We start from the raw sequence: 57,671 nt of genomic DNA on the forward strand, positions 1-57,671 counted from the left end.
TTACCGGATGAAGGATCTTTTGGCTGGACACATCACCGACGGCCCGGCAATCATCATCCAGGACACCGCCACCATCGTGGTCGAACCGGACTGCCGGGCGACGGTCAGCGCTTTCGGTGATGTTGAAATTCAGGTTGGTGAAGCTGTGACCAGCCGTCTGGGCACCCGGGTGGATCCGGTGCAGTTGTCCATTTTCAGCAACCTGTTCATGTCCATTGCCGAGCAGATGGGCCGTATGCTTCAGAAAACCGCCATTTCCACCAATATCAAGGAGCGGTTGGATTTTTCATGTGCCCTGTTTGGTCCCGACGGCGATCTGGTGGCCAATGCGCCTCATCTGCCCGTTCACCTGGGCTCCATGGGCGCTGCGGTCAAGGCGCAGATCCGCCGTCAGGCCGGCCGGCTTCAGCCGGGCGACGTGCTGGTCTCCAACCATCCGGCGGCCGGCGGCAGCCATTTGCCGGACATTACCGTGATCACGCCGGTGTTCAAGGACGGCCGGATTATTTTCTGGGTGGCCAGCCGCGGTCACCATGCCGACATCGGCGGCATCTCGCCCGGCTCCATGCCGCCGAACTCCCGGCGCATCGAGGAAGAGGGGGCCTGCATCACCAGTTTCAAGCTGGTGGAAAACGGCATTTTCCAGGAAGCCGGGATCGCCAAGCTATTGCTGGCCCCGGGTAAGCGGGCTGCTCAACCGGGACGCCCGGCCATTTCGGGCACCCGTCTTTTGGCCGACAACATCTCCGATCTAAAGGCCCAGGTGGCGGCTAACCAGAAGGGCATCGAGCTGGTGTTGGAGATGGTCGATCATTACGGCCTGGATGGGGTGGTCGCCTATATGGGCCATGTTCAGGATGCTGCCGAGGCGGCGGTGCGCAGCCGGCTCAAGGACCTGTCCCTGGCCAAGGGCATGCAGGAAAAAGGTACGGTTCGGGCCGTGGATCATCTGGATGATGGCAGCCCCATCGTATTGTCCTTGACCATCGATCGACGAAACGGCAGCGCCGTTTTTGATTTTACCGGCACCGGTCCGGAAATCTGGGGCAATTGCAATGCCCCGGCCGCGGTTACCCGTTCGGCGATTTTATACAGCCTGCGTTGCCTGATCGAAAAAGACCTGCCTCTCAACGACGGCTGCCTGATTCCCATCACCATCCATATCCCGCCGGACAGCCTGCTGGATCCGTCTGCAGACGCCGCCGTGGTGGGAGGCAACGTGCTCACCTCTCAGCGGGTGGTGGACGTGGTGCTGGGGGCCTTTGGGGTGGCGGCTGCCTCTCAGGGCTGTATGAACAATTTTACCTTTGGCAACGAACGTTTCGGCTACTACGAGACCATTGGCGGCGGGGCCGGTGCCGGTCCCACCTGGCAAGGTCAGAGCGGTGTGCACACCCACATGACCAACACCCGCATCACCGACCCCGAGATTCTCGAGCGCCGCTATCCGATTCTCTTGCGCGAATTTTCCATCCGCGAAGGATCCGGCGGGAAGGGCAATCATCGTGGTGGGGACGGCCTGGTGCGCGAAGTGGAGTTCCTTGAAACGCTCAACATGGCGATTCTCTCCGAACGCCGGGTCTTTGCGCCTTATGGATTGGCGGGCGGGCAGCCCGGCAAGCGCGGGAGGAACATTTTCATCCGCCGCGGTGGACACCGGCTGAACCTGGGGGCCAAGAACGAAATCCTGGCCCGGCCCGGAGACCGGTTCCGGATTCTCACGCCCGGCGGTGGTGGGTTTGGTAAAATGAACGACTGATCGACCCGGTATTCCATAGCCAGGTCCGGGTTTTCCGTAGGGGCGAAAAATTTTTCGCCCTTACAATTTCATTGATTTACGGGTAATTATTTGAAATTGTATTGAAAATTGAAGGTAGACGTTTTCGTCCGATGAGCAAACCTTGCCATCCGCCGATGTTTCTGGGACCATACAGTCATGCCGTACGATCCCAAAATTCACAAACGCCGCTCCATCCGGTTGCCGGGATATGATTATGCATCGACCGGGGCATATTTCATTACTATCTGCACGCATCAACATGAATGTTTGTTTGGAATCATCGATGATGGTCATTTGCATTTGAATGATACCGGTCAAATGGCTCAAACCTGCTGGAACGAAATCCCCGATCATTTTCCACATGTGCGCCTGGATGCATTCGTGGTGATGCCCAACCATGTTCATGGGATTTTGTTTATATCGAAAAACGTCATTGTAGGGGCGAAAAATTTTTCGCCCCTACAACCGAACCGACAGGCAAAGGGCACATCAAAAACAATCGGTTCCGTTATTCGCGGATTCAAAGTCGGCGTCACCAAATGGGTGCGTCAAAATACATCGATTCAAAACGTCTGGCAACGTAACTACTGGGAACACGTCATCCGCAGCGAACCAGAATTGAAGGGGCTGAGGGAGTACATCCACAATAATCCAAATCGGTGGTCTCTGGACCGATTATACATAGCGCCATAAAATTGCTTTTATTTGCGGATATGAGGGCGAAAGATTTTTCGCCCCTACAACGGGCAGGGCAGCCATACCGGCATTGTAGGGGGGAAAAAATTTTTGCTCAGCATAAGACACCCACCTGTGCGGCGCGGTCCATTGACCATAACGTTCGTCCCTCAATTGCTATTTAGCCTTCATTACCAAAAAATAATATTGTCAATTGGCTATCGTGTTTAAGGCTATAACTGCCTATCCTCGATAACAAATATGATCGTCCGGCAAGCCGTCTTCCCGTCTTGACAAGACCGTGTCGCGAATTATTATTCCCATGTTCTAAAAGGAGGTATATCCACACATAACCATTTGATATTTTATACCAGTCAAAAGGAGACGGCCGTGCCACTGGAGGAATTGAAAGCGCAGATAGAAGAAAAACATCTCGTCGTCAACCGCATCCGGGAGGAAATCGGCAAGGTCATGGTAGGCCAGCGGGAATTGATCGATGGCCTGCTGATGGGGATTTTCACGCGGGGGCACATTCTCATCGAAGGGGTACCCGGCCTGGCCAAGACCAGTGCGGTCAAGGCCCTGGCCGACACGGTTCACGCCGACTTCAAACGCATTCAGTTTACTCCTGACCTGCTTCCCGCCGACCTGATCGGTACCGAGGTGTACCGCCCCAAGACCGGTGATTTCAGCATCAAAAAAGGCCCCTTGTTCAACAACATTATCCTGGCCGATGAAATCAACCGTGCGCCGTCCAAAGTCCAGTCGGCCCTTCTGGAGGCCATGCAGGAAAGCCAGGTGACCATTGGGGACGCCACCTTTACGCTACCCGACCCCTTCCTGGTTCTGGCCACCCAGAACCCCATCGAGCAGGAGGGCACCTATCCATTGCCCGAAGCCCAGGTGGATCGCTTCATGCTCAAGCTGCTGATCGACTATCCGGACAAGGCCGAGGAAAAGGAGATCATGAAACGGGTCGGCTTCGATGCCCCGGATCCGGTCCAGCCCGTGCTCGATCCGGAGGAACTCAGCGCCGTGGGAGGTTTGATCAACAGCGTCTATATGGACGAAAAACTCAAAGATTATATTGTGGACCTGGTTTTTGCCACCCGCGACCCCCAGACCTACAACATTGACGTGGCCCATTACATCCAGTTCGGCGCATCGCCCCGGGCCACGATTTTTCTCAGCCTGGCCGCCCGGGCCTATGCGTTTTTACAGGGCCGTGCCTATGTGACGCCCCAGGATGTCAAGACCATTGCCCCGTCCGTGTTGCGCCACCGGATTCTGCTGACCTATGAGGCCGAAGCCGAGGACATCGATACGGATCAGATCATCGGCCGAATTTTTGATTCGGTGGAGGTGCCGTAAAGTAGGTGGGTAGGCTGAAGGCTTAAGCAATTTAGGTTGTTATGTATTTCCTCCAATTGACATTTGGATTTTGGCATTTGTCATTTTAAAAATATGCTTTCTCCTGAAATCATAAAAAAAATAAAAAAAGTTCACATCAAGACCGGCCGCATGGTCAACACGATCATGGCCGGCCAGTACCGGTCCATTTTCCGGGGGGCCGGGATCGAGTTTGAGGAGGTGCGCGAGTACACGCCCGGTGACGACGTCAAAAGCATTGACTGGAAGGTGTCGGCCCGTATGGGCAAGCCGTTCATCAAGCGCTACTGCGAGGAGCGTGAGCAGGTGGTGATGCTGCTGGTAGACATGAGTGCATCGGGCCGCTTCGGCACCACCGACAGCATCAAGCGCGAAACCGCGGCCGAGATCGCCGCGATTCTGGCCTTCAATGCTATTCGCAACAACGACAAGGCCGGCGCCATTCTCTTTACCGACCAGGTGGAGCGCTACATTCCGCCCAAGAAGGGCTCGGCCCATGTATGGCGGCTGATCCGTGAGATTTTCACCTTTCAGCCGGCGCATACCGGCACCGACATTGTTGCCGCCGTGGACTTTCTGGCCCGGGTATGCCGCAAGCGCACGGTGGCTTTTCTGGTGTCCGATTTTCTCACCGAGAACTTCGATCGTCAGACGACCCTGCGCATCCGTTCGGCGGCCCGCAAGCATGAGCTGGTCAGCGTTTTGGTCACCGATCCCGGAGAATTCCATCTGCCCGACGGCGGCATCGTCGCCCTCCGCGATCTGGAAAGCGGGGCCGTGCGTTACCTGGATGCTGGAGACCGGAAAACCCGCGAGCGGTTTCAGAAAAGCCGGCAGGCTGTCCACGACCGGATTCTGCAAACCCATAAAAGCATGGATATGGATTGTATTGAAATGCCCACCAACGGGGATGCGGCCGATGCCCTGGTGCGCTATTTCCGGTATCGGGAGCGACGGCGTCGATGAAGACAATGATGAAACCGTGGTCACACATCGCTATTGGACTGGTCTTATGGCTGATGACGCTGGGCCAGGGGATCGCGGCGCCGGATGGGGAAAACACGCCCCCGGCGGGGCCGGTGGCCGCACCGGGCCAGGCAGCACCGGATATGCCCGCGCCCATGACCGATATCCACGATATTCACCCGCCGGTGCCGGTGGGGTTCGACGCCCCCTGGTTGATGCCTGTATTGCTGACCCTGGCTGGCGTGGTGATCCTGGCGGCTTTGATCTGGTGGTGGTGGCGTCGCCGGCGCAAGCAACAAACGGTTGAAACCATCGTCCCTGAATTGCCCCCGGAAATGATTGCCAATAAGGCCCTTTCGGACATCAGCGATGTTCGCGGCCAGGACGGCAAGACATTTTATTTTCGCCTTTCGGCGATTCTGCGCCAGTATATTGGGGGCCGGTTTGGCGTGGGGGCACCGGAGATGACCACCGAGGAATTTTTACCCTGTATTGCCCGTCTGCCGGTTGACCGGGAACTGGCCCGCCAGTTGAAACAGCTCTGCCGGGCCATGGACCCGGTCAAGTTTGGCGGCGTGACCATTATGGAACAGCAGATGGAGACTGACCTGCTTTTTGTGCGTGGTTTTGTGCGCCGGACCACGCCGGAGGCGGAGATGGATGAGAAGGTGGAGAAAGAAGAAAATTCCAAAAAACAAATCCCAAATCTCAAATAAATTTCAATATCCAAATCAGAAACACAATCATTTCATGATCGTGTGGTTTGGGATTTGAGACTTTAGCCATTGGGATTTGTTTGTTATTTGTTTTTTGATGATTGGGATTTGGTGTTTTTATGCTGCGATTTGCCTCACCCTGGTTTTTTCTGCTGCTTCTGCTCGTGCCTTTTTTGATATGGTACCGGCGCTGGCGCCACCGCCCGCCGACCATGGCCAGCAGCGCCCTTTTCCCGGTGGTCGGGATCGGGTCATCCGCGGTCTTGCGCCTGCAACCGCTGGTGCCGGCCATCAAGTACATGGCTCTGGTGCTGATCATCGTCGCCCTGGCCAGGCCCCAGTGGGGCACCGAGCGCACCGAGGTGCAGACCGAAGGCATCAACATCGTGCTGGCCCTGGACCTGTCGACAAGCATGGCGGCCCTTGATTTCAAAAAAAAGGGGCGGGTGGTCGACCGCCTCGAGGCGGTCAAGGGCGTGGTCCAGGATTTTGTGGCCGGCCGCACAGGCGACCGTATCGGCATGGTGGTGTTCGGCACCCATGCCTATACGCAGTTGCCGCTGACCCGTGACTACAACACCATGGTCAGCATGCTGGATCGGCTGAAAATCGGTGCGGCCGGGGAGCGCACGGCCATCGGTGATGCCATTGGTATCAGCATCAAGCGGCTGGCTGACATCGAGAGCAAATCCAACATCATTATTTTGCTGACCGACGGTCAGAGTAATGCCGGCGAGTTGTCTCCGGACACCGCCGGCCAGATCGCGAAAGAGAAAAATATCAAGATCTACACCATCGGCGTCGGGACCCGCGGCAAGGCGCCTTTCCGGGTCAACGATCCGCTTTTTGGTGAACGCTATGTTTACCAGCGGGTCAACATCGACGAGGACACACTTAATGCCATTGCCGAGAAGACCGGCGGACTCTATTTCCGGGCCGAGGACTTTTCCGGGCTGCAGCAGATCTACGATACCATCGACAAGCTGGAGAAGACCGAGGTCAAAGTGGATATCTTTGCCGATTACAGTGAGATCTATCCCTGGTTGTTGTTCCCGGCCATTTTATTGCTCCCGTTATATGTAATTTTGCGGAATACAAGGTATCTGGTGGTACCATGAGTTTTTTTCGTACTGAGATGTTGTTTATCATCTGGGTCGTGCCGCTGCTGGTACTGGTGATCGTCTACGGCATGCGGCGGCGGCGGGGAATTCTGCACCGGTTTTCATCCATGCATGGACTCTCGACCATCGTTCCTGAATCGGCGGAAAGGCGGCGGTGGATCAAGGGGGGACTATTGGCCGCGGCGGTCTTTTTCACGGCCCTGGCCCTGGCCGGCCCCAAATACGGCTTCCGCTGGCAGGAAATTCGCCAGCGCGGGGTGGATATCATCATCGCCCTGGACTGCTCACGCTCCATGACGGCAGCCGACATCAAACCGTCCCGCCTGGAGCGGGCCAAGCGCGAAGTATTCGATCTGCTGTCCATGCTTCAGGGGGACCGTGTGGGACTGGTCGCCTTTGCCGGCAGCGCCTTTCTGCAGTGCCCGCTGACCCTGGATTATGATGCCTTCAACCTTTTTTTAAATGCGCTTTCACCAGACTATCTGCCGGTCGGCGGCACCAATATCACCGGTGCCCTGGAAACGGTCGTGGGCGCGTTTGACCCGCAAAGCGGGGCCGACAAGGCCATTATTCTGATCACCGATGGCGAGAACACCGGTGATGGTAGTCCGATCAAGGCCGCAGAATCGCTTAAGGAGAAAGAGATCAAGTTGTTCTGCATTGGCGTGGGCGGCAGTGACGGCGTGCCCATTCCCGAAGCCTCGGGCGGCTTCAAGAAAGACAATAGCGGGCAGATTGTGCTCTCGCGGCTGGACGAGAAGACATTGAAAAAAATGGCCGTGATTACCGGTGGCACCTATGTGCGCTCCGTGGCCGGTGACATGGATCTGGATACGATTTACACCAACGAGATCCGCCGCACCATGGATGCGCAAACGGTTGCATCAAGCCGCAAACAGGTGTGGGAAGACCGCTTCCAGTGGCCCCTGGCCCTGGCCCTGGTCTGTCTGTTTGCCGAACTGATGCTGCCCGTGACCCGCAAAACCATGGTATCGATACTATTGGGGGCCTTGCTGATCATCCCCTCGGCCCCGGCCCGGGCCAACGATACCAGCCAGGGTATCAAGGCGTTTGAGGCCGGTGAGTATGAAAAGGCCCTCAAACACTTTGTCGATGCCCAGCTCAAGGCCCCGGACAAACCCCAATCCCTTTACAATGTGGCCGATGCTTACTATAAAACCGGTAACTTCGACGCTGCTGTGGAACATTACGAAAAGGTGTTGGAGACTGATGATCAAGGCTTGAAGCAAAAAACGCTTTACAACCTGGGCAATGCCGAGTTCCGGCGCGGGAATGCCCAGGCGGCCATTGACCATTACAAGGCGGCGCTGGCCATGGATCCCGATGACCGGCTGACCAAGGAAAATATGGAATTCGTTGAAAAGGTGCTGGAGCAGCAACAGCAGCAGCAACAACAGTCGGATAAGAATCAGCAGGACCAGGAAAACCAAGACAATCAGGACGGGCAGGACCAGGATTCATCCGAAGCGGATCAGGAGCAGCAACAGGGCCAGGATCAAAAACCGGCCCCCGATGAACACCAGGATCAACAGCAGCCCGAATCCGGCAGCGAGCAGGATCAGGCGCAGGATCAGCAAGCGGAACCCTCTGGTACGCCCCAGCAGGATGAACAGCAAGCGGACCAGCAGGCCGCCGCCGCATCCCAGCCGGATGATACGGAAAAACAGGCCGATGATTCCGGCCAGGCCGAGCGGATGCTCAATCGTCTGCAGGATCAGCCGGGGCGGGCGTTGATGCCGGCGACCGGTAAGCAGCGGGTGGACAAGGATTGGTAATCCGGCGTCGTCAAAAGCCCAATATCGGCGTTACGCGAATCCATCGTCACTCCAACGTACTTAGTGTACGCCTCCGCTCCTCAAGGATTAGCAAGCCTTGATCTTGGGCTTTTGACGACGCCGTCCGGAACTGAACTTTAAAGTATATCAATGATTAGAACATTTACCATAACGATCTTGATGCTTCTGATCGCTGCCGTCAGCGCTCAGGCAGCCACCGTGCGTGCCGTGGTCGATCGTAATCGGGTCATGGTGGGCGAGTCGATCCGATTGCAGGTGTCCGTCGAGGGGGGCGAGGGCGAGGCGGATCTGTCCGGCCTGGCCGACTTCAAAGCCATTTCCCGCGGTTCCACGAGCAGCTTTCAGATGGTCAACGGTCGCACTTCACGCCAGCTGATTCATGAATATGCGCTCATTCCGCTCAAGGCCGGCAATCTGACCATTCCCGCCATTCCCGTGACCATCGATGGCAAGGTCCACCATACGACGCCCATCCGCATCCAGGTGTCGGAGGAACCGCCGGCCGACAGTGGCCAGCGGGATGTGTACGTGACGGCGAGCGTGTCGACTGATTCGCCCTGGGTCGGCCAGCAGATCATTTATACTTTTCGCTTGTTCAATGCCGTCCAGGTGGCTGAGGCCAAGTTCCAGAAGGCCCCGGCTTTTGACGGGTTTCACGCCGAGGAGATCGAAGACCATAAAACGTACCGCAAGGTGGTCAACGGCCGGGAGTTCATCGTCACCGAGGTAATTTTCATTCTGGTGCCCGTGAAGACCGGGTCGCTTACTATTGAACCCGCGGTGCTTCAGGTCGGGTTGGTCCAGCGCACTCGCCGGCCACGTCCGTTTGCCGGCATGGATGCCTTTTTCGGTCGCACGGAGATGACCACCCGTGTGCTGCAGACCGATCCCTTGACGGTCAACGTGCGCGAGTTGCCCAAACGGCCAACGGGAACCCCGTTTTCCGGTCTGGTTGGGCGGTTTGACATCAGTGCCTCGCTGGACAAAACCGACCTTCAGGTGGGCGACTCCACCACCCTGGCCGTCACCATCAGCGGCAGGGGCAATATCATGGATGCGATGGCGCCCGATGTGCCTGCGCCGTTGAATTTTAAAACCTATGCCGACAATCCCGAAGAACAGATTCAAAAGGCTGCCGACGGCATTTCGGGCAGCAAAGTTTTCCGCACGGCCCTGGTGCCGGTCAAGCCGGGGGAATACCGAATCGACCCGGTTAGCCTGATCTATTTTGATGTGGATCAGGGAGACTACCGAACTTTGAGCGCCACGGCTTTCGACGTTCACGTGTCCCCGTCGGCCACAGGGGCCACCGACATCGATGTATTCCGGGGCGCCCCCGGTCAACCGCCATCGTTGAAAAAGCGGGTGGAGTTCACCGGCCGGGATATCCTGCCCATCAAAGATGGCCTGGATGCCCTGGAAAAAGAGCGCCGGCTGTCACTTTTGGCCTTCATTGGATTGATGGCCGTTCCCTTTCTGGGGTTTGTTCTCACCCTCATGGCGATGCGTCTGACCCGCAAGGATGACTCACCAGGCCGGGTCATGGCTGATCGGGCCCGCCAGGCCCTGAAAACAGCAGCGGCAGATGGGACATCGGACGCCGATTTTCTCTCGGCCTTGTACCGCGCGCTGGTGTCGGCCATTCTTGGTCGCCAGAATAGCATGGGGACCTCGCTGACCTGGTCCGAGGCGAAATTGCACCTTCTGGAGATCGGCTGGGATAAGGAATCGGCCGATAGCGCCGCCCGGCTGCTGGAGGAAATCGAGTCCTTCAACTACTCAGGGCAGTCTCTTGACGCGGATAAACGGGCCGATCTACTGGATCGGTCGCGGCAGACGGTGCGGAGGCTTTTGCGATGAAATCCTGGATTACCATTATTGCGGGATTGCTGCTGATTTTCTCGATCCTGACCGGTGTTCAGGCCACCGAAGACGCGCGTATTTTCATGGATGGGACGGCCGCCTACAATAGCGGCAACTGGCCGGCGGCCATCCAGGCCTTTGAACAGCTTGCCGCCAATGGGATCGACAACGGCCGGCTGTTTTACAACCTGGGCAATGCCTACCTGAAAAACGACGATTTGGGCCACGCCCTGCTCTGGTATGAGCGCGCCCTGAAACACATCCCTGAGGATCCTGATCTTAACTTCAACTACGACTATGCGCTTACTTTGACCAAGGATGAGCCGGTCAAACAGGCATCACCGATCTTGCGCATTCTCTTCTTCTGGAAATACCAGCTTGGCGCGGACACCATCCGCTGGATCGCCCTGGCGCTCAACGCGGTGCTCTGGGGGTCTCTGGCGGTGCTGGCCATCCGCAAAAAACATCTGCTGCGGCCCAGTATCATTCTGGTTGGCGCCGCCACCCTGATCTTTTCCGCTACGGCTGCGTTTAATTACATCGAAGCGGCCCGCATCAAACGCGCCATCATCCTGCCTGCCGAGGTCGCCGTCCGTTCCGGTTTCTCCGAAACCGCCACCCAGCTTTTCGTCCTGCACGCCGGGACCAAGGTAAAAGTGGAGAGACAATCCGAGGATTATCTGCTTATCCGCTACACCAAGGACAAGATTGGATGGGTCAGGAAAGCGGACGCAGGAATTATTTAGAGCCTGTTTGGTAAATCCGTTCTTGTATTTTCGCTTTGACATCTTTTCATTTGGCCGATATGTAACCTTTCATTTGGCCGCATGTTTGACTTTCGAATAGACGCAATGACTAAGCCGATCATATTCCCACGATTTGCACACCATCGTTTGGAGGAGGCTCTGGAGGACACCCCTGTGGTGTTGGTCCATGGTCCACGCCAGTGCGGCAAAACGACTTTGGCCCGCATGTTCGGTGACGTGGCGGGTTATGAATACATCACTTTTGATGACGACGTTCAACTGGCTGCAGCTCAGACCGATCCGCTGGGGTTTGTGGCCGACCTGACGGATAAAACCATTTTAGATGAAGTACAACGTGTTCCAGCTTTGTTTCTATCGCTGAAATCGGCCGTTGACCGAGATCGCAGACCGGGACGCTTTATTTTGACAGGTTCGTCCAATGTGCTGCTGGTTCCTAAATTGGCAGATTCGCTGGCAGGGCGCATGGAGATCCTGCGGTTGCACCCGCTATCACAGGATGAATTAGCCGGCAAAGCCTCTCGTTTCATTGACGTGTTATTTGCCGCCCAGTTTCGTAAACAAAGTTTCGAACGCCTTGGGCCTGTGCTGGCTGAACGGGTTGCCGCAGGCGGCTATCCACCCGCGTTATTACGTCCCATAGCGAAACGGGGTGCAGTTTGGTACCGCGACTACATTGAAACGCTGGTGCAGCGGGACGTACGTGATTTGGCCCGCATCAGCGCCTTAAGCTCACTGCCACGGCTGCTTCAGCTTGCCGCTGGAAAAACCGCACGATTAGTTAATGTTGCCGAAATGGCATCAGGGTTCCAGTTGAGCCGGCCGACCATTCGTGACTACGTGGTGCTATTGGAAAGGATATTTCTGTTGGAACAGTTGCCACCCTGGCACAGCAACCGACTGCGCCGACTTATCAAGACGCCCAAGTTGCATCTTGGAGATACCGGCCTTGCCGCGGCTTTGCTCGGTGTGGACGCCGAATTTCTTTTAAAGGATCGCGTTATGCTGGGGCAGCTGCTGGAGACGTTTGTCTTCCAGGAGTTCAAACGACAAGCAAGCTGGAACGATACGCCTGTTCAATTCCACCATTTTCGAGACAAGGACGGTGTAGAGGTGGATATTGTACTGGAGCAAGCCGGTAGAGTGGCAGGTGTAGAAGTCAAAGCCGCTGCTACAGTAATGAAAAGAGATTTTCGGGGATTAAGAAAGCTTCGTGAGGCGATCGGAGAACGATTTGCCGCCGGGGTTGTACTCTATGATGGGGAGAATATCGCCGGCTTTGGCGATAGATTGTATGCCATTCCAATCCGTGCGCTTTGGGAAACGACGTGATCGTATAGGGATAATGAGAATGGTCTTTCCGGCCGACCGATTTGTAGGGGCGAACCGCCGATCGCCCCTACGAGGGGGATTGGGCTGAAATGAAATACGATCCCACCATCCATAAACGCCGATCCATCCGGTTGTCGGGGTACGATTATGCCTCGAAAGGAGCGTATTTCATCACAATTTGCACCCACCAACATTTTTGCCTATTCGGCGATATCATCAACGGCCAGATGCAATTAAATGATATCGGCCGCATCGTTGCCGATGAATGGCTGCAAACCGCCGTCATTCGTATGGAAATCCAATTGGATGAATGGGTGGTGATGCCCAATCATTTTCATGGGATTGTCTGCATGCGGTCCCGTAGGGGCACGGCGCGCCGTGCCCCTACACCCACCCGCGAACGATTCGGCAGGCCCATTGCCGGTTCTGTTCCAACGATTGTTCGAGCCTTCAAATCCGCCGTCACCCGGCGTATCAACACCATGCGCGACACAACCGGTGCAAAGGTATGGCAGCGCAACTACCGGGAACACATCATCCGCAGCGAACCGGAATTAAACGGCCTGCGAGAATACATCCAGAACAATCCGGCACGATGGACATTGGACCGGTTGTACGTGGCTCTATGACGAATTCGTCCTTATACCCAACCCCATTAACGGGATTGTGGTCATCATGGCCCCCGTAGGGGCAACCCCCCGTGGTTGCCCTTCAACCCCCCGTGGTTGCCCTGTGTTCCGGTGTGGTTCGATTGTGCCATCTGTAGGAAAATATGGTGAGCCGGCCCCAAAACGAGGGCAGGCACAGGGGCCTGCCCCTACCGTGGCAAAAATCAATTTCATCCACCCCCTTGCCAAGGGCCACCCTGTGCAATAGATTTGCATGAAGATCTTTTTCCCAAGGCAGTACCCATCAATACAATCGAAATCATTGGAGGCTGTTCATGCGTCAACGTGCGAGATCAATATTTTACGTGGTTGCTGCATTTTACCTGTTGATTGCATCGGTATCGGCCGCGGACCGCATCCCGGTTTTCGTCAGCATCGCCCCCCAGGCCTACTTCGTGCAACAGATTGGCAAGGATCTTGTGGATGTGCAGATTCTGGTGGAGCCCGGCGCCGACCCGCACACCTACGAGCCCAAACCCCAGCAGATGGTGGCCCTGTCCAAGGCCAAACTCTACTTTGCCGTGGGCATTGAATTTGAAAAAGCCCGGCTGGGCAAACTGTCGGCCATGAATCCCAACCTTCGCATCGTGCATACCGACAGCGACATCCGCAAACGACCCATGGCGACCCATGATGGGCATGGGCACGGGGAAAGCGCGCACCCGTCCGATGCTGAACACGACCAGGATCACGGGCACGACCATGGCCCGGGCAATCTTGATCCCCACATCTGGCTCTCTCCGCCTTTGGTGATGCTTCAGGCGCGTTCGATGCTGACCGCCCTGCAGGCGGTTGACCCGGCCCATGGATCGATATATGAATCCAATTATCGTGCGTTTATCATGCAGTTGGTGGATCTGGATGCCCAATTGCGGTCCACCTTTGACCGGTTCAAGGGGGCGCCTTTTATGGTTTTCCATCCTTCGTGGGGGACCTTTGCCCATACCTACGGGTTGAGGCAGGTGCCTATTGAAATCGAAGGCAAGCGCCCCAAGCCGGCCCAGCTCAAAGAACTGATCGAGCATGCCCGCAGCGATGGCATTAAGGTCGTTTTTGTTCAGCCCCAATTTTCCACCAAAAGCGCCGAACAGATTTCCAAAGCCATCGATGGCCGGGTGGCTGTCGTCGATCCATTGGCCCTGGATTGGGCAACCAATTTGCAAAAGGCTGCCGAGGAACTCAAACATGCACTCCAATGACCCTGATATCGGTGACGCCATTATCCAGATCACGGATTTGGATTTTGCCTATAACGGGCAGCGAATCCTGGAAAGTGTCAACATGACCGTCACAGAAGGGGATTTCGTCGCCATGATCGGTCCCAATGGTGGCGGAAAGACCACGCTGCTCAAGCTGATGCTGGGATTGCTCAAGCCTGACCGCGGAGAGATCCGCATTTTAGGGCGGCGGCCATCGCGGGTATCCCATCAGATCGGCTATGTGCCCCAGGATGTGAACATCAACCGTCGGTTCCCCATCACGGCCATGGATGTGGTCCTGATGGGTAAGCTGGCGCCGGGCCGGCGCTGGGCAAAAAACAGTGCCCAGGATCGCCATGACGCCCTGGACGTGCTGGATCGCATCGATATGGCCGACTTTGCCGACCGTCGCATCGGTGAGCTTTCCGGTGGCCAGCGTCAGCGGGTTTTCATTGCCCGGGCCCTGGTCACCCATCCAAAGCTGCTTCTGCTTGACGAACCCACGGCCAGTATCGATACCCGGGGACAGACCGAGTTTTATCAGCTTCTCAAACGACTCAATGACGAGGTGTCCATTGTGGTCGTCAGCCACGATTTGTTGGTGATCTCGACCTATGTCAAGTCCGTGGCCTGCGTGAATCGTCGCTTGCATTATCACCATCATGCCGAAATCACCGGCGAAATGCTGGAAACCATGTACCCTTGCACCGACGAAGAGGTCTGCCCCGTGGAACTGGTTACCCACGGCCGCCTGCCTCATCGCGTGCTCAAGCAGCACGAGGAGTGATCCATGATCGAGGCCCTGCAATTCGAGTTCATGCAAAATGCCCTGATGGCCGGTCTTTTGGCCAGTGTTATCTGCGGTATCATGGGCACCCTGGTGGTGGTCAACCGGATTGTCTTTCTATCCGGTGGGATCGCCCACGCCGCCTATGGCGGCATCGGTCTGGCATTTTATATGGGCTGGCCCTATTTGGTGGGAACGCTCGGCTTTTCCCTGACGGCCGCCATGGTCATGGCTGCCGTGACCATCAAGGCCAAGCACCGGGCCGACACCATCATTGGTGTGCTGTGGGCCGTGGGCATGGCCGTAGGCATCATCCTGATCGATCTGAAACCCGGTTATAATGTGGACCTGATGAGTTATTTGTTCGGCAGTATCCTGACCGTTCCGGACCGCGACCTGTGGATCATGGTCGGCATGGGCATTTTTATTCTGGTTATGGTGGTGACGTATTACACGGATCTGTTGGCGCTTTCCTATGATGAAGAGTTTGCCCGCATTCGCGGCGTTCCGGTCACCGCCCTTTATTTCATGCTCATCGGTATGCTGGCCGTGACCGTGGTCATGGTGATTCAGGTGGTGGGTCTGATTCTGGTGATTGCCTTGTTGACCATCCCGCCGTTTATCATGGAGGGCTATGCCCGCTCCATGCTGACCATGATGGTCGGCTCGAGTCTGCTGGGCGTACTGTTCACCGTTTCCGGACTGTGGATCTCCTACTCGTTCGATCTGACCTCGGGGGCATCGATTATTCTGGTAGCCGGCGTTTTTTTCTTCCTTAATCTTTTCGTTCAGCGCCGGTTGAGCACCCGCAAACGTCCTTCATTGGCAGTAACCAGGGAAAAAACGCAAGCCTTTGATCCCCAAAGGAGCTGATATGTGCAATCAATGCAATTATGAAACGTTGCTAAGCCGTGCCGGCCTGGAGCCCACGCCCAATCGGATCGCCGTACTCGAAGTGATCGGCAACAACCATTATCCCCTCTCGGCCACGAATATTTTCAACATTCTTGAGCGCAGCACCAGCATCAACCGCGTAACGGTCTACCGGATTCTGGATTTACTTGTTGACAATGGGGTGGTGGACCGGCTCAGTACCGGCGGGCGAGCCTTTTATTACGGCATGGCCCCCAACGAGCATCATCAGGCCCATGCCCATTTTTACTGCAAACGTTGCGGACAGATGGATTGCCTGGCGCCGGAAAGCCTCACTGTGGACACGACGGCCCTGTGGAAGACCTTTCCCGGCCGTATCGATAAGGTGGAGATCCGCATCGATGGCATCTGCAAGAATTGTCTGAAGTAGATGAAGTCCACCACTCCCGCCGATGACGCCTGTTGTGCCCATACGCACGGCTTACCATCCACGGCGCCGACCATGCGCCTTGCTGTGTTGCTCCAGTTTGCTTTCATCGCCATTCTTGCCATCCTGATTGTTTTTTATCGGCACACCCCCGCATTTGCCACCTTCAGCATCACCTTTGTGGCCATTTTTTTGGAAGCGCTGCCGTTCATGCTGCTGGGGGCGGCCATCGGCGGATTGATCGAGGTGTTTGTGTCCAAAGCCGTGATCCTGCGCATTTTGCCGTCCGGCCGGCTATCGGCCATTCTTCTGGCCGCCGGCCTGGGCATGGTTTTTCCCGTATGCGAATGTGCCATTGTACCGGTGGTGCGCCGGCTGTTTGCCAAAGGGCTGCCCCTGGGCGCCGGCATCGCCTTTTTGCTGGGCGGACCCATCGTCAATCCGTTGGTGTTTTTTTCCACGGCCGTGGCCTATGGCAATGACTTTCGTCTGGCCGGCGCTCGTCTTTTGATCGGTTACCTGATTGCCGTGATGGTGGGGTTTTTCATCGATTGGATGTTTACCCGTCAATCGGCCCTGGTGAGTATTGCTTCCGTGCTGCCAGGTGATACGCATGCGAATTGCGTTGCCACTGGATCAGCCGGTTTGTGGACAAAAACCGCGTGGGCCATGCGGCACGCGGCGGCTGATTTTGTCGATATCAGTCGCTTTCTGGTGTTCGGTGCTGTTGCCGCCGGCCTGCTGCAAACCCTGGTCGTCCGGGGTGAGCTGGCCGAGTTGATCGGATCGCCGGTCGCCTCCATCTTGCTGATGATGAGTCTGGCGGTTTTGCTCAGCCTGTGCAGCGAGGCCGATGCCTTTGTGGCCGCCTCCTTCCGGACGATGCTGCCCTTTGCCGCCCAGATGGCCTTCATGGTGCTGGGGCCCATGCTGGATTTGAAGCTGATCGCCATGTACTTCCGGATGTTCAGAAAACGCCTGATCCTGGTCCTCTCGACGACCACCGCCGTAGTTGTCTTTTTAACGATGCTGTTGATGCAGGGGGTGGGGCCATGATGGCGGAGCGGATAAACGTCGTGGGGCGGTTGCTGCGCTATCTTGACGCATTGGTGTTTGTGGCATTCGTGGGTGCACTGGGGTGGCTGCTGCTGACCGGCAACGACACGGCGTTTTTGCACCCCCGGTTCCGTCCATTTCTCACGGCCGGCGCCCTGTTGCTGGCGGTTTTTATTTTTGTCATTGTGCGGGGGCCGACGCGCGATCATGCCGGCTGGCCGCTTATCGTCCACAGTGTGCAGGCGCTGGTGCTGGCCACGCCCCTGGTCTTTTTGGTCTTTGCCATGGATCAGAACATGGGCGCCCACGCCCTGACCCGCAAATACACGGGAACAGAGCAGCAGACCCTGGCCCGGCTGATTGAAAGTGGAAAAAACAAACCAACAAAAGCGGACGGTTCGCAGACCTTCACCCTCTTGGAGATCGCCAGGCAAATGAAGCAACTGGACGGCAAACGGGTGGTTACCGAAGGGCTGGTTTACCGGCCGGCCATTATGCCGCCCAATCATCTGACCCTGTTCCGCTTTGCCATTTTCTGCTGTGCCGCCGATGCCCTGCCGGTATGGATGTTTGTGGAGCATCCCGATGTCACGGCCTTTGATGATGAGAATTGGGTCCGCGTGGACGGCACGCTGACGATCGTCAATTTCAATGGTACGGATGTGCCGGTGATCCGGGCGGATAGTATCGAGAAGAAGGCGGCACCGGTTACAGCCGAGCAATACCTGTTTTTCTAAGAGAACAGAACGATCCGATTGCGCCCCTTCTTCTTGGCGTCGTACAAGGCCTGATCGGCCTGTTTGATGAGCTCGGCGGGGACGGTGTCTGCATTGGGAGTCATGGTGGCAATTCCCATACTGAGGGTGACATGATCACCGATGGGAGAGTCGGCATGGACAAGCTTCAACCGGGAAACCCGATCCTGGACGTCCCGGGCCACCATTTCGGCTCCGTTAATGTTGGTATTGGGCAGGGCCACGATAAATTCTTCACCACCATAGCGCGCCACCAGATCCGATGATCGGCGCGCGGCATGGGCGATGGTCCGGGCGATGCGTTTCAGACAATCATCACCGGCCTGATGGCCATAGGTATCATTGTAGCGCTTGAAGTAATCAATATCGCACATGATTAGGCTAAGGGGATCTTTTTTGCGGGTCAGGTGGCGCCACTGGGCGTCGATCCAGTCGTCCAGTCGCCGTCTGTTGGCGATCTGGGTCAATCCGTCCAGGGTGGCCAGTTGCTGCAACTGCAGGTTGGCCTTTTGCAGGGCCGCCTCGGTTTGCTTGAGTGCGGCCTCGGCCTCCATCTCCTTTGAGACATCGGTCAGACATCCGCTGGAGAGCAGGATGCCGTCTGTTTCAAAGGCTTCCACAATGGCCTGATCTTTCAGCCACCCGCTATGTCCACCCGGCAAGGTCACTTTGTAGATGGCTTCCACCAGCCCCTTGGCTTTGCCTTCGTTGCGCAGGTGGCTTCTGGACTTGTGAATGTCCCCATTGGTAATGGTTTGGGTCTCTACCCGCAGCTTGTCTTTATGCTTTTTGTAGACCCGTCTTTCAATGATGCTGCTGCGGAACCGTTCGGTGAACCCATGTTGATCACACGCAAACAATTCGGTAAACCGCGGGCTCAGATATTCATACCACATTCCTTTTTTTGCATCGTGCCAGGCGGAAATATACGTGATGGCGGGATTACCGATGCTGTCCAGGCGCAATAGCGCGTCAATGCATTCGGCGATATAGGATTGCAGCCGTTGACTGTAGGGTCCGCCAATAATTTTGCCGGGATACGCCGCGTCCGGTAGCTTGCCAACAACAGAGTCGCTCATTGGTGCCTGCCTGTGGTTGAATCAGTGGGATTTATACCTGGTCAATGGTTTAACACAAGTTCGTCCCCCTGCCAACATGAAGGCTAGTGATCCTGACGCAGCCGGGTGACCGCCCCTACCACCACGTCCACGGCACGGTCGATTTCCTCGGCCGTGGTCATGCGTCCCGTGGAAAAACGCACCGTTCCCTTGGCCCAGGCCATGGGAACCTGCATGGCTTCGAGCACGTGGGACAGGCTGATCGTGTCGGAATGGCAGGCCGCGCCTGCCGAAGCGGCGACCTCCAGGCCGATCTCTTCCAGGATACGGTTGGCTTCCAGCCCTTTGAATGAAAGGCTTACGGTGTTGGGTAGCCGCAGTTCAGGGTGGCCGTTGAGCCTTATATCGTCCAGGCGCTCGGTCAATCCCTGATGCAGGCGATCGCGCATGGCCATCAGGTGGACTTGGGTGTGGTCCAGGCTTCGATCGGCCATTTCCGAGGCTTTGCCCAGTCCCACGATTTCAAGGACGTTTTCCGTGCCCGCCCGCCAGCCCATTTCCTGACCGGCACCGTGGCAGAATTTTTCTGGAAGCAGGCCGTCTTTTACAAACAACGCGCCAATGCCCTTGGGGGCGTAGAGTTTATGGCCGGCGATACTGAGCAGGTCAATGCCGAGTGTGTGAACGTCGGTGGGGATTTTCCCCATGCTCTGGGCGGCGTCGGTGTGCATCACGATACCCTTGCTGTGGGCCAGGGCGGCGATCCGGGCGATGGGCTGGATCGTACCCACCTCGTTGTTGGCATGCATGACGGAAATCAGAATCGTATCCGGCCGGATGGCGGCGCCAATGTCATCCACATCCACCATGCCGGTTTCATCCACGGCAACATAGGTGGTTTCGAATCCTTCCTGTTCGAGGTGCCGGCACACTTCCAGCACAGCCGGGTGTTCCACGGTGGTGGTGATCAGATGACGGCCTTTTTCCTTTAGCGCCCGGGCCATGCCTTTGATGGCATGATTGTTGGATTCGGTGCCGCCGGAGGTGAAAAAAACTTCCCGGGGCTTACAGTTCAGCAGGCCGGCCACCTGTTGCCTGGCCGCCTCAACCGCTTTTTTGGGGCGAATTCCATACCAGTGGGAACTGGAGGGGTTGCCGAATTCGGTTTCCAGAAACGGCCGCATGGCCGCGATGACTTCCGGGTCGTGAGGGGTGGTGCCGTTATAATCTAAATAAATGGGATCTACCATGGTCGGTCTCACGTTTTGTTTTATAGTGACGATCAATATATGTTGGTAATGGTGTTTGGTGCCGATGAGTATATTGATCTGGAAACAGGGTGTCAACCACGCCCCCCTGATTGCAGCATTTGTAATTTTGAAGGTGCTCAGCGGGAATTTCACCGATCGATTGTAAAACCGCCGAAGATATTTGAGGTGTTATCCAAGCTATCAGCAACCCATTCATGTCACATTAGAATTGCCTCAATCCGGCTGCGTAAGGTTTCCCGTGCAGGATGTTTCAGCCAGTGGTTTTTCATTCTTATTGCCCTTGAAAAGCAGCATTTTACTGTTGTCGTAAAGAAAGACTTGCAGGTATTGTTAAACACCATTAAAAACGTCAATCCTTTGCTGATCGGGATTTCTTCGGATATCGATATCTCTTTTGAGAACTCGATGCGTATGTTGAAATTGAATAAACATACAAAAAACCGCTGCCTTTTTTTGCTTTTGGATGATGACGATGAGAAAGATCAGAACGCCTTCAAGCTGACTCAACAATTCGGTATCACCGTTTTCCGTGGGATTGTCGATCCGAATGATTTAGCACGGCAGATAACCCTCCTGGCCCTCAGTAAAAAATGCAGGGATCGTCAGTCCACCGAAAAAAAACAGTCTTAATTGCACGGGCGCTTTTTAAATTTCTACCCTTGATTTTTCGTCGCTGATCCTACAAAATTCTAACTTTGTTTTTTCATTGAATTGCTTACGGCGTCCAGGCCCAAAATGATGGTGGGTTGGCTGATCCAGACTTTTCAAACAGGCGCTAACATCCGCCGTGATCACCGATAGCATGAAACATGGTGGAGAACACTGCACAGCTGAACGGAAAATTGATGCTACCATCCCGAAGTCCCAATCCCGTCCCGTCCCGAACTTCAAAACAACAAGCGTCCGCCGAGCGATCGGCCCTTTTTGTTTCCACATTGACCTCATTCATGGGGCCGTTCATGATTTCTTCGGTCAACGTGGCCCTGCCGACCATTCAACATGAACTGGCGATGACGGCTGTTGAATTGGGCTGGGTGGCCACATCGTATCTGTTGGCCATGGCCGTGGGGTTGATTCCGGCTGGTAAGATCGCCGATATTCACGGCCGCAAAAAAGTTTTCTCCATTGGACTTTTGATCTATACCATCGGGTCCACGGCCGCGGTGATTGCCGGGAATACGGTTGCTTTTCTTGCCTTACGCGTTGTTCAGGGGCTGGGGGCGGCGCTTTTTGTGACCACGGGGATGGCCATTTTAACGTCGGTTTTTCCTCTCCACAAGCGGGGGCGGGCCATTGGCGTGTATGTCTCGGCCGTTTATTTGGGATTGTCCGTGGGACCGTTTATCGGTGGGGTGATGACCCAGCAGTTCGGCTGGCGCAGTATTTTTGCGGTCATGTTTCCGTTGGGGGCCATGTCCATCTTGGTCACGCGGGTTTTTCTGAAAGGGGAATGGGCCGATGAAGAGAGTCATCGTCTGGATGTTCCAGGATGCCTGATTTACGCTATTGCCATTGTTGCCCTGGTTTACGGGGCATCGATTCTGCCAGGGGCGACCGGATGGATCCTGGTTCCGGTTGGCATACTTGGCCTGGTGCTGTTTTTTCTGCAGCAGCGCCGGGCTTTAGACCCGGTGTTCGAGGTCACCCTGTTCCTCGAAAACCGGACCTTTACCTTTTCCAGTCTGGCCGCCCTGCTCAACTATTCGGCTACTTTTGCCGTGACCTTTATGATGAGCCTCTACCTGCAATACATCAAGGGCATGCCCCCCCAGGCCGCCGGCTCGATCCTGATGGCGCAACCAGTGGTCATGGCCCTTTTTTCTCCCCTGGCCGGCCGCCTTTCCGACCGCATCCAGCCGCGGCTTTTGGCCACCGCCGGGATGAGCATTACCACCGTAGGGATGGTTGTTTTCACGCAGCTCGCAGCCTCTTCCAGCATCTCTTTCATTACCGGCAACCTGATCCTGTTGGGATTGGGCTTTGCCCTGTTTTCCTCGCCCAACATGAGTGCCATCATGGGCGCCGTGGATAAAAAGGATTACGGCCTGGCTTCGGGCACAGTGGCCACCATGCGCCTTTTGGGGCAGATGACCAGTATGGCCATTGCCACTGTGGTGCTGACCTATTTTGTCGGGCACCATGTGATCGAACCTGCCAATTATGATCGTTTCATGGCCAGCGTACAGATGGTTTTCAGTGTGTCGGCCGTTTTATGCACGGTTGGCATCTATTTTTCCATGTTCAGGGGGCGGTTGAGATAGCCTTTATTCGTCCGTTTGGGGCGGCAGTGTGTCCGCAGCGTTTTCATCATCAGCCGGTTTGGTTTCTGACAGCTGCCGGACGGCCTGGGTCAGGCCATTGAGATCGCCGGCTTTAAGACCGATTTCCGCCATCAGCATGTCCACCAGCGGGGCTTGCCCGCGGTAGCGCAGGGCGCTGCTGACCACTTGATCGGCCAGGTTTCCACCGGCAGCGGTGGGCTGGCCGTCGGTGTTCGCATTGGCGTTTGGGCCGAATCCATCCAGTTGGAAGATTTTTATGCCGTCGATGTTCTCGATGGGTTTGACGCTTTCCCGGATGATTGCCGGCAGGTGATCGATCAAGGCCAGACGGATCTGCATGGCCACCTGTTCTTCGGATAAAATATTATCGGCTTCGTGAATGGCCTGTTTACCAGCGGCTTCGACCGCATAGCGTTTTTCGGCGGCTTCGGCACGCAGGATTTCTGAATCGGCTTCACCCTGGGCCTGGATCCTGACTTTTTCCGCATCGGCATTGGCCAGGGTGCGCACCGCCTCGGCCTTGTCGATGGCGGACAGCTTTTCCGCTTCGGCGGCCACTTTGATTTTGATGGCCTCCCGCTCGGCGGCCTGGGCGGCTTCGACCAATTCAACGGCTTTGGCCCGTTCGGCCTTTTGGGTCTCACGCACCGTGACCACGGCTTCTTCTTCCTTTACCGCCGTGGCCCGGGCGCGGTCCGCCTCGGCCTGGGCTTCGGACTGGGCTTTGGATTTTTCGGCAATGGCGATGGCGCGGTCCTGCTCAGCCAGCTCAATGGTTTTATGGCGCTCGATTTCAGCCGTCTCAACGGCTTTCTGCTTGGCGATTTCTCTTTCCTTGAGCATTTTGTCTTTTTCGATGCGTCCTTCTTCGACCGCCCGTTCGGCATCGATATTGGCCGTGTCCACTTTTTGTTTGGCCTCGATATCCGCCTGCTGGGCCTCTCGGTTTTTCTCAGCCTGTTCGCGTTTGATTTCCGCAGCCTGGGCCGCCCGCCGAATCTCTATCTCGCGTTCCTGTTCCAGCCTGGCATACTCCTGCTCCTTGGCGATGTCGTATTTTTTGCGCTGGGCCTCCAGGTTTTTGTTGGCCACCGCTACCTCGGTGTCCTGCTCGATATCATTGCGTTTCTTGCGCCGTTCCTCGATGGCTTCGGTCAGTTTGGTAAGGCCTTCGGCATCAAAGGCGTTGTCCGGATTGAAGAATTCCTTGCCGGTCTGATCCAGACCGGTCAGGGAGACCGATTCCAGCTCCAGCCCGTTTTTGAGCAGATCCTCGGAAACCACCTGCTGGACTTTCTGGACGAAATCGACCCGCTGCTCATGCAATTCCTCCATGGCCATTTCCGCGGCCACGGCGCGCAGGGCGTCGACGAATTTGCCCTCGACCAGGGACTTGAGCTCATTGGGGTTCATGGTTTTCTGGCCCAGGGTCTGGGCCGCATTGGCAATGGCGTCCTGGGTGGGCTTGACGCGCACATAAAATTCAGCCATCACATCCACACGCATGCGATCGCGTGTGATCAGGGCCTGCTGGTTGGCCCGCTGGACTTCCAGACGCAAAGTGTTCATGTTGACCGGAATGGTGTCATGCAGCACCGGTAAAACCAGAGCGCCGCCGTTCAAGATGACTTTCTGTCCACCAAACCCGGTACGAACGAAGGACACTTCTTTGGACGCCCGGTGGTACAGCCTGGCCAGGATCATACCAATGACGATCATGGCAACAAGGATGGTGCCGGCAACGAAGATCACTTTGGTGAAATTGAGCATGCCAAATAGTTCGCCCATGTTTTTCCCTCCTATCTGAATTTAAGCGTATTAAAGCTCTTTTTTCAAAGCGGCCGATGTATTTTGAATCGCCCTGAAGGTCGCCCCCTGCTGGCTGACCAGAAGCACCTCTGTGCCTTGCGGAAACTCTTCTTCGGCGTCATCGGGCTCGATCATTACATAGTGCGACTGGCCATAGCGATCATTCAGCCTCCCTTGTGCCGGGCTGCCGAATCTGGCCTTGCCGGTCGTAATCACCGCCACCAGCCCGATAAAACTCTTCTCAGCGACCGCTTCGGTTTCGTCCTTGGGCATGATCCGGGCCAGCATGCCGCCCAACAGGCGTACCATGGGCAGGGCCAGGACAATGGCAGCGATCGCGGCCAGCGTTACGGGCAGGAACGTGCCGACCATCCGGGTGGCAAGGGACTGGATGCCAAAGCCAAGCAGACCGAAAGCGGTCAAAAAAATCACCAGCAGCACCAAAACCGGTACCTGGCCGATGCGCAGCCAACTGAGCATTCGGGTAAGCGGACTGGACGGCTGAATGTCGGCGCCGTCCATATCGGCATCGATATCCAGATCCATGTCCACTTCCGGCATCAAGGATTCAAGAATACTGGAAAGCCCCATGCCCAAGATGGTTGTTACCCCTTCAAGTACTGCGATCAAGAGCATCAGGGTAAGCGCCACGGCAAAGGGCAGATTCTGATCCGCCAGGATAAATGCGATCATTTCTCATTTTCCATTTTGTTTTTAATGGCCACCAGACGCTCCTGAATCCTGTTTTTATGGGCCATGGATTCAAGCTCGGCGAGTTTGGTGGCTGTCTGCCGGTCACTGCTGCCCGATGCACCGGGAAGGCCCGTGGCTTTTTCCATGATGCGCTCAAAAGCCGATTCCGCGCCTCGCACGCGGCGATCCACATCGCTTGACTCCCCGGACGCGGCGGTGTCCGGCTCACCTGTGGTCGTCGTGTCGGCCCGGCTTTGTTTGTATTCCCGCAATTCTTCCTGCATCTGGCGTTTTTTGGCCAACAGGGCACTCACGTAGCCTTCAAGCTCCTTTTCCTGGTCGGCGCAATCCTTGATCGTGGCTTCCAGGACCGGTATCTGGGCTTCAATGTCTAGTTGCCTGGCAACCGCCGCCTCGGCAAGGTCATCGCGTTTGTTTTCCAAAGCCAACTCTATTTTATCGGACAAATCCTCGTGATCTTTATTTTCCGCCATCAGCCTGTTGTTGGCGAGATGTTTGTTGGCAATCACGCGCCCCAGTTCGGCACGCACGTCGTCAATGGCCGCATCGATTTCGCGAATGGCCTCTTCCATCACCGTTTCGGGGGCCGCGTTCTCAATGGCGTCCACGAGAGAATTAAAGCTCCCACTGATGATGCGGCCAATACGGTTAATCAAACGTTCTTTCATGGCAACGGTCCTTTCTTTTTATTTTTTGGCCAGGATGATCTGGCTCAGTTCGAGAACGGGTTTGATTTTAGTGCGCATGATTTCCGGATCGTAACAGGCGCATTGCTCGGTAATGGCCAATTGTAATACCGACTCCATGAGCCGGATCAGTCGCTCGGCAACACCTTGTTCAAGCTGAAACAGCGCTTGGGGTGGATCTTGATCATCTTGTGCTGAAGTAGACGAAAGCAGGAAGGCCAGGGCATCGGGAATCCATTCGGTCAACCGAGTAATTAACTCGGAATGAACGTTGTTTTCAACCTCTGCTTTTCGAATTTTGCGCAGACACGGCTGTACCAGTTCCTGGATGTGTTGCAACCGGCTGGCGTAATCCTGTTTTCGGTTTGAGCGCAGTTTGGTGTCGGCAATAATCGCCCGCAGTTTGTCACTGGGCGTCTTGGCATCATCGATGGTCAGCTGACTGATGAATTCTGCATCCTCCTGCGAGATTCGGGCACTGATGGTCACTTGTTTTGAAGGCATATTTTACTCCTTCGGCCTAATAGCGATTTGTGTTTAATGGAAAGTTGCAAAAAGACTTTTCGAGTCTATGTAAAGACATAATTATTCAAATATAATCGTTTGTCAATAAAGATATGCAAATGTATACATATGAAAACAATGTGGCGCGACCAGCTATCAGTTCAAGCTTAAAAAGGAAATAATCGTTGGGGAAAGGCTTTACGGATTCATCAGATTTGGCTGATGAAATTTTCCAGAAGTCTCCTGAAAATCTTGATTTCCGCTTCGGAAAAACCGCTGGTGCACTCCCGGGTAAGTTCCAGGTGAAAGTTGGAGTGGCGCCGGTAGTGTTTTTTGCCAGTATCGGTCAATCGGATCACGTAAGAACGGCGGTCCTCCGGGTTTTGTATCCTTTGGACGAGCCCTTTTTTTTCCAGATTGTCGATCATCACAGTAAGTGTCCCGGTTGTCACGCCCATTTTGGAGGCCAGATCCTTCATCTTGATCATATTGTTAACGCCGAGGATTTCTATGGTGTGCATCTGGGACAAGGTGATTCCGCTGCCTTCGACAATGGATTGTTCCCACGAGGACAGCTTTTCATAAAATTCAATGATCAGGTCTGATAATTCTTTCACAGGTCGTGCCCCCATGTGATTGATCGTTGATGGCTATCCATAACAACGGATTCATTCACATTCTTACACCATCTGCGAAAGAAAAAACAGGTTTGACACCCACAAGACAAGCGCATTTGAGTGATCTGTTTTCTGTGCGCGGCTGGAAGAAATGTCACATCGTGGATGGCCGTGCCTCGAATTTTTTTGAAAGATTAGGATGCGGCCCGAAACTGATCAGAACCGCATCTATATTCGATCTGTCCGTTTTTCATGGCGTAGATATCCGTTGTGGTCCGCGCCAGAAAATCAAATTCGTGGGAGACCACCACATAGGCGATATCAAGATCGTTGAGCACCCGGATGATTCGCTCAACGGTCCGCTCGTCCAGGCCGGTGGTTGGTTCGTCCAGCAGCAGGACCTGGGGCTCCATGACCAGTACCGTGGCCAGGGACACCAGTTTCTTCTCCCCTCCGGACAATTGGTAGGTGATCCGGTTTTCGAATCCGCTTAGATTGAGGGACTCAAGCATTTTCCGGGACAGTGCCACTGCTTCTTGCGGAGATTTACCCATGTTGAGCAGACCAAAGGCCACATCCTCGATCACGGTGGGGGAAAATAGCTGATCATCGGCATTTTGAAACACAAAGCCCAGTTGCCGCCGGGCCTTTCTAAAATCTGTTTCTCCATGCATGGTTTTGCCGAGAATTCGAATCGTGCCGGATTCGGGTTTGTTCAGCCCCATGAGCAGATGCATGAGGGTGGATTTGCCGCAGCCGTTGGGGCCGATCAGGCCCAATCGCTGTTCTTTGCCCAGGCAAAAGTTCAAATTGTTCAGGACGCGTCCCCGGCCCGGATAGGAAAAACAGATGTCCTTGAGGTCAATCAAAATAGGGTCGGCATCAGCCATTCCATTCCTCCCAGTAAAATCAGGGTTAGCAGTAGATAACCGGCCCAGATCCGATCGGTGGAGGAGAAGGAAAACTGATGGATGCAGTAGAATTTTCCTTTAAACCCCCGGCACAGCATGGACTGATAGACCCGTTCGGCCCTTGCCAGGGCGCGGACCAGGAGCATGCCGAACAGATAGGCATAGGTTTTATAGGTGTGCAGGTTGGTACCGGGAACAAATCCCCTGACCCGGATGGCCGTGCTAAGCCGCTGGTACTCCTGTTCCAGTACGAACACATAGCGGTAAGCGATCAAGAGCAGGTAGACGATTTTCCGGGGCATGCGCAGCCGGTTCAGTCCATGCCCCAGGGTGGCAATGGACATGGTGGCGATCAGGGCGATAAACACCATCAAAATGGCATTGGATTTGAGTGTGATCCGGGCGGCCAGGAGCAACCCTTCCCGGGAGCAGGCCACTGGCCCCAGAAGAAATGCAGGGGGGGGGGCGAAGGTGATGGGCAGTACGAGGAAAAGCAGAATATTGAAGATGTTGATGGTCGTCAGCCGTTTGGCGACGTCCTTTAGGGGCAGTCCGGACGTCAGTACCAGGATTACGGACAGAGTCAGGCCGGCGAGCAGCGTGGGAAATCCCATGGACACGGCCAGGAGGAACGAAAACAGCGTGGCAAAGACAATCCGCAGACGTGGATCAAGGCGGTGGAGTATGGACTTGCCCTGGGCAAAGGCTTCACTTAGCATGCGTTGCTCGTTTTCGTGATTCAGGCTTTTTTGCGCCGATAGCTAAAGTACGTTCCTTATACGGTGGTGCGGGGCCCGGGGTACCTGAAAATCCAGGCAGTGAATCCGGTTTGACCTTTTTAAGAAATCCGATACAAAATGCAGTCACAATGCCTTCGATTACCATCACGGGAAGGTGGGCGGTTACCACCAGGGTGGCCACCTCAACAAAATGTTCTTCAGTAAAAAGAAGGGAAATCGCGACCATGAGGGCAGTCAGCAGGACTGAAAATGCCCCGCAGGTAAAGGCCGCGACCAGGGCCATACCGGAATCTTTTTTTACTAAGTTGCCGAACAGGTAGTAACAGATAACGGCCGGACCGGCCACATTCAAGGTGTTCACCCCGAGAACGGTAATGCCTCCAAACTGAAAAAACATGGCCTGCAGGGCCAATCCAACCAGGATGGCGGGAAAGGCTCCCCATCCAAGCAGCAGTCCCACGATGCCGTTGAGAAGGAGATGGACACTGGAAGGGCCGATGGGCACGTGGATCAGGGATGCCATGAAAAAGGCCGATGACAGGATGCCCACCTGGGCCATATGGTCATAGTCCAGTTTTTTCAATCCGATAGCAGTGCCTAATACTGTCAGAGCGCCGCCGCTCAAGAGAACCGGTGCCGAAAGCACACCTTCTGATATGTGCATAATCTTTCACTCCATTGATCGGGCTGATCATGTTTATAAACAAAATTGACGAACGCAACAAAGTCAAAACTATGAGGAAGAAAGTGAGAACGGCAAATGCCTTGAAGAAAAGACGCTATGAGCGAATACACAGCCCTTGTACGAAGAAGGACAGGCTGTATCGATTTGCCGGCAAACTTAACTCCCGAAGCTATGACCGGTGTAGGTATTCAGGCAGGTTTTCTGACTTTCCCGCGCTTTCGAGCGCCTTCCCATTTCAGCTTTATGAAACAGTGGCCTGATGCTCGAGGGCGTTCCCGACATTGCCGGGTAGGATCACAGCGGCGGATCCGCCTCCGATTTTCACGGAGTTCCCTGTTGGTTTTGGTTAAAACACCTGAATACATTACCCTTTTGGGGGCTCGGGCCGATCCGGCAGCTGCAGCCGGGCTGAACACCTAAGGATGCAGCGCCGAATCGATTCGCCGACTAATTATTAGAATTGGTCTATTTTGTCAATCTGTTCGCTGGGAACAGGGCTTAAGGGCGCAGGTAAAAAATGATTACCCCATCTTGTTTGCCCTTTTAATTACATCGAAAGCGGGGCGGGATTGACTACTAAAACGGGATCGACCATTTAAATTGGTTTCCCGAGTAAAAGCGATTGCCGATGACATCATAACGACCAGGATCGATCCGACGTTGTGTGCGACGGCTCCCATAATCGGCGATAAAAGGCCTGTTATTCCAAGACAAATGGCAACCAGGTTTATGCCCAGGCTAATGATGACATTGATTTTGATCGTTCGTGTCATTTTCCGGCTTAAACGAATCAGAAACGGCAGTAGCGAGATACGGTCCTTCATCAACACGATGTCGGCGGTGGCAAGGGCCATGTCAGACCCACGCAGGCCCATGGCAACGCCTACCGCCGACGCTTTAAGGGAAGGGGCATCGTTCATGCCGTCGCCGACGAAGACCGTATCAAGGGAATTCGTTTTTTGAATGATTCCCATTTTTGTTTCGGGTTTTAAACGGTAATGGTAATCGGTGATGCCGATCTCATCGGCAACTCGCTTCACAGCGTTTTTTGAATCTCCAGATAGAATGGACATCCGGGTTACCCCCAGTGCCTTGAGTTGACTCACTGTCTCTGCCACATCGGGTCGGACGCGATCGAGCATGGCGATTTCACCGGCATGGTTTCCATCTATTGTAACCTGAACGATGGTTTCACCTGTGGCACTGTCGGTTTTGCCGGCACCCATTGATACAACGCTGCCGTCGACCATGGCGTTGACACCGGAGCCGGGAACAGCGGCCACGTCAATGGCTTTTTTCTTTTCAAGTCCCATTTTGGCCGCTTTTTTCAAAATCGCATGGGCGATGGGATGGGTGCTTCCCTGTTCCACGGCGGCAGCCATCGCCAATAATTTCTCTTGGGTAAATCCGTCCGCCGGCCGGATTGTCGTGATAACCGGTTTACCGGCGGTGAGGGTGCCGGTCTTATCAAAGAAAAAAGATCGGGCCTGGGCGATTTTTTCAAGGTAGCGGCCGCCTTTGATCATCATACCGGATCTGGCTGCCCGGCCCACGGTCGCGACAGTCGCAACCGGACCAGCCAACAAAAACGAGCAGGGGCAGCCCACCACCAATACGGTAATGGCACGGTTAATGTCCCGGGTGAAAAAGTAGGTCAATGCTGCAATCGTCAGAATGATCGGTGTGAAATAGCCTGCATAGCGGTCGACAATTCGCGTGCTTTCAATTTTGCTGTTTTCGGCATGTTGGATCAGGTCGATGATACGGCCGATGGTTGCATCACTTCCCGTTCGACTGACGATAAGTTTAATAAAGCCGTCGCTGTTCACGGTGCCGGCAGACAGCTTATCTCCCGGCCCTTTGAATACGGGAAACGCCTCGCCGGTCAGCAAAGACTCGTCAATGGCGCCGGATCCTTCAGTGATATGGCCGTCCACGGGAATCGTATCACCTGCCCTGACGATTGCGATTTCACCGGTTTCAACGGCATTGATGGGCTTGGTTTGTGTGCGGCCGTTTTTTTCAATCAGGGCCGTCTGCGGATTGGCTTTGACAAGGGTTTCGATGGCTCCTCTGGCTCTGTCACTCACCGCTTCCTCGATAAAGGCGCCGAGTACCATGATGAAGGTACAGGAATTCTGTTGGATGTATGATTAATGATTTTGGAAATTGAACAGATTTCCAACCACCATCGACCCGGCCAACAGACACTCGAGTCCGAAGGGCAGGTAGCCCCCAAAGCCTACAATGGGCATTTCAAAGATGAGGAACCGCTGAACAAAAGGAACCGCGTAGGTCCAGCGGGCCAGGCTGTAGTAATTCCACAATTCCCAGAAAAACCCACAGATCAATGCGGCCAGGGCCGGCACCACCAGCGGGCGAAAGTCGCCGCGTCGCAAAGGATGCAGCAGGGTCGGTTGGCCGGCAAGGGCTTGAAGGGAGAGAATGATGAGAAGCGGAGAGACCCAGAGTAAAGCAAAAAGCTGATCCGGAAATATTCCGATCAGGGCCAGGCCGATGGCCGACACAGCCAGTGTGATGCGGGGCAGCCAGACCGATGCCGGCAGGCTGATGGCGCGGCCGTGGGTCAGTCCTTTTGAAAGGGACGGGAAGGTGAGTAAAAGTTCGGTCATGCTGATTACGGCGGGTAGTACCGTGGCAAAGGCCAGGGTTGAGAAAAAACTGTATTCATAAGGACTCATACCCTCGACCCCGGTGTAGTACCAATTTTGCACAAAACGATTGAAGTATTCGAAAACCCACCAGAACATGGCACTGGCCGGAAACAGCAGCAGAAATTTCAAGGGGCGCCGAACCAGCAGGCAACTGCCGCTGCGTTTGACCACAAGGGCGCTGATGAAAAAAATAAAACCGGTCCACAGGGGTTGGAAGGTGTGGCGCTGAAAAGGCTGGAACCAGGTGAAGCGCTGCCAGGCGAAAACCCAGAAGAGCAGGCATAAAACCAGTCCTGCCCAGCCCCACCAGGGAAAAGGAGTGGGAGGAAGCGGCTTGGGAACCATCTTTTTGGTGTTGACCCGGCCATAGACCAAGGCAACCGCCAGCCCTCCCATCAACAGCAAATTGGCCGTGGCAAAGAAGATAAACCAAGGCCAGGAGAAACCAGCGTGTTGGACATACCGGGTGGTCGGCGGGATTTCCAGGTAGGGCAAAAGGTCGTATCCGGCGGCAAGGATGCCGACCAGGGGCAGGGCGGCCATCAGCATGGCGATCGTCAACCATTGCCACAGCGCGCCATATTTATGCAACTGACGGCTCACGGGTAGTTTATCCTGATGTTTATACAAGCGATTAGAATATAAAAACGTATGTACAGGTTCCCGGGCGATTCCATAAGCGGCTCGAGATCAAGGCTTGCGAATCCCGAGGAGGGAGGCGTACATAAAGTACTCCGCAGTGACGAGGGAGCCGCGTAACGCCGATATCGGGGCGCTTATGGGATCGCTATTATTGAATCCAGGAGATGACCACCGTCCCCAGCACCAGGGCGATGATTCCGATCAGCCGGTACCCCTGATCGGACAGGTTCACCAGCCAAGCACTAGCGGTATGGAAAAAGCCTGCGGGATTGAAATAAATCAACAGGCCCTTGGCGATGGCCAATCCACCGATCAGAGCAATGAACCCGCCGTGATTGGTCGACGAGGCGCTCAGCAGTAACAACACACCCACGATCAGCGGAATCAGGGCCAGCCAGATGCGGTTGACCTGACTCAACAGGCGCTCGATCGATGACTTGTACGTATCCGTATAGAGAATGGCGAATGCGCCGGCCGCGATCCATGCAAAACCCAGTGCATAAATGATGTATTTCATGGGATCCTCCTTTCCTTAATCGTTTAGCAGTCAAGTGACGGTTAATCAATATCCAGTTATTTACAAATGATTGTTTCTTGATTATTTTAGGCCATCAAAAATGGCTGAGAGCAGCACAACAAAGGTGGTGTTTTATGACCAGGGGGGCATTGATAATCGTTGACATGTTAAACGATTTTATAGACGAAAAGGGCGCATTATACTGCGGGCCCGGTGCCCGGGCGATTGTTCCTTTTATTCAGGAACGGCTGGCGGCCCATCGCAAGGCCGGCAGCCTGGTGGTCTTTCTTCAGGACGCCCACGCGGAAGATGACCTGGAGTTTGAAAAATTTCCCAAGCACTGCGTTGCCGGCACCTGGGGCAGTCAGATCATTGATGCACTCGCCCCCGAGCAGGATGAAAAGGTGCTGCCCAAAACCCGCTACAGCGGCTTTTACGGCACACCACTGGAAAAAATCCTCACCGACCATCAGCCTGATGAGGTCGAGGTGGTTGGCGTGTGTACCTCCATTTGTGTGATGGACACCGTCGGTGGTCTGGCCAACCGCGATTACCGCACCGTTGTTCACCGAGCCGGCGTGGCCGACTTTGATGCGGATGCACACCAGCACGCGCTGCTGCGTATGGAGCGTTTGTACGGAGCGATAGTCCAATGATTGCGAACGATTTTCCCGGCCCTCTGTTTACCGATCTGTATGAACTGACCATGTCCGCCGGTTACTTTCACCGGAAGATGGATGAGACGGCGACCTTTTCCCTGTTTGTAAGATCCCACCCCAAGCGCGGCTATTTTGTCGCCGCCGGCTTGCAGCCGGTGCTGGATGCGCTGAGCCGGTTTTGTTTCAGCCAGGCGGAGATCGACTGGCTTGAGAGTACAGGCCGATTCAAGCGCGACTTTCTCGATTATCTTTCCGCCTTGCGGTTTACCGGTGATGTCGTGGCCATGGATGAGGGAGAACTCTTTTTCCCCAACGAGCCGGTCATGGAGGTGACCGCCCCGCTGATTGAAGCCCAGATACTCGAAACCTATCTGATCAACGCCATGGGCCTGGCCAGCATGCTGGCCACCAAGGCCGCGCGTTGTGTGCATGCCGCAGGCGGCCGTCCCATTGTGGATTTCTCCTTACGCCGCACCCAGGGCAGCCATGCCGGCATGACGGTGGCCCGGTCGAGCTATATCACGGGGTTCACGGCAACCAGCAATGTTCTGGCCGGGAAACGCTGGGATATTCCCATTTCCGGCACCATGGCGCACTCCTTTGTGGGTGCCTTCGAATCGGAGACCGAATCGTTCGAAGCATACGCTGACCTGTTTCCGGACAATGCCGTGTTTCTCATCGACACCTACGATACCATACAAGGCGCCAGAAACGCCGCCGTGGTGGCCCAGCGCATGAAGCAAAAGGGGCACACCTTGCAGGGGGTGCGCCTGGACAGTGGTGACATGGTGGCGCTGAGCCGTGAAGTGCGCCGGATTCTGGACGATGCCGGCCTGCAGGAAGTACAGATATTCGCCAGCAGTGGTTTTGACGAGTATATCCTCACGCATCTGATCGAAAGCGGTGCCCGTATCGATGCCTTTGGGGTAGGTACCCGCATGGGAGTATCGGCGGACGCACCCTATCTGGACATGGTCTATAAGATGGTGCGCGTGGGCGACCGCGACGTGCGCAAACAAAGTGAAGGCAAGCGGACCCTGGCCGGAAAAAAACAGGTGTTCCGCCAAACATCCGCTGATGGCCGCTTTATCGGTGATATCATCGGGACTAGCGACGAGACCATGGATAACGCCACCGCTTTGTTGAAACCGGTGATGAAAAACGGTCGACTGGTGGGGCCAATGCCGCCGCTATCGGATATTCGTGTTAATTTCTCTAAAAATTTTAAGCGCTTGGACGATTGCTACAAGCGGCTGGAAAATGCGGACATCTATCCGGTGGCGGTTAGTGATCGGTTAAAGGCGTTACAAGAAAAGTGTTAAGTGTAAAGTTTTAAGTGTTAAGGGAAGGATCTTGTCTATTTTTTAATAGAATCGATAGAATACATCAACTTAACACTTAACCACTTAAAACTTTACACTCAGATCCAAAGATCTACCATGGCCGCAGCAACATGCGGTGTCCGGGAAAAAATTCTTTATTGAATTAAAACACGACCCCCACATACCCCACAAAACTGCTTCCCGGGCTCTTGTCATAGCTTGAAGCGTAAACCAGTTCTTCGGCTTTTTCGGCTCCCATGGCTTTGCCGACGGTAATCGCCGCCGCGGCAGCCCCGCTGCAACAGGCGTTGTCATGGGTCAGCCCTTCCCGGATGACGGCTTGCGGGTCCATGCGCAGCATGGCATCAATGACGCGCCGGTCGTTTTCATCGCGCACCCACTGCACCGCTTTCTCGCCGCTACCCTGGGAGGTAAATCCGTAATTGGGACCATAATGGGTCAGATCCGTGGAGCCGATTACGGCAATGGATAGATCTTGGTCCCGGGCGATATCCACGACCGATCGTGCCACGGACAGGGTCTCGTCGGCAGGCGGTACTCCCATGGCCACGACGCGCACATCGCCGAACAGATACCGGATAAACGGCATTTGCAACTCGATGGTGTTGTCCTGTTGATAGTGGGTCGTGGTTTCTATCTGAAAGGTATGCCGATGGGTCAGCGCGTTTGCCAGGTCGGTGTCCACGGCAAGCGGCCCAAAAGGCGTCTCCCAGTTTCCCTCGGGCATCATGTACCGCGCGGAACCGCTGTGCAGGTGCATGCCGAATACGACCACAACATCGGGGGATGCCCCCTGGGACAACCGATGGATGACATTGCAGGCGACGCTGCCTGAAAAATACCAGCCGGCGTGGGGAACAACGCCGCCTACGGGATTGGTGATGGTGGTATGATAGCGTCGGCCTTCTTCCAGAAAAGCCTTGATTTGGGCTTCGCACTCGCGCGGGTCGGCCGGATACCAGCTTCCGGAAAAAATGGATTTTCGAAGGTCCATGAGTAAAACCTCCTGTTTAGCAAAACGGTTTGGTTTTCGGGGATATGCCCAATTTTACACGGAAAAAACGGCAAGGTCACGACTTTTTTTTTAAAAGATCATGTTTATAGTAGGTAAAGCGATAAAGCAAACAGCCGGTCGGCATATGCTGAAAACGTATGTTTGAAAATGCTGGATCAGGCCCGGTAACAAGGCGCAATGCCGTTTTGAACCTTTGAACCTTGGAGGAAACCATGTGGGAATATACCGATAAAGTGAAAGACCATTTCTTGAACCCGCGTAATGTGGGTTTCATTGACGATTTTGACGGCATTGGAGAGGTGGGGTCCCTGGCTTGCGGTGATGCGCTCAAACTGACCTTCAAGCTGGGCGATGACAAGCGTATTGCCGATGCCAAATTCCAGACCTTCGGCTGCGCCAGCGCCATCGCTTCGTCATCCGCGCTGACCGAGATGGTTAAAGGCATGACCCTGGACGAAGCGGCCAAGGTCACCAATGAGGACATTGCCGACTTTTTAGGCGGCCTGCCCAAGGAGAAGATGCACTGCTCGGTCATGGGCCGGGATGCCATGGAAAAAGCCATCGCCTATTACCGCGGGGAAGGCGAGAAGAAGATTGACGGTGAGATTGTTTGTGAGTGTTTCGGCGTGACCGATAAACAGATCGAGCGGGCCGTAAAGGAAAACAGCCTCACTTCCATTGAAGAGGTGACCGATTATGTCAAAGCCGGCGGTGGTTGCAGTAACTGTCACGACAAGATCCAGTTTATCATCGATGACATATTGGGCAACGCCCCCCGGGCGGCGAAAAAGCCTGAAACCCTGACCAACATCCAGAAGATAAAGATGATCGACGCCACCCTGGAACGGGAGATCAAACCGGCGCTGAATCAGGATGGCGGCGACATCGAGCTGGTGGATGTGGATGGCGACCGTGTGCTGGTCAAGCTGCGCGGAACCTGTGCATCGTGCAGCAAATCCCAGATCACCCTCAAGCATTATGTCGAAACCAAACTCAAGGATCTGGTCTCCCAGGATCTGGTTGTGGAGGAGGTATAGCCGATGAAACCCATTTATGTGGACAACAACGCCACCACGCGTGTTGCGCCGGAGGTGGTCGAGGCCATGTTGCCCTATTTTTCAGATTTTTACGGCAATCCTTCCAGCATGCACACCTTCGGTGGCAGTGTGGGCTCCGAGCTAAAGGCGGCCCGCGGGTATGTGGCTGAATTGATTGGGGCCCAGCCCGAAGAAATCCTTTTTACCAGCTGCGGCACGGAAAGCGACAGTACGGCCATTCACGCAGCCATTCGTTCAAACCCGGACAGAAAACACATTGTCACCACCCGGGTGGAGCATCCGGCCGTAAAAAACCTGGTCGAGCATCTGGGCAAAAACGGCTACCGGACCACCTTCGTGCCCGTGGACAGGCAGGGCCGGCTGGATCTGGACACCCTGTACAAAAGCCTGTCCGATGATACGGCCATTGTGAGCATCATGTGGGCCAACAACGAGACAGGCACCATTTTTCCGGTCGAGGAAATTGCCCGCAAGGTACGCGAACGGGGGATCGTTTTTCACACCGACGCGGTTCAGGCCGTGGGCAAGATTCCCATCAACATGGCCGATTCGGCCGTTGATATGCTGTCCCTGTCCGGGCACAAGCTTCACGCTCCCAAGGGCATCGGTGTGCTTTACCTCCGCAAGGGCACCAAGTTCGCCCCGTTTCTTATGGGCGGCCACCAGGAGGGCGGGCGCCGTGCCGGTACAGAAAACACCACTTCCATCATCGGCATGGGCCGGGCGGCCCAGCTGGCCATGCAAACCATGGACGACGAGAACACCCGAGTGCGGGCCCTTCGTGACAAACTGGAAACCGAATTGATCAAACGCGTGCCCCGCAGCATGATCAATGGTGACCCGGAGAATCGCTTGCCCAATACCACCAGCATTGCCTTTGAATACATCGAAGGGGAGGCGATCCTGCTGCTCATGGATCAGCACGGTATCTGCGCCTCATCCGGTTCGGCCTGTACCTCCGGCTCCCTTGAACCCAGTCACGTCCTGCGCGCCATGGGGGTGCCCTTCACGGCTGCCCACGGCTCCATCCGTTTCAGTTTGAGCATCTACAACACCGAAGAAGAAATCGATTTCATCATCGAGAAAATGCCGCCCATCATCGAGCGATTGCGGCAGATGTCGCCGTTCTGGCAGGAAGGACGGATTGCCTGATTTTAATTGGAGAAAAACCATGGATATAACGCGTACCGAGGTCGAATCCAAAATCAGTGCGGTTACGGTATATCAAGGCTGGGCAATGATCAGCCGAACGGCCAGTGCCGAACTTGCCGCCGGCAAGCACACCCTGGTCTTTACCGATTTGCCGGCCTCGCTGGACCGGGACAATATCCAGGTCAAAGGCACGGGGGAGGCCACCCTGGGGGAATGCATTTTCGAAACGGAATATTTTGTCGAGGATGTGAATGAGAAAAAGCGGGCTTTACAAAAACAGGCTCAGGATCTCGAAGATAAACGGACTGAAATCAAACTGGGCATCGACGCCTGTGAAAGCGAAAAGGCCTTGATTGATAAAATTGCCGATTTTGTCACCACACCGGCCAGCGCGCCGCCTGCCGAGGGCCGTGTGCCGACTGCGACTGCAGGTGCGGCCCTGGATGTGGGTGCTTGGCAAAAGATGCTTGCCTTTTATCACGATCAGCACGGGGAAATCAGAAGCCGGATGCTGGCCTCGCAAAAATCGGTGCGTGAGGTGGAACGCGACCTCGAGAACGTATATACCCAGCTCGAGTCGTTGGGAGACGGCGTCGAACGCTCCCGCAACATTATCAAAGTCAGTGTGGCCAAGGAAAAGGCCGGCAAGATCACCCTGGATCTGTCTTACGTAATTACCGGTCCATCCTGGAGGCCCGTGTACAGTCTGCGGGCCACCAGCGACAGTGACACGATCAGCGTTGAATATGATGCCCTGGTGAATCAGGCAACCGGGGAAGCCTGGCAGGATGTGGCCCTGAAACTGTCTACGGCAAGGGTCAATGTGTCCGGTGTCATGCCGGAGCTGCATCCCTGGCGGCTGGCCTTTTACCAGCCCGCGCCGGTCATGAGCATGCCAAGGGCCAAAAGCCGTAAGGCCGAAGCGAATGCGCCGTTTGAAGAGGCCATGAAGGCATCCGCATCCGGCATTGCCGACGACGGTATGCCTGAGATGGAAATGGATTTCCCGGCGGCCTCGGTTGAAAGCGGCGGAACGTCGGTTGTTTTTGTGGTGGGTGGCGGTGGAACCATCAGCGGTGATAACAACAGTACCCGCGTGTCCATTCTGCGCCGCGAGTTTCCGGCATCGTTTCGATATGCGGCAACGCCCAAACTATCTGAATTCGCCTACCTGACCGGGAAGATAAACAATGACTCCGAGTTCCCGCTGCTGCCGGGCAAGGCCAATGTTTTCTTCGACGGTGCGTTCGTCTCGGTATCACAGCTTTCGCTGGTTATGCCGGGCCAGGAGATGGCGGTGTCACTGGGGGTGGATGAAGGAATTAAAATTGAACACCGGTTTCTAAGGCGCTTCAAAAAGAACCAGGGCCTGATGGCCAAGCGGATCAGCGAGCAGTTTGACTACCAGATCCGGATTACCAACAACCGCAAAAAAGACATAGAGATCGAGGTGGTTGACCAGCTCCCGATTGCCGAGAACAAGGACATCACGGTCAAGGCGATTTCACCTTCATTCAAGGAAGAAAATGCCGGGATTACCTTGGACGATGAATCCAAGATAAAGTGGCAGGTCACGCTTGCCGATGGTGAAAAGCGTGAGCTGCCGCTTTGTTTTATTGTTGAGTATCCGGCGGGCAGTCAGTTGAGTGGCCTTTAAGAGCCTGTTTGGTAAATCCGTCTAAGGCCCGCTAACGGCGTTGGAAAGTGTCTCAAAATGCTCACATATTACATATATGCTCCGCTTTTGAGCCACTTTCCGCCTTGTTATCGGGCCTGATCCTGACTTCCAAAACAGGCTCTAAGATATCGCTTACCAATCAGTCTTTGATTTTTTCGTTTACCTGACCTTTCAACCACCCGATCCACCCATCGAATCCAGCCTCGGTTTTGGACGATATTTCGAAAATGGGCATGTTGGGATGGATCTGTGCGATGGTCTGGCGGGCCAGGTCCATGTCGAAATCCAGGTAGGGCAGCAGATCGATCTTGTTGAGCAGGGTGGCGTCGCACTCGCGGAACATCAGCGGATATTTGGCGGGTTTGTCCTCCCCCTCGGTGACCGACAGTACCACCACGCGTTTGTCTTCACCGATATCGAACTCGGCCGGACACACCAGGTTGCCGATGTTTTCCACAATCAAAAGGTCGATGCCGGCCAGATCGATATCGGCCACGGCCTTTTCCACCACATGGGCTGCCAGGTGGCAATCGCCACCGAATTCGTCGGTATTGATCTGGATAACCGGTGCGCCGGACTGAGCCAGCCGGTCGGCATCGTTGGTGGTACAGATATCCCCCACGATCACGGCGCAGCGCAAATCGGGCATGATGCGCGCAAGGGTCTTTTGCAAGGTGGTAGTCTTGCCTGATCCCGGCGAACTCATCATATTGAGCACAAAGACTTTATTTTCCTTGAAGACCGTGCGCATGCGGTCCGCCATGATATCGTTGGCGTCCAGTACCCGCCGAACCACCTTGATTTCGCGGGTGCCTGACTTGCGGGTCTCCACTGCATGGCCATGATGATGGTGATCATGATCATGGGGACCATGATGGTGATGGTCATGGTGATAACGTTTGATAATGCGATTGGTGAAATTCCACATGGTCAATCCTCGTCTTCGATTTCAATGGAGCGAATATCCAGTTCCCGTCCGGAAAGGATATCAATATTACCGCTTTGGCACTCCTGGCAGGTAAAAACCGGCTCGGTGACCGTCCACTCGGCCTTACAATCCTTGCAGCGGACGACTACCGGCAGCTCTTCGATGACCAGTTCGGCGCCTTCCAGGGGCGTGTCCTTGATCACCAAATCAAAACAAAACGTAAGGCTGTCGGCGACGATGGCTGACAGTTTGCCTACCTGCAGGTTGACCCGTTGAACCCTGGCGCCCTTCATATCTTCGGGGATGGATGCCTTGGTGATCTCAACGATTTCCATGGCGATTCCCATTTCGTGCATGATGATTACCTGATTTTTTTTTCAATATGTTCTGGATGTCGGAGCAAGTCCGGCATGACGAGTCCAGCATTTTTTTCGAGTTCATCAAATTCTGGATACCCATCTTCAGCTGACAAATATCATCCGGTTTTGATTTGTTCAACCCAAACAATGGGTTTTTAAATTTTCCAATTTTTTTCTGGTTGTAATTTAATTGCTGAAATCGATTTTTTCTGCCTGGCGATATTCGGTAGCGGGTAGAATAATGAATTTGAATTGATTCAAGAATAGTCCTCAAATTCTTTTTTTCTATAAGAGAAGATGAACAAGAAGAAAGAAAAGAATGAAATTCATTAAAACTATCGGTTTTTATTCATTAACTTTTTGCGTCATTATTATAATTGACACACAATGACGAATCGGTTATAGGGCTTTGTTGAATTGTTAACGTGTTAATCATTCGAAAATTTTTCTGACGTTTGTCTATCTGCAATAGTCATTGAAAAATTACATGTTAAGAAGCGTGCATTGCATGACTGGATATCGATTTTACAGGGATCGTATGTCTTCTGCTCAGTTTGGCTGCGCTTTGACTGTTGTGCTGTATCCTTTGGACTCAAGCACCGAATCGGAAGTAAAATAAAGGGGGATTGTTCATGGCAGAAATCACTTTGAGTAGGGCGAGTAGAGTGAGTAAAGTGAGTAAAGTGAGTAATCTTCGCGGTGTCGCGCTGTTCTATATTATGAGTTTGATTGGGGTGTTTTCTTTTTTCATAAGCTTTCCATTTAATGGTAATGATACATTTTTGGTCAACCATGTCGTTGCCATGGCACGGGTCGGTTTGGCGCCGGTGATGAAATATATCGTTTATTTTTTGGGCATAATCAGTCTCATTGATCTATATGCTAGGAGGGAACGTTTCTTCCGAGATGGTGCGAACATTTTCATGTCCGTTGCAAAAATGATCGGGTTTATCATGTTGACGATGGTTGTCTTTAACCATGGGCCTGAATTCCTGTTGACACCGGAGGCCGGTCCTGCGGTACTATTTAAAATTCTGATTCCGATTACGATCACTGTGGTTGTTGCAGCGATATTCCTGCCGTTTTTATTGGATTATGGTCTGATTGACTTTTTTGGCGTGCTTGCCCGTCCGGTCATGCGACCTGTCTTTAAAGCACCTGGACTTTCTGCGGTTATTGCGGTATCGGCTTTTTTAGGAAACTTTTCTATCGGACATATTGCCGTTGATATGCTGCAAAAGAAAGGCCGATTGACAATGAGAGAATCGGTGTTGATCGGTACCGGATTCTGTACGGTTTCGGTTGGTTTCTTGATGCTTTTATCTTCCGCTTTTGGACTGGATCAATACTGGAATTTTTACTTCTGGAGTGCATTTATCATTACGATTGTCGTGACCATTTTCCAGGCCAGAATCTGGCCGACTTCCACAAAGCCCGACAGGTGTCTGGAAGGCTGTACGCCGAACCTGGAAAAAGAATTTAAGACTAACTTGTTGCGCAATGCGTATAATGAAGGAATAAATGTTGCTCAACATCAAAAATCGTTTGTCTCACGTGAAAAACTCATTTTAAAGGAAAGTATTCTTGTCGTGGCTGCCTTTGCCACAGGCGTTAACTTCTTTGCTACTGGTGGCGTTCTGATATATCAATACACACCGCTGATTCAATATGCTGCATACATTTTCTACCCAATTTTAAAACTGGTTCAGATTCCTGCATATGACCTGTGGACTGCATCCCAGGCCTGTGCGATATCTTTTCTGGATTTCTCGTTGCCAATGATTGTGATTACCCAAGGTGGCGAAGAGATGGCGCTGGCCACCAGATATGTGATGGCGGTCGTTCCGGTATCGGCAATTATTTTCCTGGGCGCGTTTATTCCCTGCATCATGTCCACCAGTATTCGCGTATCGCTTTTTGAATTGATTGTCATCTGGTTTGAAAGAATCGTTATTACTATTCTCATTGCCGGCGTTGTTGCAATGCTGTACTTTTGAAACCGCATGAGATGCTCGTTTTTACCCCGATGTTGCAACAGTACCTCTCGTTCCCACACTCTGCGTGGGAACGAGAGGTAACTTTCCGATTCCGATTACGAGCACCGCTTCGCTGATCATGAGCACGAGCACGACAGGCATTGGCGTTTTTCGTGCTCGCCGCAATCGATCATCATTTATTACTATCGATCGATGAAATTCCCGCTGAACACCTCCAAAATTACAACTGCTGGTTCAGATATTGACCAGCCGCACGCTTGCCGCTAATATGAATAATCAAGTATATTTTCAAACCTAAACTGTTTATCAGTCGATATTTGGGCAAAGGAGGGACTTGCATGTATTCCCATCTTTTTTCCGAACTCAGCATTCAGCACCTGACCCTTAAAAACCGTTTAACCATGGCCCCGCTTTACCTTGGCTATGCCGGTGAAGGAGGGACGGTCAGCAGCATGATCATAGACCATTACCGGCTCATGGCCCAAAGCGGTGTGGCCATGGTGGTGGTGGAAAACGCCACGGTGGACTATCCGACGGGCAGCGGCTCCGACCGTACGCTTCGGGCTGACACGGACGACAACCTGGAAGGGCTCACAGCGCTGGCCCGTACCATCAAAGCGGAAGGTGCGCTGGCCTGTCTGCAGATCAACCATGCCGGTCGATTTGCCCATGCGGCCGCCGAGCCACTGGCTCCTTCTGCCGTGCAGACGTTCAGTCGCCTGCCCAGGGCCCTTACCATCACTGAAATCGAAGGGATCATCGAAAAATATGCCGATGCTGCGAAAAGAGCGCAAAACGCCGGATTTGACATGGTCGAGCTGCACGGTGGAACCGGCTATCTGCTGGCCCAGTTCTTAAGCCCGCGTACCAATCAGCGCAACGATGAATATGGCGGCAACCTGGAAAATCGTTACCGATTTCCCCTGGCGGTTGTCAAACGGGTCAAGGACAGGGTCGGCACGATGCCGGTTGGGTACCGGTTTCTGGCCGATGAATGGCTGCCGGACGGATGGCATCTGGAGGGGGCCTGCCAGTTCGCCAAAACCCTGACCGCCACCGATATTGCCTATATCTCGGTGATGGGCGGGACGTATGAATCCTTTTTCCTGCCTGAGATCGTGGAAAAATCAAAACAGGAAGGCTTTATGCTGCATCTTGCCGCAACCGTGCGCAAGGCCGTGGACGTGCCGGTGATTGCCGCCGGTCGGATGGCCACCGGGTCCTTTGCCGACAAGGCCATTGCCGATGGCAAGACCGATCTGATCGGACTTGCCCGTGTGCTCTGGGCCGACCCCCAGTGGCCGCAGAAAGTCCGCGACGGCCGGGAGGATAAAATCCTGCACTGCACACCGGATTGCAAGGATGCTTGCATGCAAATGGTCATGCAAGGCAAACCCGCCTATTGCGCGCGTTGGCCGGCGGAGAAGGTGAAGGCATGGAAGGCTAAATTCACCTGATCGTGCCTATTCAGAAATGACCCATTTGCCTATTTCTGGACGGACAAGTGTTATAGATGTTTCCCCTCCAATGTTGCAACTGCAACATTGGAGGGAACAAGTCGTTGACCACAAAAAAGATGATCTGCGGTCAGGCCGCCATCTTCTTGTCCGGGGCCGCTTCGGTGAAAAATCCGCTCATCAAATTCATCCACGGATTCTCATAAATCGTCTTAAAGACCAGTTCTCCCCAGCCATCGCGGATGTCCCGGAACGTATTGAGGCTATCGACGATCATTGTCGACATGGTTTTCTCCCAACCCAAAAAGATATTGTCCTGGCTGGCTGGTATGTCATCGGCCCGGTTTTCCCGGATCTGATCGGCCCAGAACTGGAAGGGCCACATCCAGGGATTGAGGTCTGAGAAAAAGTAGCGTGAGACCCTCAAGGGATGAAGCTGGCGATAGGATTCGGCGGACGCAGGCGTGACGGCCATGCGGATCCAGGGAGAAACCAGTGTGCGGTAGGCCCGGTCCGTGGCTTCGGACACCTGCCGGACGGGCAGGAACGCCTTTTCGTCCTCTATGCCGTCGTCAAAGGCCAGAATATCCGCCATGGTCTTCTCGACATAGTGAAACGCATATTCTCCATTTTCGTCCGGATCTTCCTCGATGCGCATCTCGTATAGGCCCGGTTTGAGGTCGTAAAGCAAATCGAAACTGGCGATGATACTTTTATGCTCCCTGCGGGCAATTTTGGCAGATACGAAAATTCCCAGGTGACCGATGGTTGAATGAACGACATACACGATCGTCTGGCCGCGCCGTTTGATTTCATCGACATCGCCATAGGTTTTGACAAGCCAGTTGAAGGCCTGCTGGGGCGGGGTGATATTATCGCCGAAGGATGCAAAGAGAACGACTGGATTGGTATTGGTTCTAAGGTCCACGTGGCTGCCGTCTTCGAGCTGAAATTCTCCCCGTTCCAGCCGATTGCCGATGAAAAGGCCGTCGACGATCTGATGAATTTCCTCGGCGGTCAAAAGAAAAAAGCCGCCCCACCATTTCTCGAAGTCGAGATAGCGCTGTGCTTCGGTGTCGATATTGGCCCAGAGGTGGTACTGTTTGGTCCACAGGGTGTTGGCCGGGTTGAGGTTTTCGAAATTGGCCACGATGTGGGCGCCGTCGAAAATGCCGCCACCCATATCGCTGAGCAGTGAAGTAATCCATACGCCGCCCAGCAGGCCACCCAGATAGCGCAGCGGATTGATGCCTTCCACGCCGGCCCAGTAGGATAGGGGCGAGCCGTTGAATACCATGGGACCGACCAGATCCGAGCGCTTCGCACCGACCAGGGCCGCGGCCCACCCTCCCTGGCAATTGCCGATGATGGCGGGGCGGGGGGCATTGGGATGACGCCGGCCCACTTCTTCAACGAAACGGATCTGGGCGTCGCGCACATCCGTCAGGGTCTGGCCGGGCATGGGGGAAGTAAAGAAGATCAGGAAGTAGACGGGATGGCCGGCATCCATGGCCATACCGATCTGTGAATCCAATTTTGATCCGCCAATGCCGGGACCATGCCCGGCCCGGGGATCGAAGATGATGATGGGGCGGCTCACGACTTCCGGGGCCTGGGTGGCGATACTGGTCTTATGGCGCCGGTCCGCATCGGTGCATCGACGTTCTTGGGTGGCGGGGGTTGATGAACAGCGCCGATCCGTCTTGCCTTCGTCACGGCGGCTCAATATGCGCACCAGGACATAGTTGACCGGACGCTCGAACTGCCGGCCGTCCAAGACCGTTTCGTAATCGAAAACCAGAACCGGTGGCTGGTTTTTACGAAGATGTTCCAAGTAGGTGTTGCCGCGCATGCGAACGATATCCGTAAAGAGGATTGATCGCTGGGCAGCGTCCTGACAATAGTCAGACCAATCGGCCATCCATTTGAACCAGGAATCCATAAACATAGGCAGCCTCCTTTTGCTGAAGTGTAACTTCCGAATCTACTTCCGTATCCGCGACAGTGACATATGTCAGGATCGCTGAACGTCTTTTCCTGCCTTTGGCAGTATTTCAAAGAGCTAAGATGATCATCGCAGATTTTAATGGTGTTGGGAAGTATAATAGATAAATCCGATTAGCCAAGAAAAACCGATCGTGGTTTGAGTTCTGAAAAAGCACCGGTAACGCTGGACAGGGTCAGGATGCCGCCTCTTTCAAAACAAGTGCCGCTTTGTAAAGCTCTTTTTGAATATCAAGCAGTTTTCCCTGAATCAGGGTTGTCAAAACGGCCATACGGTTGCTGCTGGTACCGGATTTGTCCAGTATCCTGTCGATTTCCTGCTGGTATGCATTTAAGTGTGGACAGCGCTTAAGAAAGCGCTCACGTTCAGCTAATGCTTGTTTTAATAGGGCGTTAGGGTCGGTTGGATTCTGTGATTGGTGTGGGGTGGTGTTGCCTTCTTGGTTGAGACGAAATGGCATGGTACCCTCCTGTTGGAACACGATCTTGGATACTATCATACCAGTTGTCGATCAATCGATCAACCAAACGTCCATGTTGTGGTAATGAAGCAGCCGTTACTGCCACTATCATCGCCACCATCAGCGTCAGCATTACCATCACTGCTGTCTCCCGAGTCCGATTCAGGTGTCGACTCGGCGTTTTCCAATCCCGGGCCACCAATGTCAACAACCAGACCATTGGCGGCAAGATCATCGTCACCACGCCCACCATCGACAAAATGCAGGGTAATGACGGCCTGGTTGATCTGCGCACCGGTCGTGCCGTCATAGAGGAATGTATACCAATGATCGTCAGTATTATCCGGGGTGGGACCGTATTTGTAGTAGGTATTCACATTGGCGTCAGCGGGAAGATAAAGTGTCAGTGACGTACTGCCGCCGGGCTGCACACCGGTGATGGTGAAACTGAAAAATCCATAGGGAAACGATGTCTGGGAAGGGGCATCCGCCGGCGACGGGTTGCCGGTGGCCTGGCAATCCGACAAGGTGGTGCCAGACGGCGCCGCCAGGGTCACATAGGCGGTATTGTCAACAGTGGGCAAGGTGGTCACATTGTCCTGGATGCTGTCCGCGATGCCGTCGCCGTTGCCGTCCCCGGAATTGGGGCCGGCATCTTCCACGGCATCGGATACACCATCACTGTCATCGTCGGTGTCGGCATTGTCACCGATACCGTCACCGTCCGTATCATCGGTTTCGGTGGGGTCCAGGGGAAACGGATCATTGGCATTGACCTGGCCGTCATTATCGCTGTCCAGACTGAATACGGCTAGGGCGCCGTCATACTCGCCAGCCGCATACAGATGATAGCCATCCGGGCTCATGGCCAGTCCCGCTACCCCGTTCAGGCCATCCACATTGTTGGTGCCGTCCTTGTGCATCTGGGCGAAGGTCAGGCGGCCGGTATCCGTGTCGCGTCCAAAGGCAACGACGGCGTTGTCAAAGCAGCCGGCTGCATACAGGTGGTCGCCAAGCGGAGCGACCACAAGGCCATATGCGCCGTTGATGCCGTCCACGCCATCGGTATTGTCTGCTTGCATTTCAAGGAACGTCAACCGGCCGGTATCGGTATCGCGGCCGAAGACCGCCACGGCATCATCATAGCGTCCGGTTGCATAGAGCGTCCTGCCGTCAGCGCTTACGGTAACGTCCATTGCCCCGTAGAGCCCGTCAACTCCACCAACGCCGTCTTTTTGGATTTCCACAAAGGTCAGGGCGCCGGTATCGGCATCGCGACTGAAAACCGCCACAGCACTGTCGGAGCGTGCCGCAGTATAAAGGTATTTTTCATCCGGGCTGAACGTGACGGCCCGCACATTACTGAGCCCGTCCACGCCGCCGACACCGTCCTGCTGCATTTCAAGGAAAGTCAACTGACCGGTATCAATATCACGGCTGAAGACCGCCACGGCATGATCACTGTACCCGGCAACGTAAACATTGGATCCATCGGTCGTGATGGCAATCGCGATGGCCCCGTCGAGGCCGTCGATGCTGTCGTTTCCGTCTTCGTAAATCTCTATGAAACGCAATTGTCCGGTGGTCGCATCGCGGTCGAACAGGGCTACGGCATCATCTCCATACCCGGCGGCATACAGATGGTTGCCGTCAGGGCTGACCGCCACCGCACTAGCCCGATAAAGTCCGTCGACACCGTCCTCTCCGTCCGTTAGGGATTCGATGAAGGTCAAACCGCCCGTGGCGCTGTCGCGGCCAAACACGGCGATACTGCTGTCCCAATAGCCGGCGGCGGTATAGACATGCCGGCCGTCCGGGCTGACCGTGACGTCAATCACCCCGTACAATCCATCGGCATCGGCATAGCGGTCCTGCTGCATGTCGACGAAGTCCAACTGCTGCGAGGCATCGTTCCAGGCAAATATTCCCACGCCGTTGTCATACTCACCGGCAACGTAAACATGGGTATCATCGGGGCTGATCACCAGGGAAAACGCACCCAGCAGGCCATCGACGCCATCCGTATCATCGATCAATGTTTGCAGGAAAACAAGTGCACCGGTGTCCGTCTGCCGTGAAAACACCACCAGCGTATCACTATACCAGCCGGTCACCATCAATCGGGTGCCGTCGGCGCTGACGACGATTCCCATTGGCCCGACCAATCCACTGATGCCGTCCGTTTCGTCGAAAAAGGCCTGCACAAAGGTCAGCCGGCCGGTGGCACTGTCCCGGTTGAACAGCGCCACGGCGTCCTCATCGGTGCCGGCCACATACAGATGGTTGCCGTCCGGGCTGATGACGACCCCACAGGCGCCGTCAATACCGTCGATGCCATTGACCCCGTCAGTGTGGCTTTCGATGAAGGTCAGCGCCCCGGTGGTACTATCGCGGGAGAACACGGCCAGGGTGCCGAAATAACCGACAACATACAGGTACCCGCCATCCGCGCTGATGCTGATCTGGAAGGCGCCATATATACCTTCAACGCCGTCGATTTCGTCCTGCACGAGTCCCACAAAAGTCAGTGCGCCGGTGGTGGTGTCGCGGCTGAAAATGGCCACACTGTCATCCACATAGCTGGCCACGTAAACATGGCGATTGTCCGGGCTGACCACCGCGTCCACTGCGCCTTCAAGTCCGTCAACAACGTCATCCTCCTTGTGCACGTCGATAAAGGTCAACTGCCCGGTGGTGCTGTCACGGCTGAATACGGCCAGTCCGTCATCCCAGTCGCCGACGGCATACAGGCTTTGCCCGTCGGGACTGACCGCAACGTCCATAACGCAGTCAAGACCATCCACGCCATCGGCCCCATCACGCTGGGTTTGCGTCAAGGTCAGCCGTCCGGTAGCGCTGTCGCGGGTATACACGGCGATAACGCCATTCCAGTACCCGGCGGCATAAAGGTGCTTGCCGTCCGGGCTACCGGCAAGTCCGGTGACCTCGTCCAGGATCGGGCCGCCGTAATTGGCTTCGACAAATTGGAAGGCGGCCTGGGTTGGTGCGGGAAGCCCCCCCACCATAAGGATGACAAGGATCATGATCCCTAAAAAAATCGATCGTCTTTGAATCGTTCTAAATGGTTTTAAGGCTAAAAAAAAAAGGAAAGGGGAAAAACAGTGGAACCCTGAACATTGGTGTACTCCTGGTTGGCGCGTCGTCTTGTCGGGCGCAGGTCGATATTCTATAGATATCGGCTGTTTTTCCTGCAGGTTTAATCGGGGGCGGAATCGATATCGGGCGGCGGAATCGGCGGGTGTGTCTGCCATGCCCGCCTGAAGAGAGGTGACGGGTACGCTTTTACGTTGTTTTTGACGTTGCATCCACATGCCGTTGGAGCGTTTCGGATGCCTTTTCGCGCAATCTGAATTTTTGGATTTTACCCGATGCCGTCGTCGGATAATCGTCAACGAAAAAGAAAATGATGGGTATCTTATGAAAGGCGATCTTTCCTTTGCAAAAGGCCTTCATCTCCTCCTGGCTGGGGGGAGGGCCGCTTTTTAACTGAATATAAGCAACCACCTCCTCGCCATACTTGACGCTCGGCACCCCCACGACCTGAACGTTGCGAACCTGGGGGTGGGTATAGAGAAATTCCTCGATTTCGCGAGGATAGATATTCTCACCGCCACGGATGATCATGTCCTTGATGCGGCCGGTAATTTTACAATAGCCGTTCTCATCCATGATCGCCAGATCCCCGGTATGGAGCCAACCCTCCGCATCGATGGCCTCGGCGGTGGCTTCCGGCATTTTGTAGTAGCCTTTCATGACATGGTAACCGCGTGTGCAAAGTTCCCCCTGATGGTCTGCCGGCAAAGGGGCGTTGTCGTTGGGTCCGACGATTTTGACTTCAACGTCAGGCAGGGCGCGGCCGACCGTACTCACCCGAAGCTCAAGGGCGTCTTCCGCCCGGGTCTGGGTAATGCCGGGCGAGGCTTCCGTTTGCCCATACACAATCGTCATCTGCGAGGCCCCCATCAGATCGACCACCTTTTTCATCACTTCAATGGGGCAGGGGGCGCCGGCCATGATGCCCGTGCGCAGGCTTTGCATGTCATAAGGGGTGTTCTCCATTTCTTCCAACTCGGCAATAAACATGGTGGGGACGCCGTGGACGGCGGTGCATCGCTCGGCTTCAATGGTCTCCAGCACCACGTCCGGCTTGAATTGAATCACCGGCGACATGCAGGCGGCCGACACCAGGCAGGTCAGGGTGCCCAGCACACAACCGAAGCAATGGAAAAAGGGCACCGGAATACACAGGTTGTCCGTTGCCGAGAAGCGCATGCACGCGGCAATGCTTTTGGCATTGCCGATGAGATTGGTGTGCGAGAGCATGACTCCCTTGGGAAAGCCGGTGGTGCCGGAGGTGAACTGCATATTGATGACCTCGTCCGGGTCCAGTGAGGCCTGACGATCTTTTAAGGCCTTATCGCTAACCGAGCAGCCCATTTCCATCAGGTCCTGCCAGCCGACCATCCCGGGCTGGCGTTCTTTGCCGAGATAGATCACGTTTTTCAGCAATGGCAGCGTCTTGGATGTCAGTTGACCCGGCCGGCAATCCTTTAACTCCGGGCAGACTTCATCGATTACCTTCAGGTATTCATCGGCTTCACGCACCCCGCCGATCATCAACAGGGTGGTGGCATCGGACTGTTTCATCAGGTATTCGAGCTCGAATGCGCGGTAATTGGTATTTACGGTGACCAGCACGGCGCCCATTTTTCCCGTTGCAAACTGACAGTAAATCCACTGGGGGACATTGTTCGCCCAGACCGCTACCTTGTCACCCTTGGCGATCCCCAGGGCCATCAACCCCTTGGCCACATCGTTGCAGATGTCCCGAAATTCTTTGTAGGTGTGACGGATTCCCAGTTCATGGTAACTCACGGCAGGGGTGCTGCCGAACTGGTCGGCGACCTGGTCCACAAGTTGTCCGATCGTGGTTTGACCGACGATGAAATCTGGACGTTTCATCCCCATTTCCTTGTTTGCAAAAACACATAAATACTAAATGCAATGCGTCATGAGACGGGTTTCAGCGAACTGTCGGCGATGGCGAGTATCTCACCGCATGCGGGGCATTTGCCACTGAAAACAAATTCCTTGTCGATCAGGCGAGGATTGAAACCACGCGATATATCATTGAGATTGATGAAATGGCCGCAGTGGGAGCAGAGGCTGCCGACCTCGGTGGGCGATTTGAATACATGGCGTTTGTGGGCCAGCACCAGCACGAAAAGCAGTTTGAAGCCGATCAGGCCGGCCAGGGCGCCCTTTATCAGCCAGCCGGGCGTCTTTCCACGGGAGGAAATGGCGGCCGCCTGTTTGACCATGGCTGCACCGGCGCTTTTGGCGGTTCCCGTTTTTCCGGCCATGAGGGCCAGTTTTGCAAGGGGTAATAGATGGATGGCCATCGTTGCCTCCTATATTAGATAAAAGAGATTAAATTCAGCTTACCCAATTGCCGCTTTATTGTAAACGTTGCGCTTATGCATGGGCCATCCATGGGAAATGGTGGCGGGATAAAATCGCGCTTGCTTTATTAAAAAACACACGTTACATTACATATGTTGTTGTTTGATTTCGAGACCCTCCTGACTACAGTCGTGTTTGCCTGGAAACAGGCAATTTGACGATTTATGGATAGACACAGATAGAAAGACAATTCGATGCCTCCCAAGCAACGCTTCAGCTCCGATGACGTCATTAATGCCGCCTACGCGATCGTCAGAAGAGACGGATGGCAGGGGCTTTCCGCGCGTACCATCGCCAAGGAACTGAACGCCTCGACCCGGCCGATTTACGACCACCTGCAATCCATGCGGAAGATCGAGGAAGCGGTCGTGGAAAAAGCCCTGGCCGATTTTGTGGCCTTTATCACCCTTGAGCGTACCGGCGATCAGTGGCTGGATCAGGCCCTAGGCTATGTCCTCTTCGCCCAGGCGGAAAAACATCTGTTCCGGTGTATCAATGACGAAAAACATATCCCGTCCCAGAGAAAATTTTCCCGGGAGCATTGGGCTCAGTTAGGCGATCAGCTTGCGGGTGACGACCGCTTTAAAGATCTGCCGGAAGAATCCATGAACCGGATCCGCTCGGCCAGGTGGATCGTTCTGCATGGGCTGGCCTTTCTGGTCAGCAGCGGATGGGTGGAGCTGCCGGAAGGGGAGGATAGCAAGCTGTTCAGTTATCTGGGCATGACCGTGACCGATTTTTTGCGACGGATCAATCATGCCCTTTACGAAGAATTTAAATAAGATATAAAAAAGCTACAGTGTCGGCTCTCCAAAAAGATAAAACTTGAATTTAAAACAACATCTGTAATGTAACGTTCGTTGTTTGATTGCCATGGCATCGGGGATCACCATGAAAGCGCATCGATCCAGCCAGACAGCTGAAAATATCGCCTTGGTACGGGCGATCGAATCGACCCGCCCGGCCGGCGACCGGATCTGCTTTGATCCGTGGGCCCGGCATTTTCTGTCGGAGGCGCTGGCCACCATTGTCGATTCGCCAGTGTTGCGGGCGCAGTTGATGGCCACCTGGGAGGTATTCACGCCAGGCGTATGCGGCGCGGTGCTGATGCGCAGCGATTTTATCGACCGCTGTCTGCAAGCCGCCATCGAGGCGGGGATCGAGCAATTGGTAATCCTGGGCGCCGGTTTTGATACCCGGGCGCTTCGATTGAAGGCGCTCGGGAATCTGGGGCGGATTTTCGAAATTGATCATCCGGCCACCCAGTCCGTAAAAATCGACAAACTTCGTCGTTTATCCACAGGCATTCCCAGTCATGTTACCTACATCGGCATTGATTTCGAGACCGAGCACCTTTCCGAGAAACTGCTGAAAAACGGATACACCCCCAAGACCCGGTCGTTTTTTATCTGGGAAGGCGTCACGTATTATATTCCCGCCGCGGCCGTCGAGGCCACCCTTGCCTTCATCGTTAACCAGTCCGGTGCGGGCAGCGGCTTGGTGTTTGACTATTTCTCGCCGGAGGTGGTGAACGGCACCTGCAGGCGTACCGAGGCCGCGAGGCTCAGGGCGGGACTGAAACGGTTCGGGGAATCCATTACATTCGGCATCTATCCTGAAACGATCAGCGATTTTCTGAACGCTCGCGGCTTTGATCTGATCACCAACCAACCGGCGACCCGCTATCAGGATACGCATTTTACGGGGGGCAGCCCGCAGCGAATGGTTTCGGAAATATTTCATTTCGTACATGCGGTGGTCAGTCTCCCGGCTGATCCATCCATCAACCACCGACAGACAAGGAGACCTCGATGAACACACATCCATCGGACCGGTTCAGAAAAGGCAAGGGGACAATGCTTGGGGTGATTGTTTGCATGGCGATCATTGTTATGATTGGTTCGGTAATCCGCCCGTCGGTAGCCGGTGCGAAAGGTCCTATCACGCTGACCTTCGGTGCGGAAAACGAATTTGCCGGGTTTGATGCCATCCAGGTGCGCGGTTTTGCCATCTGCGATGCCATTGCCAACCATGCCATCCAGGAGCGACTGTTCGATGCGGACGACAACGGGAACCTCGTTCCGGTTTTAGGGTTGTCGGCAATCGCTTCCGCAGACCAGACGGTCTGGACCGTAAAACTGCGGCAGGACGTCTTCTTCCATGACAAAACGCCGTTCAACGCCGATGCGGTGGTTGCTCACTGGCAACGGCTGCTGGATCCGGCCAATCGCTTCCGCGGCCGATCTACCTTCGCCCCGCTGTTGTCCGTTGAAAAACAAGATGCGTTTACGGTTCGATTCAACCTCAAGCACCCCTGGCTGCCCTTTCCACGGGTGCTGACGGAAACACGAATGCTGGGAACCTATATCCCGTCGCCCACGGCGGTGGATGCAGGTACCCAATTGCGTGCCCCGGTGGGAACCGGGCCGTTCATGTTCAAAACATGGACCGCCGGCGATCATTTCGAGGTGGTTCGCAACCCGAACTACTGGGGCAAGGTTCGGGGAAATCTGGATGCCATCGTATTTAAGTTCATTCCGGATGAGCAGACCCGCTACGCCAGTCTCAAATCCGGCCAGATGCAGATGATCTGGATGGACCGGGGAACGATCATCCGTCAGGCCGACACAGATCCCTCGGTCAGACACTACCAGTCTGACGGCGACGGGGCGGAGATCTTCGCGCTCAACACCACCATACCGCCGCTGGACGACAAACGCGTACGACTGGCGCTGGCCATGGCCTGGAACCAGACGGCCTGTGTGAAGATGAGTTATCAGGATGCCATTCCTGAGGCCGCCACCCCTTTTGGCAGCACCATCGATTGCGGCGATGCCGGCTATCCGGCCCATAATATAGCAAAAGCCAGGGCCCTGATCGCCGAGTACGGGCAGCCCGTTACCATCGAATGCCTGCACTCGGACAGCAAGCGCGGACGGGAGCAGGGCGAATTGCTGCAGCAGTTCGGCAAACGGATCGGCATCACGGTCAACCTGGTGGGATTGAGCTTCGGGCCGGTCATCAAGAAAGTACTCACCAAGAACTACCAGGTGTCCACCTGGCGCATGCCGCCGGCCGTCGATCAGGGGCCCTTGCTCTTCCGGGCCTTTCACTCCCAGAGCCGCACCAATGTATGCGGGTACAATAACCCCCAAATGGATCAACTGCTGCTGGCCCAGCGCATGGAGACCGATCCTGATCGGCGCGCGGCATTGCTCTGTGAGATTGCGCGGCTGATCAACGACGACGTTCCCGTCATCTACCGTGGCGGACGACGTTACCATGTACTGGCCCAGCCCGGTGTAAAGGATGTGGAAGACTTCAGAAACGGTATTGTCTCGTTGTCTCAGATTCGTTTGAATCGCTGAGGATGGTTTTTCTGGTTGACAGGTAAGGGAAAAGCATGGGGATATCCAAAATATAATGATCAACACATCAAAGATCCAAACAAAACGGTGGGGGGGCCATGGGAAAGCGAATACTGCGCTTGGTTGCCGTCGTTTTGACGGTCAGTGCCATTACGTTTTTGATGGTGGATCGTCTGCCCGGCGATGTGGCCTACCAGATCGCCGGGCCGGACGCCTCCCTGCAAGACGTGCAGGCCATCAGGCAGTCGCTCGGTCTCGATAAAAACATCGCCCTGCGTTACCTTACTTGGCTGGGCCGGGCCTTCACCGGCGATCTCGGCGTTTCCTACCTGACGCACGAGAAGGTGTGGGATGCGATTTCAGCCCGGCTGCCGGTGACCATCGAGTTGATGGTGCTGGCCCAGATGATTTCCCTGTGTCTTGCCGTTCCCATCGGCATTTACACGGCTTACCGACCCGGATCGATTACCGACAAAATTTGCGGCTGCATGGCCTTTGCCACCATGTCCGTGCCGGTGTTTGTCATGGCGCTGGTGCTGGTCCTCGTGTTTGCCCTGACACTTGGATGGCTGCCGGCCACCGGCTACATCCCCATTTCCCAGGGGCTGATCGACAACCTACGATCCATGATTCTGCCGGCGATGAGTATTGCCCTGATCGAGTGGGTACCGCTCATGCGCACCCTGAGAAGCGATATGATAACGACGCTCAAGGAAGACTATATTTTAGTGGCCCGATCCAAAGGGTTGCCCCCGGCCCGAATCCTGCTTTGCCATGCCCTGCGTTCTTCCCTGTTCACGCTGATTACCCTCTTGGGCCTTCACATCGGTCATCTGATCGGCGGATCGCTGATCGTCGAGATCGTTTTTGCCCTGCCGGGAATCGGCCGCCTGATGGTGGGGGCCATTTTCGGCAGGGATTTCATGATCGTTCAGGGGTGCATCCTTTTTATCGCCATCGCCTATGTGGCGGTAAACGGTATCGTGGACGTTTGTTACGCAGTGCTCGATCCACGAATTCGCAGAAAGAACGCCATTGGCTGAAGCAAGCAAAGACATACCGGTTGGCCGCAATGGTCAACGGCCGCTGTCCGAGGCCCTGGGGGTATCCTTCTGGCTGGCCCTGTTGTGGCTGGCCGTGGTTTTTGCCTTGGCGCTGACTGCGGGATGCTGGGCCTTGCCGCCCTATGATCGCATGCACTGGGACCACCCGGCGGCACCGCCGGGAACGGTGAGTCTGCTGCCGGATCAGGGTGGTGATGAATCCGCAGGGCCGGTCCAGTTCGTGCACATCTTAGGGACCGATACCATGGGGCGGGACATCCTGACGCGACTGATCTTCGGTGCCCGGGTGTCCCTGGCTGTGGGACTGCTCACGCCCCTGATCGGACTGATCGTCGGCGGAACGCT

Annotated in this window: 52 protein-coding genes and 1 riboswitch (2 of these 53 only partly in view); of the genes, 31 read left to right on the top strand and 21 right to left on the bottom strand. The window is 54.8% G+C overall.

All coding sequences use genetic code 11. The features are described from left to right. The 17 genes from Dvar_RS02360 to Dvar_RS02440 all read left to right on the top strand — a co-directional run. On the top strand, positions 1-1,759 hold the 3' end of the coding sequence (locus Dvar_RS02360; protein WP_419660126.1) for a hydantoinase B/oxoprolinase family protein. It extends 1,997 nt beyond the left edge of the window; the window shows 1,759 of its 3,756 coding nt (coding positions 1,998-3,756); the start codon falls outside the window, past its left edge; the stop codon is at positions 1,757-1,759. 288 nt (positions 1,760-2,047) lie between these two features. Continuing rightward, positions 2,048-2,473, top strand: coding sequence for a transposase (locus Dvar_RS02365; RefSeq protein ID WP_419660127.1), 426 nt, complete (start codon positions 2,048-2,050; stop codon positions 2,471-2,473). 378 nt (positions 2,474-2,851) lie between these two features. Further along, entirely contained in the window at positions 2,852-3,826 is a 975-nt protein-coding gene (locus Dvar_RS02370) for an AAA family ATPase (protein WP_419664058.1), read from the top strand. A gap of 150 nt (positions 3,827-3,976) precedes the next feature. Further along, entirely contained in the window at positions 3,977-4,810 is an 834-nt protein-coding gene (locus Dvar_RS02375) for a DUF58 domain-containing protein (protein WP_419660128.1), read from the top strand. Next, complete coding sequence (locus Dvar_RS02380; protein ID WP_419660129.1) at positions 4,807-5,526, top strand: DUF4381 family protein; 720 nt, start codon at positions 4,807-4,809, stop codon at positions 5,524-5,526. The genes Dvar_RS02375 and Dvar_RS02380 overlap by 4 nt, the downstream gene beginning before the upstream one ends. A 119-nt stretch (positions 5,527-5,645) precedes the next feature. Then, complete coding sequence (locus Dvar_RS02385; RefSeq protein ID WP_419660130.1) at positions 5,646-6,644, top strand: vWA domain-containing protein; 999 nt, start codon at positions 5,646-5,648, stop codon at positions 6,642-6,644. Further along, positions 6,641-8,443: a VWA domain-containing protein gene (locus Dvar_RS02390; RefSeq protein ID WP_419660131.1), complete on the top strand. Its 1,803-nt coding sequence runs from the start codon at positions 6,641-6,643 to the stop codon at positions 8,441-8,443. The genes Dvar_RS02385 and Dvar_RS02390 overlap by 4 nt, the downstream gene beginning before the upstream one ends. A 150-nt stretch (positions 8,444-8,593) precedes the next feature. Continuing rightward, on the top strand, positions 8,594-10,324 hold the full coding sequence (locus tag Dvar_RS02395; protein WP_419660132.1) for a BatD family protein: 1,731 nt from the start codon (positions 8,594-8,596) through the stop codon (positions 10,322-10,324). Next, a complete protein-coding gene (locus tag Dvar_RS02400; RefSeq protein WP_419660133.1) occupies positions 10,321-11,073 on the top strand; it encodes a tetratricopeptide repeat protein in 753 nt (250 codons plus the stop codon). The genes Dvar_RS02395 and Dvar_RS02400 overlap by 4 nt, the downstream gene beginning before the upstream one ends. A gap of 105 nt (positions 11,074-11,178) precedes the next feature. Further along, complete coding sequence (locus Dvar_RS02405) at positions 11,179-12,423, top strand: ATP-binding protein (RefSeq protein ID WP_419660134.1); 1,245 nt, start codon at positions 11,179-11,181, stop codon at positions 12,421-12,423. A gap of 89 nt (positions 12,424-12,512) precedes the next feature. After that, positions 12,513-13,052: a transposase gene (locus Dvar_RS02410; RefSeq protein ID WP_419660135.1), complete on the top strand. Its 540-nt coding sequence runs from the start codon at positions 12,513-12,515 to the stop codon at positions 13,050-13,052. 314 nt (positions 13,053-13,366) lie between these two features. Next, positions 13,367-14,290 carry a metal ABC transporter solute-binding protein, Zn/Mn family gene (locus tag Dvar_RS02415; protein ID WP_419660136.1) on the top strand — a complete coding sequence of 308 codons (924 nt, stop codon included), beginning with the start codon at positions 13,367-13,369 and terminating at the stop codon, positions 14,288-14,290. Further along, positions 14,277-15,077, top strand: a complete 801-nt coding sequence (locus Dvar_RS02420; protein ID WP_419660137.1) for a metal ABC transporter ATP-binding protein — start codon at positions 14,277-14,279, stop codon at positions 15,075-15,077. The genes Dvar_RS02415 and Dvar_RS02420 overlap by 14 nt, the downstream gene beginning before the upstream one ends. Before the next feature lie 3 nt (positions 15,078-15,080). Further along, entirely contained in the window at positions 15,081-15,950 is an 870-nt protein-coding gene (locus Dvar_RS02425) for a metal ABC transporter permease (protein ID WP_419660138.1), read from the top strand. A 1-nt stretch (position 15,951) separates the two neighbouring features. Further along, positions 15,952-16,380 (top strand): Fur family transcriptional regulator, encoded by a 429-nt coding sequence (locus Dvar_RS02430; protein ID WP_419660139.1) that lies wholly within the window; start codon positions 15,952-15,954, stop codon positions 16,378-16,380. Then, positions 16,381-17,433, top strand: coding sequence for a permease (locus Dvar_RS02435; protein ID WP_419660140.1), 1,053 nt, complete (start codon positions 16,381-16,383; stop codon positions 17,431-17,433). Beyond that, positions 17,430-18,170, top strand: coding sequence for a TIGR03943 family putative permease subunit (locus Dvar_RS02440; protein WP_419660141.1), 741 nt, complete (start codon positions 17,430-17,432; stop codon positions 18,168-18,170). Before Dvar_RS02435 ends, Dvar_RS02440 begins: the two co-directional genes overlap by 4 nt. Here Dvar_RS02440 and Dvar_RS02445 read toward each other — a convergent pair. Further along, positions 18,167-19,267, bottom strand: a complete 1,101-nt coding sequence (locus Dvar_RS02445) for a GGDEF domain-containing protein (RefSeq protein WP_419660142.1) — start codon at positions 19,265-19,267, stop codon at positions 18,167-18,169. The genes Dvar_RS02440 and Dvar_RS02445 overlap by 4 nt on opposite strands. Positions 19,268-19,350: 83 nt before the next feature. Further along, positions 19,351-20,496 (bottom strand): cysteine desulfurase family protein, encoded by a 1,146-nt coding sequence (locus Dvar_RS02450; RefSeq protein ID WP_419660143.1) that lies wholly within the window; start codon positions 20,494-20,496, stop codon positions 19,351-19,353. A 39-nt stretch (positions 20,497-20,535) separates the two neighbouring features. On the opposite strand from Dvar_RS02450, the gene Dvar_RS02455 reads away from it, so the two are divergent. Both Dvar_RS02455 and Dvar_RS02460 read left to right on the top strand, forming a co-directional pair. Beyond that, positions 20,536-21,147 carry a hypothetical protein gene (locus Dvar_RS02455; RefSeq protein ID WP_419660144.1) on the top strand — a complete coding sequence of 204 codons (612 nt, stop codon included), beginning with the start codon at positions 20,536-20,538 and terminating at the stop codon, positions 21,145-21,147. A gap of 215 nt (positions 21,148-21,362) precedes the next feature. After that, positions 21,363-22,778: an MFS transporter gene (locus tag Dvar_RS02460; RefSeq protein ID WP_419660145.1), complete on the top strand. Its 1,416-nt coding sequence runs from the start codon at positions 21,363-21,365 to the stop codon at positions 22,776-22,778. A gap of 3 nt (positions 22,779-22,781) precedes the next feature. On the opposite strand, the gene Dvar_RS02465 is transcribed toward Dvar_RS02460, so the two are convergent. The 11 genes from Dvar_RS02465 to Dvar_RS02515 form a co-directional block, all read right to left on the bottom strand. Then, positions 22,782-24,587 (bottom strand): flotillin family protein, encoded by a 1,806-nt coding sequence (locus Dvar_RS02465; protein ID WP_419660146.1) that lies wholly within the window; start codon positions 24,585-24,587, stop codon positions 22,782-22,784. A gap of 30 nt (positions 24,588-24,617) precedes the next feature. After that, positions 24,618-25,301, bottom strand: a complete 684-nt coding sequence (locus Dvar_RS02470; RefSeq protein WP_419660147.1) for a YqiJ family protein — start codon at positions 25,299-25,301, stop codon at positions 24,618-24,620. After that, positions 25,298-25,990: a PspA/IM30 family protein gene (locus tag Dvar_RS02475; protein ID WP_419660148.1), complete on the bottom strand. Its 693-nt coding sequence runs from the start codon at positions 25,988-25,990 to the stop codon at positions 25,298-25,300. Before Dvar_RS02475 ends, Dvar_RS02470 begins: the two co-directional genes overlap by 4 nt. An 18-nt stretch (positions 25,991-26,008) precedes the next feature. After that, positions 26,009-26,512: a hypothetical protein gene (locus Dvar_RS02480; RefSeq protein ID WP_419660149.1), complete on the bottom strand. Its 504-nt coding sequence runs from the start codon at positions 26,510-26,512 to the stop codon at positions 26,009-26,011. 209 nt (positions 26,513-26,721) lie between these two features. Beyond that, the gene (locus tag Dvar_RS02485) at positions 26,722-27,129 is read right to left on the bottom strand and encodes a MarR family winged helix-turn-helix transcriptional regulator (RefSeq protein WP_419660150.1); all 408 of its coding nucleotides are present in this window, start codon (positions 27,127-27,129) and stop codon (positions 26,722-26,724) included. Positions 27,130-27,323: 194 nt separating this feature from the next. Further along, positions 27,324-28,019, bottom strand: a complete 696-nt coding sequence (locus tag Dvar_RS02490) for an energy-coupling factor ABC transporter ATP-binding protein (protein ID WP_419660151.1) — start codon at positions 28,017-28,019, stop codon at positions 27,324-27,326. Beyond that, positions 27,995-28,759, bottom strand: coding sequence for a cobalt ECF transporter T component CbiQ (gene cbiQ / locus Dvar_RS02495; protein ID WP_419660152.1), 765 nt, complete (start codon positions 28,757-28,759; stop codon positions 27,995-27,997). The genes Dvar_RS02490 and cbiQ overlap by 25 nt, the downstream gene beginning before the upstream one ends. Further along, complete coding sequence (cbiM, locus tag Dvar_RS02500) at positions 28,749-29,444, bottom strand: cobalt transporter CbiM (RefSeq protein ID WP_419660153.1); 696 nt, start codon at positions 29,442-29,444, stop codon at positions 28,749-28,751. Before cbiM ends, cbiQ begins: the two co-directional genes overlap by 11 nt. 194 nt (positions 29,445-29,638) lie before the next feature. Beyond that, positions 29,639-29,839, bottom strand: a riboswitch (cobalamin riboswitch). A gap of 147 nt (positions 29,840-29,986) precedes the next feature. After that, positions 29,987-31,585 carry a heavy metal translocating P-type ATPase gene (locus Dvar_RS02505; protein WP_419660154.1) on the bottom strand — a complete coding sequence of 533 codons (1,599 nt, stop codon included), beginning with the start codon at positions 31,583-31,585 and terminating at the stop codon, positions 29,987-29,989. 33 nt (positions 31,586-31,618) lie between these two features. Beyond that, complete coding sequence (locus Dvar_RS02510; RefSeq protein WP_419660155.1) at positions 31,619-32,743, bottom strand: hypothetical protein; 1,125 nt, start codon at positions 32,741-32,743, stop codon at positions 31,619-31,621. A 187-nt stretch (positions 32,744-32,930) separates the two neighbouring features. Next, positions 32,931-33,299: a hypothetical protein gene (locus tag Dvar_RS02515; protein ID WP_419660156.1), complete on the bottom strand. Its 369-nt coding sequence runs from the start codon at positions 33,297-33,299 to the stop codon at positions 32,931-32,933. 134 nt (positions 33,300-33,433) lie between these two features. Here Dvar_RS02515 and Dvar_RS02520 point away from each other — a divergent pair, with 134 nt between their 5' ends. Together Dvar_RS02520 and Dvar_RS02525 are read left to right on the top strand one after the other, a co-directional pair. Then, positions 33,434-33,955 carry a cysteine hydrolase family protein gene (locus tag Dvar_RS02520; protein WP_419660157.1) on the top strand — a complete coding sequence of 174 codons (522 nt, stop codon included), beginning with the start codon at positions 33,434-33,436 and terminating at the stop codon, positions 33,953-33,955. Beyond that, entirely contained in the window at positions 33,952-35,280 is a 1,329-nt protein-coding gene (locus Dvar_RS02525; RefSeq protein ID WP_419660158.1) for a nicotinate phosphoribosyltransferase, read from the top strand. Before Dvar_RS02520 ends, Dvar_RS02525 begins: the two co-directional genes overlap by 4 nt. A gap of 163 nt (positions 35,281-35,443) precedes the next feature. On the opposite strand, the gene amrB is transcribed toward Dvar_RS02525, so the two are convergent. After that, entirely contained in the window at positions 35,444-36,295 is an 852-nt protein-coding gene (amrB, locus tag Dvar_RS02530; RefSeq protein ID WP_419660159.1) for an AmmeMemoRadiSam system protein B, read from the bottom strand. A 233-nt stretch (positions 36,296-36,528) separates the two neighbouring features. Between amrB and nifU the strand changes: the two genes are divergently transcribed. Genes nifU through Dvar_RS02545 form a run of 3 tightly spaced genes read left to right on the top strand, consistent with a single transcriptional unit; the run spans position 36,529 to position 40,183 of the window. After that, positions 36,529-37,353 (top strand): Fe-S cluster assembly protein NifU, encoded by an 825-nt coding sequence (gene nifU / locus Dvar_RS02535; protein WP_419660160.1) that lies wholly within the window; start codon positions 36,529-36,531, stop codon positions 37,351-37,353. 3 nt (positions 37,354-37,356) lie between these two features. Beyond that, positions 37,357-38,526, top strand: coding sequence for a cysteine desulfurase NifS (gene nifS / locus Dvar_RS02540; protein WP_419660161.1), 1,170 nt, complete (start codon positions 37,357-37,359; stop codon positions 38,524-38,526). Between the two features lie 19 nt (positions 38,527-38,545). Beyond that, positions 38,546-40,183 carry a mucoidy inhibitor MuiA family protein gene (locus Dvar_RS02545; RefSeq protein ID WP_419660162.1) on the top strand — a complete coding sequence of 546 codons (1,638 nt, stop codon included), beginning with the start codon at positions 38,546-38,548 and terminating at the stop codon, positions 40,181-40,183. Between the two features lie 160 nt (positions 40,184-40,343). Here Dvar_RS02545 and hypB read toward each other — a convergent pair whose 3' ends face one another. Then, entirely contained in the window at positions 40,344-41,132 is a 789-nt protein-coding gene (gene hypB, locus Dvar_RS02550; RefSeq protein ID WP_419660163.1) for a hydrogenase nickel incorporation protein HypB, read from the bottom strand. A gap of 2 nt (positions 41,133-41,134) precedes the next feature. Then, a complete protein-coding gene (gene hypA, locus Dvar_RS02555; protein ID WP_419660164.1) occupies positions 41,135-41,488 on the bottom strand; it encodes a hydrogenase maturation nickel metallochaperone HypA in 354 nt (117 codons plus the stop codon). Positions 41,489-42,123: 635 nt separating this feature from the next. On the opposite strand from hypA, the gene Dvar_RS02560 reads away from it, so the two are divergent. Both Dvar_RS02560 and Dvar_RS02565 read left to right on the top strand, forming a co-directional pair. Beyond that, a complete protein-coding gene (locus Dvar_RS02560) occupies positions 42,124-43,488 on the top strand; it encodes a YjiH family protein (protein WP_419660165.1) in 1,365 nt (454 codons plus the stop codon). 338 nt (positions 43,489-43,826) lie between these two features. Then, positions 43,827-44,945, top strand: a complete 1,119-nt coding sequence (locus Dvar_RS02565) for an NADH:flavin oxidoreductase (protein ID WP_419660166.1) — start codon at positions 43,827-43,829, stop codon at positions 44,943-44,945. Between the two features lie 130 nt (positions 44,946-45,075). On the opposite strand, the gene Dvar_RS02570 is transcribed toward Dvar_RS02565, so the two are convergent. The 5 genes from Dvar_RS02570 to Dvar_RS02590 form a co-directional block, all read right to left on the bottom strand. Further along, positions 45,076-46,893 (bottom strand): DUF3141 domain-containing protein, encoded by a 1,818-nt coding sequence (locus Dvar_RS02570; RefSeq protein ID WP_419660167.1) that lies wholly within the window; start codon positions 46,891-46,893, stop codon positions 45,076-45,078. 232 nt (positions 46,894-47,125) lie between these two features. Next, positions 47,126-47,410, bottom strand: coding sequence for a hypothetical protein (locus Dvar_RS02575; protein WP_419660168.1), 285 nt, complete (start codon positions 47,408-47,410; stop codon positions 47,126-47,128). Between the two features lie 59 nt (positions 47,411-47,469). Further along, positions 47,470-50,454 carry a lactonase family protein gene (locus Dvar_RS02580; protein ID WP_419660169.1) on the bottom strand — a complete coding sequence of 995 codons (2,985 nt, stop codon included), beginning with the start codon at positions 50,452-50,454 and terminating at the stop codon, positions 47,470-47,472. 259 nt (positions 50,455-50,713) lie between these two features. After that, a complete protein-coding gene (locus Dvar_RS02585; protein ID WP_419660170.1) occupies positions 50,714-52,393 on the bottom strand; it encodes an AMP-binding protein in 1,680 nt (559 codons plus the stop codon). Positions 52,394-52,440: 47 nt separating this feature from the next. Then, positions 52,441-52,833, bottom strand: a complete 393-nt coding sequence (locus tag Dvar_RS02590; RefSeq protein WP_419660171.1) for a hypothetical protein — start codon at positions 52,831-52,833, stop codon at positions 52,441-52,443. A gap of 255 nt (positions 52,834-53,088) precedes the next feature. On the opposite strand from Dvar_RS02590, the gene Dvar_RS02595 reads away from it, so the two are divergent. The 5 genes from Dvar_RS02595 to Dvar_RS02615 all read left to right on the top strand — a co-directional run. Continuing rightward, positions 53,089-53,676 (top strand): TetR/AcrR family transcriptional regulator, encoded by a 588-nt coding sequence (locus Dvar_RS02595; protein WP_419660172.1) that lies wholly within the window; start codon positions 53,089-53,091, stop codon positions 53,674-53,676. 109 nt (positions 53,677-53,785) lie between these two features. Further along, positions 53,786-54,709, top strand: a complete 924-nt coding sequence (locus Dvar_RS02600) for a class I SAM-dependent methyltransferase (RefSeq protein ID WP_419660173.1) — start codon at positions 53,786-53,788, stop codon at positions 54,707-54,709. Then, complete coding sequence (locus Dvar_RS02605) at positions 54,706-56,262, top strand: ABC transporter substrate-binding protein (RefSeq protein WP_419660174.1); 1,557 nt, start codon at positions 54,706-54,708, stop codon at positions 56,260-56,262. Before Dvar_RS02600 ends, Dvar_RS02605 begins: the two co-directional genes overlap by 4 nt. A gap of 98 nt (positions 56,263-56,360) precedes the next feature. Beyond that, the gene (locus tag Dvar_RS02610; protein ID WP_419660175.1) at positions 56,361-57,305 is read left to right on the top strand and encodes an ABC transporter permease; all 945 of its coding nucleotides are present in this window, start codon (positions 56,361-56,363) and stop codon (positions 57,303-57,305) included. Next, a protein-coding gene (locus Dvar_RS02615) for an ABC transporter permease (RefSeq protein WP_419660176.1) crosses the window boundary here: on the top strand, positions 57,298-57,671 show its beginning. Its footprint extends 550 nt past the window's final position; the window shows 374 of its 924 coding nt (coding positions 1-374); it begins with the start codon at positions 57,298-57,300; the stop codon falls past the right edge of the window. The genes Dvar_RS02610 and Dvar_RS02615 overlap by 8 nt, the downstream gene beginning before the upstream one ends.

The organism is Desulfosarcina variabilis str. Montpellier (genome assembly GCF_048565275.1).
In the GTDB taxonomy this organism is placed as follows: domain Bacteria; phylum Desulfobacterota; class Desulfobacteria; order Desulfobacterales; family Desulfosarcinaceae; genus Desulfosarcina; species Desulfosarcina variabilis.

Excerpts from the sequence above, each read along its gene's own strand:
- Dvar_RS02375 (WP_419660128.1), top strand. The coding sequence starts at position 3,977 with ATGGTCAACACGATCATGGCCGGCCAGTACCGGTCCATTTTCCGGGGG.
- Dvar_RS02380 (WP_419660129.1), top strand. The coding sequence starts at position 4,807 with ATGAAGACAATGATGAAACCGTGGTCACACATCGCTATTGGACTGGTC.
- Dvar_RS02385 (WP_419660130.1), top strand. The coding sequence starts at position 5,646 with ATGCTGCGATTTGCCTCACCCTGGTTTTTTCTGCTGCTTCTGCTCGTG.
- Dvar_RS02390 (WP_419660131.1), top strand. The coding sequence starts at position 6,641 with ATGAGTTTTTTTCGTACTGAGATGTTGTTTATCATCTGGGTCGTGCCG.
- Dvar_RS02395 (WP_419660132.1), top strand. The coding sequence starts at position 8,594 with ATGATTAGAACATTTACCATAACGATCTTGATGCTTCTGATCGCTGCC.
- Dvar_RS02400 (WP_419660133.1), top strand. The coding sequence starts at position 10,321 with ATGAAATCCTGGATTACCATTATTGCGGGATTGCTGCTGATTTTCTCG.
- Dvar_RS02405 (WP_419660134.1), top strand. The coding sequence starts at position 11,179 with ATGACTAAGCCGATCATATTCCCACGATTTGCACACCATCGTTTGGAG.
- Dvar_RS02410 (WP_419660135.1), top strand. The coding sequence starts at position 12,513 with ATGAAATACGATCCCACCATCCATAAACGCCGATCCATCCGGTTGTCG.
- Dvar_RS02415 (WP_419660136.1), top strand. The coding sequence starts at position 13,367 with ATGCGTCAACGTGCGAGATCAATATTTTACGTGGTTGCTGCATTTTAC.
- Dvar_RS02420 (WP_419660137.1), top strand. The coding sequence starts at position 14,277 with ATGCACTCCAATGACCCTGATATCGGTGACGCCATTATCCAGATCACG.
- Dvar_RS02425 (WP_419660138.1), top strand. The coding sequence starts at position 15,081 with ATGATCGAGGCCCTGCAATTCGAGTTCATGCAAAATGCCCTGATGGCC.
- Dvar_RS02430 (WP_419660139.1), top strand. The coding sequence starts at position 15,952 with ATGTGCAATCAATGCAATTATGAAACGTTGCTAAGCCGTGCCGGCCTG.
- Dvar_RS02435 (WP_419660140.1), top strand. The coding sequence starts at position 16,381 with ATGAAGTCCACCACTCCCGCCGATGACGCCTGTTGTGCCCATACGCAC.
- Dvar_RS02440 (WP_419660141.1), top strand. The coding sequence starts at position 17,430 with ATGATGGCGGAGCGGATAAACGTCGTGGGGCGGTTGCTGCGCTATCTT.
- Dvar_RS02445 (WP_419660142.1), bottom strand. The coding sequence starts at position 19,267 with ATGAGCGACTCTGTTGTTGGCAAGCTACCGGACGCGGCGTATCCCGGC.
- Dvar_RS02450 (WP_419660143.1), bottom strand. The coding sequence starts at position 20,496 with ATGGTAGATCCCATTTATTTAGATTATAACGGCACCACCCCTCACGAC.
- Dvar_RS02455 (WP_419660144.1), top strand. The coding sequence starts at position 20,536 with ATGTTGGTAATGGTGTTTGGTGCCGATGAGTATATTGATCTGGAAACA.
- Dvar_RS02460 (WP_419660145.1), top strand. The coding sequence starts at position 21,363 with ATGCTACCATCCCGAAGTCCCAATCCCGTCCCGTCCCGAACTTCAAAA.
- Dvar_RS02465 (WP_419660146.1), bottom strand. The coding sequence starts at position 24,587 with ATGGGCGAACTATTTGGCATGCTCAATTTCACCAAAGTGATCTTCGTT.
- Dvar_RS02470 (WP_419660147.1), bottom strand. The coding sequence starts at position 25,301 with ATGATCGCATTTATCCTGGCGGATCAGAATCTGCCCTTTGCCGTGGCG.
- Dvar_RS02475 (WP_419660148.1), bottom strand. The coding sequence starts at position 25,990 with ATGAAAGAACGTTTGATTAACCGTATTGGCCGCATCATCAGTGGGAGC.
- Dvar_RS02480 (WP_419660149.1), bottom strand. The coding sequence starts at position 26,512 with ATGCCTTCAAAACAAGTGACCATCAGTGCCCGAATCTCGCAGGAGGAT.
- Dvar_RS02490 (WP_419660151.1), bottom strand. The coding sequence starts at position 28,019 with ATGGCTGATGCCGACCCTATTTTGATTGACCTCAAGGACATCTGTTTT.
- cbiQ (WP_419660152.1), bottom strand. The coding sequence starts at position 28,759 with ATGCTAAGTGAAGCCTTTGCCCAGGGCAAGTCCATACTCCACCGCCTT.
- cbiM (WP_419660153.1), bottom strand. The coding sequence starts at position 29,444 with ATGCACATATCAGAAGGTGTGCTTTCGGCACCGGTTCTCTTGAGCGGC.
- Dvar_RS02505 (WP_419660154.1), bottom strand. The coding sequence starts at position 31,585 with ATGGTACTCGGCGCCTTTATCGAGGAAGCGGTGAGTGACAGAGCCAGA.
- Dvar_RS02515 (WP_419660156.1), bottom strand. The coding sequence starts at position 33,299 with ATGAAATACATCATTTATGCACTGGGTTTTGCATGGATCGCGGCCGGC.
- Dvar_RS02520 (WP_419660157.1), top strand. The coding sequence starts at position 33,434 with ATGACCAGGGGGGCATTGATAATCGTTGACATGTTAAACGATTTTATA.
- Dvar_RS02525 (WP_419660158.1), top strand. The coding sequence starts at position 33,952 with ATGATTGCGAACGATTTTCCCGGCCCTCTGTTTACCGATCTGTATGAA.
- amrB (WP_419660159.1), bottom strand. The coding sequence starts at position 36,295 with ATGGACCTTCGAAAATCCATTTTTTCCGGAAGCTGGTATCCGGCCGAC.
- nifU (WP_419660160.1), top strand. The coding sequence starts at position 36,529 with ATGTGGGAATATACCGATAAAGTGAAAGACCATTTCTTGAACCCGCGT.
- nifS (WP_419660161.1), top strand. The coding sequence starts at position 37,357 with ATGAAACCCATTTATGTGGACAACAACGCCACCACGCGTGTTGCGCCG.
- Dvar_RS02545 (WP_419660162.1), top strand. The coding sequence starts at position 38,546 with ATGGATATAACGCGTACCGAGGTCGAATCCAAAATCAGTGCGGTTACG.
- hypB (WP_419660163.1), bottom strand. The coding sequence starts at position 41,132 with ATGTGGAATTTCACCAATCGCATTATCAAACGTTATCACCATGACCAT.
- hypA (WP_419660164.1), bottom strand. The coding sequence starts at position 41,488 with ATGCACGAAATGGGAATCGCCATGGAAATCGTTGAGATCACCAAGGCA.
- Dvar_RS02560 (WP_419660165.1), top strand. The coding sequence starts at position 42,124 with ATGGCAGAAATCACTTTGAGTAGGGCGAGTAGAGTGAGTAAAGTGAGT.
- Dvar_RS02565 (WP_419660166.1), top strand. The coding sequence starts at position 43,827 with ATGTATTCCCATCTTTTTTCCGAACTCAGCATTCAGCACCTGACCCTT.
- Dvar_RS02570 (WP_419660167.1), bottom strand. The coding sequence starts at position 46,893 with ATGTTTATGGATTCCTGGTTCAAATGGATGGCCGATTGGTCTGACTAT.
- Dvar_RS02575 (WP_419660168.1), bottom strand. The coding sequence starts at position 47,410 with ATGCCATTTCGTCTCAACCAAGAAGGCAACACCACCCCACACCAATCA.
- Dvar_RS02580 (WP_419660169.1), bottom strand. The coding sequence starts at position 50,454 with ATGATCCTTGTCATCCTTATGGTGGGGGGGCTTCCCGCACCAACCCAG.
- Dvar_RS02585 (WP_419660170.1), bottom strand. The coding sequence starts at position 52,393 with ATGAAACGTCCAGATTTCATCGTCGGTCAAACCACGATCGGACAACTT.
- Dvar_RS02590 (WP_419660171.1), bottom strand. The coding sequence starts at position 52,833 with ATGGCCATCCATCTATTACCCCTTGCAAAACTGGCCCTCATGGCCGGA.
- Dvar_RS02595 (WP_419660172.1), top strand. The coding sequence starts at position 53,089 with ATGCCTCCCAAGCAACGCTTCAGCTCCGATGACGTCATTAATGCCGCC.
- Dvar_RS02600 (WP_419660173.1), top strand. The coding sequence starts at position 53,786 with ATGAAAGCGCATCGATCCAGCCAGACAGCTGAAAATATCGCCTTGGTA.
- Dvar_RS02605 (WP_419660174.1), top strand. The coding sequence starts at position 54,706 with ATGAACACACATCCATCGGACCGGTTCAGAAAAGGCAAGGGGACAATG.
- Dvar_RS02610 (WP_419660175.1), top strand. The coding sequence starts at position 56,361 with ATGGGAAAGCGAATACTGCGCTTGGTTGCCGTCGTTTTGACGGTCAGT.